Source organism: Streptomyces sp. CA-146814 (genome assembly GCF_050942385.1).
Taxonomy (GTDB): Bacteria; Actinomycetota; Actinomycetes; order Streptomycetales; family Streptomycetaceae; genus Streptomyces.
Genome location: NZ_CP192068.1, coordinates 4190001 through 4247671, shown reverse-complemented (window position 1 = coordinate 4247671; position 57671 = coordinate 4190001). Strand labels below are relative to the sequence as shown.

The 57671-nt window shown below is 70.1% G+C and carries 54 protein-coding genes and 2 rRNA genes (1 of these 56 only partly in view); 33 read left to right on the top strand and 23 right to left on the bottom strand.

Annotated features, from left to right (window positions below; all coding sequences use genetic code 11):
- The 4 genes from ACQP09_RS18805 to ACQP09_RS18790 form a co-directional block, all read left to right on the top strand.
- Positions 1-838, top strand: the 3' portion of a protein-coding gene (locus tag ACQP09_RS18805) for a LacI family DNA-binding transcriptional regulator (protein WP_404071328.1). Its footprint begins 197 nt before the window's first position; the window shows 838 of its 1035 coding nt (coding positions 198-1035); the start codon falls outside the window, past its left edge; it ends in the stop codon at positions 836-838.
- Positions 839-955: 117 nt separating this feature from the next.
- A complete protein-coding gene (locus ACQP09_RS18800) occupies positions 956-2014 on the top strand; it encodes a S1C family serine protease (protein ID WP_433406652.1) in 1059 nt (352 codons plus the stop codon).
- A 55-nt stretch (positions 2015-2069) separates the two neighbouring features.
- The gene (locus ACQP09_RS18795) at positions 2070-2807 is read left to right on the top strand and encodes a response regulator transcription factor (RefSeq protein ID WP_433401156.1); all 738 of its coding nucleotides are present in this window, start codon (positions 2070-2072) and stop codon (positions 2805-2807) included.
- Positions 2804-4276, top strand: coding sequence for a HAMP domain-containing sensor histidine kinase (locus ACQP09_RS18790; RefSeq protein ID WP_433401153.1), 1473 nt, complete (start codon positions 2804-2806; stop codon positions 4274-4276). Before ACQP09_RS18795 ends, ACQP09_RS18790 begins: the two co-directional genes overlap by 4 nt.
- A gap of 24 nt (positions 4277-4300) precedes the next feature.
- On the opposite strand, the gene ACQP09_RS18785 is transcribed toward ACQP09_RS18790, so the two are convergent.
- Both ACQP09_RS18785 and ACQP09_RS18780 read right to left on the bottom strand, forming a co-directional pair.
- Positions 4301-5200, bottom strand: a complete 900-nt coding sequence (locus tag ACQP09_RS18785; RefSeq protein ID WP_433401150.1) for an endonuclease/exonuclease/phosphatase family protein — start codon at positions 5198-5200, stop codon at positions 4301-4303.
- Positions 5201-5296: 96 nt separating this feature from the next.
- On the bottom strand, positions 5297-6220 hold the full coding sequence (locus ACQP09_RS18780; RefSeq protein WP_433401147.1) for a phosphatidylinositol-specific phospholipase C: 924 nt from the start codon (positions 6218-6220) through the stop codon (positions 5297-5299).
- Between the two features lie 285 nt (positions 6221-6505).
- On the opposite strand from ACQP09_RS18780, the gene ACQP09_RS18775 reads away from it, so the two are divergent.
- Complete coding sequence (locus ACQP09_RS18775) at positions 6506-6808, top strand: hypothetical protein (protein ID WP_433401145.1); 303 nt, start codon at positions 6506-6508, stop codon at positions 6806-6808.
- Between the two features lie 44 nt (positions 6809-6852).
- Here ACQP09_RS18775 and ACQP09_RS18770 read toward each other — a convergent pair whose 3' ends face one another.
- The gene (locus tag ACQP09_RS18770; protein ID WP_433401142.1) at positions 6853-7947 is read right to left on the bottom strand and encodes an alkene reductase; all 1095 of its coding nucleotides are present in this window, start codon (positions 7945-7947) and stop codon (positions 6853-6855) included.
- Between the two features lie 121 nt (positions 7948-8068).
- Here ACQP09_RS18770 and ACQP09_RS18765 point away from each other — a divergent pair, with 121 nt between their 5' ends.
- Entirely contained in the window at positions 8069-8485 is a 417-nt protein-coding gene (locus tag ACQP09_RS18765; protein ID WP_433401139.1) for a MerR family transcriptional regulator, read from the top strand.
- Here the strand turns inward: ACQP09_RS18765 and ACQP09_RS18760 are convergent.
- Entirely contained in the window at positions 8461-9222 is a 762-nt protein-coding gene (locus ACQP09_RS18760) for a MerR family transcriptional regulator (RefSeq protein ID WP_433401136.1), read from the bottom strand. The genes ACQP09_RS18765 and ACQP09_RS18760 overlap by 25 nt on opposite strands.
- A gap of 339 nt (positions 9223-9561) precedes the next feature.
- Complete coding sequence (locus ACQP09_RS18755; RefSeq protein WP_433401133.1) at positions 9562-10035, bottom strand: hypothetical protein; 474 nt, start codon at positions 10033-10035, stop codon at positions 9562-9564.
- Positions 10036-10292: 257 nt separating this feature from the next.
- Here ACQP09_RS18755 and ACQP09_RS18750 point away from each other — a divergent pair, with 257 nt between their 5' ends.
- The 3 genes from ACQP09_RS18750 to ACQP09_RS18740 all read left to right on the top strand — a co-directional run bounded on the left by ACQP09_RS18750 (position 10293) and on the right by ACQP09_RS18740 (position 13774).
- The gene (locus ACQP09_RS18750) at positions 10293-11819 is read left to right on the top strand and encodes an MFS transporter (RefSeq protein WP_433401131.1); all 1527 of its coding nucleotides are present in this window, start codon (positions 10293-10295) and stop codon (positions 11817-11819) included.
- A gap of 71 nt (positions 11820-11890) precedes the next feature.
- Entirely contained in the window at positions 11891-12439 is a 549-nt protein-coding gene (locus tag ACQP09_RS18745; RefSeq protein ID WP_433401128.1) for a TetR/AcrR family transcriptional regulator, read from the top strand.
- A gap of 132 nt (positions 12440-12571) precedes the next feature.
- Positions 12572-13774, top strand: coding sequence for a hypothetical protein (locus tag ACQP09_RS18740; RefSeq protein ID WP_433401125.1), 1203 nt, complete (start codon positions 12572-12574; stop codon positions 13772-13774).
- Between the two features lie 94 nt (positions 13775-13868).
- Here the strand turns inward: ACQP09_RS18740 and ACQP09_RS18735 are convergent, their stop codons facing one another.
- From ACQP09_RS18735 to ACQP09_RS18710, 6 genes are all read right to left on the bottom strand, one after another.
- The gene (locus tag ACQP09_RS18735) at positions 13869-15056 is read right to left on the bottom strand and encodes a hypothetical protein (protein ID WP_433401122.1); all 1188 of its coding nucleotides are present in this window, start codon (positions 15054-15056) and stop codon (positions 13869-13871) included.
- Between the two features lie 117 nt (positions 15057-15173).
- Complete coding sequence (locus ACQP09_RS18730; protein ID WP_433401120.1) at positions 15174-15650, bottom strand: nuclear transport factor 2 family protein; 477 nt, start codon at positions 15648-15650, stop codon at positions 15174-15176.
- Positions 15651-15667: 17 nt separating this feature from the next.
- On the bottom strand, positions 15668-16036 hold the full coding sequence (locus ACQP09_RS18725) for a hypothetical protein (RefSeq protein ID WP_433401117.1): 369 nt from the start codon (positions 16034-16036) through the stop codon (positions 15668-15670).
- Positions 16037-16054: 18 nt separating this feature from the next.
- Positions 16055-16654 carry a hypothetical protein gene (locus ACQP09_RS18720; RefSeq protein ID WP_433401114.1) on the bottom strand — a complete coding sequence of 200 codons (600 nt, stop codon included), beginning with the start codon at positions 16652-16654 and terminating at the stop codon, positions 16055-16057.
- A gap of 280 nt (positions 16655-16934) precedes the next feature.
- Entirely contained in the window at positions 16935-17180 is a 246-nt protein-coding gene (locus tag ACQP09_RS18715) for a hypothetical protein (RefSeq protein ID WP_433401112.1), read from the bottom strand.
- Positions 17181-17348: 168 nt separating this feature from the next.
- A complete protein-coding gene (locus ACQP09_RS18710; protein ID WP_433401109.1) occupies positions 17349-19178 on the bottom strand; it encodes a bifunctional metallophosphatase/5'-nucleotidase in 1830 nt (609 codons plus the stop codon).
- A gap of 276 nt (positions 19179-19454) precedes the next feature.
- On the opposite strand from ACQP09_RS18710, the gene mshD reads away from it, so the two are divergent.
- The 12 genes from mshD to pstB all read left to right on the top strand — a co-directional run bounded on the left by mshD (position 19455) and on the right by pstB (position 32213).
- Positions 19455-20378 carry a mycothiol synthase gene (mshD, locus tag ACQP09_RS18705; RefSeq protein WP_433401107.1) on the top strand — a complete coding sequence of 308 codons (924 nt, stop codon included), beginning with the start codon at positions 19455-19457 and terminating at the stop codon, positions 20376-20378.
- A 507-nt stretch (positions 20379-20885) separates the two neighbouring features.
- On the top strand, positions 20886-21209 hold the full coding sequence (locus ACQP09_RS18700) for a MerR family transcriptional regulator (protein ID WP_432152594.1): 324 nt from the start codon (positions 20886-20888) through the stop codon (positions 21207-21209).
- Between the two features lie 109 nt (positions 21210-21318).
- Entirely contained in the window at positions 21319-21753 is a 435-nt protein-coding gene (locus tag ACQP09_RS18695; protein WP_433401103.1) for a GntR family transcriptional regulator, read from the top strand.
- Positions 21750-22679, top strand: coding sequence for an ABC transporter ATP-binding protein (locus ACQP09_RS18690; RefSeq protein ID WP_433401100.1), 930 nt, complete (start codon positions 21750-21752; stop codon positions 22677-22679). The genes ACQP09_RS18695 and ACQP09_RS18690 overlap by 4 nt, the downstream gene beginning before the upstream one ends.
- Positions 22676-23650, top strand: coding sequence for a hypothetical protein (locus ACQP09_RS18685; protein WP_433401097.1), 975 nt, complete (start codon positions 22676-22678; stop codon positions 23648-23650). The genes ACQP09_RS18690 and ACQP09_RS18685 overlap by 4 nt, the downstream gene beginning before the upstream one ends.
- 329 nt (positions 23651-23979) lie before the next feature.
- On the top strand, positions 23980-26232 hold the full coding sequence (locus ACQP09_RS18680; protein ID WP_433401094.1) for an RNA degradosome polyphosphate kinase: 2253 nt from the start codon (positions 23980-23982) through the stop codon (positions 26230-26232).
- Positions 26219-27403 (top strand): CHAD domain-containing protein, encoded by a 1185-nt coding sequence (locus ACQP09_RS18675; RefSeq protein WP_433401091.1) that lies wholly within the window; start codon positions 26219-26221, stop codon positions 27401-27403. Before ACQP09_RS18680 ends, ACQP09_RS18675 begins: the two co-directional genes overlap by 14 nt.
- Positions 27400-27825 (top strand): NUDIX hydrolase, encoded by a 426-nt coding sequence (locus ACQP09_RS18670; RefSeq protein ID WP_433401088.1) that lies wholly within the window; start codon positions 27400-27402, stop codon positions 27823-27825. Before ACQP09_RS18675 ends, ACQP09_RS18670 begins: the two co-directional genes overlap by 4 nt.
- 189 nt (positions 27826-28014) lie before the next feature.
- Positions 28015-29151 carry a phosphate ABC transporter substrate-binding protein PstS gene (gene pstS / locus ACQP09_RS18665; protein WP_433401086.1) on the top strand — a complete coding sequence of 379 codons (1137 nt, stop codon included), beginning with the start codon at positions 28015-28017 and terminating at the stop codon, positions 29149-29151.
- A gap of 159 nt (positions 29152-29310) precedes the next feature.
- Positions 29311-30312 carry a phosphate ABC transporter permease subunit PstC gene (gene pstC, locus ACQP09_RS18660; RefSeq protein WP_432152586.1) on the top strand — a complete coding sequence of 334 codons (1002 nt, stop codon included), beginning with the start codon at positions 29311-29313 and terminating at the stop codon, positions 30310-30312.
- Positions 30309-31397, top strand: a complete 1089-nt coding sequence (gene pstA, locus ACQP09_RS18655) for a phosphate ABC transporter permease PstA (RefSeq protein WP_433401083.1) — start codon at positions 30309-30311, stop codon at positions 31395-31397. The genes pstC and pstA overlap by 4 nt, the downstream gene beginning before the upstream one ends.
- Before the next feature lie 39 nt (positions 31398-31436).
- The gene (gene pstB / locus ACQP09_RS18650; RefSeq protein ID WP_030720302.1) at positions 31437-32213 is read left to right on the top strand and encodes a phosphate ABC transporter ATP-binding protein PstB; all 777 of its coding nucleotides are present in this window, start codon (positions 31437-31439) and stop codon (positions 32211-32213) included.
- Between the two features lie 128 nt (positions 32214-32341).
- Here pstB and ACQP09_RS18645 read toward each other — a convergent pair whose 3' ends face one another.
- Together ACQP09_RS18645 and ACQP09_RS18640 are read right to left on the bottom strand one after the other, a co-directional pair.
- Entirely contained in the window at positions 32342-33340 is a 999-nt protein-coding gene (locus ACQP09_RS18645; RefSeq protein WP_030566598.1) for an inorganic phosphate transporter, read from the bottom strand.
- Between the two features lie 5 nt (positions 33341-33345).
- On the bottom strand, positions 33346-33966 hold the full coding sequence (locus tag ACQP09_RS18640) for a DUF47 domain-containing protein (RefSeq protein ID WP_007449359.1): 621 nt from the start codon (positions 33964-33966) through the stop codon (positions 33346-33348).
- Positions 33967-34211: 245 nt separating this feature from the next.
- On the opposite strand from ACQP09_RS18640, the gene ACQP09_RS18635 reads away from it, so the two are divergent.
- Positions 34212-34613, top strand: coding sequence for a metal-sensitive transcriptional regulator (locus ACQP09_RS18635; protein ID WP_433401079.1), 402 nt, complete (start codon positions 34212-34214; stop codon positions 34611-34613).
- Positions 34614-34641: 28 nt separating this feature from the next.
- Here the strand turns inward: ACQP09_RS18635 and ACQP09_RS18630 are convergent, their stop codons facing one another.
- Both ACQP09_RS18630 and ACQP09_RS18625 read right to left on the bottom strand, forming a co-directional pair.
- Positions 34642-35019 carry a hypothetical protein gene (locus ACQP09_RS18630; protein WP_433406852.1) on the bottom strand — a complete coding sequence of 126 codons (378 nt, stop codon included), beginning with the start codon at positions 35017-35019 and terminating at the stop codon, positions 34642-34644.
- Positions 35020-35200: 181 nt separating this feature from the next.
- The gene (locus ACQP09_RS18625; protein ID WP_433401076.1) at positions 35201-36070 is read right to left on the bottom strand and encodes a hypothetical protein; all 870 of its coding nucleotides are present in this window, start codon (positions 36068-36070) and stop codon (positions 35201-35203) included.
- A gap of 164 nt (positions 36071-36234) precedes the next feature.
- Between ACQP09_RS18625 and ACQP09_RS18620 the strand changes: the two genes are divergently transcribed.
- Positions 36235-36441 (top strand): hypothetical protein, encoded by a 207-nt coding sequence (locus tag ACQP09_RS18620; RefSeq protein WP_433401073.1) that lies wholly within the window; start codon positions 36235-36237, stop codon positions 36439-36441.
- An 83-nt stretch (positions 36442-36524) separates the two neighbouring features.
- On the opposite strand, the gene ACQP09_RS18615 is transcribed toward ACQP09_RS18620, so the two are convergent.
- The 5 genes from ACQP09_RS18615 to ACQP09_RS18595 form a co-directional block, all read right to left on the bottom strand.
- Positions 36525-37256 (bottom strand): phosphatase PAP2 family protein, encoded by a 732-nt coding sequence (locus tag ACQP09_RS18615; RefSeq protein ID WP_432152579.1) that lies wholly within the window; start codon positions 37254-37256, stop codon positions 36525-36527.
- A 307-nt stretch (positions 37257-37563) separates the two neighbouring features.
- Complete coding sequence (locus tag ACQP09_RS18610) at positions 37564-38547, bottom strand: NlpC/P60 family protein (protein ID WP_433406651.1); 984 nt, start codon at positions 38545-38547, stop codon at positions 37564-37566.
- Between the two features lie 320 nt (positions 38548-38867).
- The gene (locus tag ACQP09_RS18605) at positions 38868-39098 is read right to left on the bottom strand and encodes a hypothetical protein (RefSeq protein ID WP_433401070.1); all 231 of its coding nucleotides are present in this window, start codon (positions 39096-39098) and stop codon (positions 38868-38870) included.
- Between the two features lie 329 nt (positions 39099-39427).
- Complete coding sequence (locus tag ACQP09_RS18600; RefSeq protein ID WP_433406650.1) at positions 39428-41236, bottom strand: alpha/beta hydrolase; 1809 nt, start codon at positions 41234-41236, stop codon at positions 39428-39430.
- Positions 41237-41259: 23 nt separating this feature from the next.
- On the bottom strand, positions 41260-41739 hold the full coding sequence (locus ACQP09_RS18595) for a hypothetical protein (RefSeq protein WP_433401067.1): 480 nt from the start codon (positions 41737-41739) through the stop codon (positions 41260-41262).
- A gap of 533 nt (positions 41740-42272) precedes the next feature.
- On the opposite strand from ACQP09_RS18595, the gene ACQP09_RS18590 reads away from it, so the two are divergent.
- From ACQP09_RS18590 to ACQP09_RS18565, 6 genes are all read left to right on the top strand, one after another.
- Positions 42273-42581 carry a hypothetical protein gene (locus tag ACQP09_RS18590; protein WP_015610155.1) on the top strand — a complete coding sequence of 103 codons (309 nt, stop codon included), beginning with the start codon at positions 42273-42275 and terminating at the stop codon, positions 42579-42581.
- Between the two features lie 181 nt (positions 42582-42762).
- Complete coding sequence (locus ACQP09_RS18585) at positions 42763-43635, top strand: hypothetical protein (RefSeq protein ID WP_433401064.1); 873 nt, start codon at positions 42763-42765, stop codon at positions 43633-43635.
- On the top strand, positions 43625-44977 hold the full coding sequence (locus tag ACQP09_RS18580; protein ID WP_433401062.1) for a hypothetical protein: 1353 nt from the start codon (positions 43625-43627) through the stop codon (positions 44975-44977). Before ACQP09_RS18585 ends, ACQP09_RS18580 begins: the two co-directional genes overlap by 11 nt.
- Positions 44974-46524 carry an SCO6880 family protein gene (locus tag ACQP09_RS18575; protein ID WP_433401059.1) on the top strand — a complete coding sequence of 517 codons (1551 nt, stop codon included), beginning with the start codon at positions 44974-44976 and terminating at the stop codon, positions 46522-46524. The genes ACQP09_RS18580 and ACQP09_RS18575 overlap by 4 nt, the downstream gene beginning before the upstream one ends.
- 77 nt (positions 46525-46601) lie before the next feature.
- Positions 46602-48029: an ATP-binding protein gene (locus ACQP09_RS18570; protein ID WP_432152573.1), complete on the top strand. Its 1428-nt coding sequence runs from the start codon at positions 46602-46604 to the stop codon at positions 48027-48029.
- 1 nt (position 48030) lies between these two features.
- A complete protein-coding gene (locus ACQP09_RS18565; protein ID WP_433401056.1) occupies positions 48031-49638 on the top strand; it encodes a type VI secretion protein in 1608 nt (535 codons plus the stop codon).
- A gap of 9 nt (positions 49639-49647) precedes the next feature.
- On the opposite strand, the gene ACQP09_RS18560 is transcribed toward ACQP09_RS18565, so the two are convergent.
- Complete coding sequence (locus ACQP09_RS18560; protein ID WP_433401053.1) at positions 49648-50199, bottom strand: GNAT family N-acetyltransferase; 552 nt, start codon at positions 50197-50199, stop codon at positions 49648-49650.
- A 136-nt stretch (positions 50200-50335) separates the two neighbouring features.
- Between ACQP09_RS18560 and ACQP09_RS18555 the strand changes: the two genes are divergently transcribed.
- Genes ACQP09_RS18555 through ACQP09_RS18540 form a run of 4 tightly spaced genes read left to right on the top strand, consistent with a single transcriptional unit; the run spans position 50336 to position 54094 of the window.
- The gene (locus tag ACQP09_RS18555) at positions 50336-51298 is read left to right on the top strand and encodes an ATP-binding cassette domain-containing protein (RefSeq protein WP_433401051.1); all 963 of its coding nucleotides are present in this window, start codon (positions 50336-50338) and stop codon (positions 51296-51298) included.
- A complete protein-coding gene (locus tag ACQP09_RS18550; RefSeq protein ID WP_433401048.1) occupies positions 51295-52113 on the top strand; it encodes an ABC transporter permease in 819 nt (272 codons plus the stop codon). The genes ACQP09_RS18555 and ACQP09_RS18550 overlap by 4 nt, the downstream gene beginning before the upstream one ends.
- A gap of 29 nt (positions 52114-52142) precedes the next feature.
- Entirely contained in the window at positions 52143-53423 is a 1281-nt protein-coding gene (locus ACQP09_RS18545; protein WP_433401045.1) for a sensor histidine kinase, read from the top strand.
- Positions 53420-54094 carry a response regulator gene (locus tag ACQP09_RS18540; protein ID WP_433401042.1) on the top strand — a complete coding sequence of 225 codons (675 nt, stop codon included), beginning with the start codon at positions 53420-53422 and terminating at the stop codon, positions 54092-54094. The genes ACQP09_RS18545 and ACQP09_RS18540 overlap by 4 nt, the downstream gene beginning before the upstream one ends.
- 76 nt (positions 54095-54170) lie before the next feature.
- On the opposite strand, the gene rrf is transcribed toward ACQP09_RS18540, so the two are convergent.
- Both rrf and ACQP09_RS18530 read right to left on the bottom strand, forming a co-directional pair.
- Positions 54171-54287: ribosomal RNA gene (rrf, locus tag ACQP09_RS18535) — 5S ribosomal RNA — on the bottom strand.
- A gap of 80 nt (positions 54288-54367) precedes the next feature.
- Positions 54368-57492, bottom strand: a 23S ribosomal RNA gene (locus ACQP09_RS18530).
- Positions 57493-57671 lie beyond the last annotated feature (179 nt).

The window sequence follows — 57671 nt, the reverse complement described above, 5'->3', positions numbered from 1 at the left end:
AATGATCGTCCCGGACGCCCGGCAGCCCTTCTTCGCGGAGATGGCGCACGCGGTCGAACAGGCCGCCGCCGAGCGCGGGAAGATGGTGCTCGTCGGCAACTCCGACTACCGCGACGAGCGCGAGGTCCACTACCTGCGGGCCTTCCTCGGGATGCGCGTCTCCGGGCTGATCCTGGTCAGCCAGGGCCCCAGCGAGCGCGCGGCGGCGGAGATAGAGGCGTGGGACGCCCGGGTCGTGCTGCTGCACGAGCGGCCCGAGGCGATCGACGACGTGGCGGTGGTCACGGACGACGTCGGCGGCGCCCAGCTCGCCACCCGCCACCTCCTGGAGCACGGCCACCCGTACGTGGCGTGCCTCGGCGGTACGGAGGAGACCCCGTCGGTCGGCGACCCGGTCGCGGACCACGTCGAAGGGTGGCGCCGGGCGATGCAGGAGTCCGGCCGCTCGACGGAGGGCCGGCTGTTCCAGGCCCCGTACAACCGGTACGACGCCTATCAGGTGGCCCTCGGCCTGCTCGCCGGACCGGACCGGCCGCCGGCGATCTTCTGCGCCACGGACGACCAGGCCATCGGCGTGCTGCGGGCGGCGCGTGAGCTGCGCATCGACGTGCCGGGCGAGCTGGCGGTGGCGGGCTTCGACGACGTGAAGGAGGCCGGGCTCACCGATCCGCCGCTGACCACGGTCTTCTCCGACCGCCCGGCGATGGCGCGGGCGGCGGTGGACCTGGTGCTGGACGACTCGCTGCGGGTCGTGGGCTCGCGGCGGGAGCGGCTGAAGCAGTTCCCGTCGGCGCTGGTGATCCGGCGGTCGTGCGGCTGCGGGGAGCCGACGGCGTAGGACCGGGCCCGCTCAGGTCTTTACCGCGGGCACAGGCGTCTTTACAGCGGGCATACGCGCTTCTTCCGGGCTTCTCAGGACGTACTCAGGCTGCTCTCATCTTCGGTGGCCAGCCTGATGGACATGACGGAGAACCTTCGCCAGAGCGGCGCGCACTCGACGGACCAGGACCCGACCTCGTACGGCTACGGCAGCACGGCGTACGACGGCAGCACGGCGTACGACGGCTCGGCAGGCGGCTACCCGCCCCCGCCCCCGTACGCTCCCGCCAACCACCACCGCCGGGCCAAGCGGCCGGTGGCGCTGCTGGCGGCGGTCGCGCTCGCGGCGGCGGTGGTCGGCGGCGGTACGGCGACCCTGGTCGGCCAGCTGAACAACGGCTCCGCCCAGGCGACCGGCTCCACCGGCACGGTCCAGGGCACCACCGTCTCGCAGAGCAGCAAGGTCACGGTCTCCGGCGTCGCGGAGGCCGTCTCCCCGGCCATCGTCGAGATCGGCGCGGCCTCCTCGGCGGGCAAGTCCACCGGCTCCGGGGTCGTGATCACCGAGGACGGCGAGATCGTCACCAACAACCACGTGATCTCCGGCGCCCAGCAGATCGAGGTCACGCTCTCCACCGGCAAGACCTACACCGCCGACGTCGTGGGCACCGACCCCGACAAGGACCTCGCGCTCATCAAGCTGCGCGGCGCGAGCGGACTGAAGACGGCCACGCTCGGCGACTCCTCGCAGGTCAAGGTGGGCGACCAGGTGGTGGCGATCGGCTCACCCGAGGGGCTGACGGGAACGGTCACCAGCGGGATCATCTCCGCGCTGGACCGGGACGTGACGGTGGCGAAGGACGACTCGGGCAGCTCGGACCAGGGCCGGGGTCAGGGCGGCGGGCAGGAGTGGCCGTTCGAGTTCGGGGGCCGGCAGTTCAACGGCGACACGGGCGAGAAGACGACCACGTACAAGGCGCTCCAGACCGACGCGTCACTCAACCCCGGCAACTCCGGCGGCGCGCTGATCAACATGGACGGCGAGATCATCGGCATCAACTCCGCGATGTACGCGCCCAGTTCCTCGGCGGCGGGCAGCGGTTCGTCGGCGGGCAGCGTGGGCCTCGGCTTCGCGATCCCGGTGAACACGCTCAAGGCCGACCTGGACACCCTGCGCGCGGGCGACGGCTCCTGACCGTGCGAGGCTGAGACCGCCCCACCGGCCGGAACGAGAAGAGGACGAGACCGCGATGAGCCCCGCCGAAGACGATCCGCAGCGCATCCTGATCGTCGACGACGAACCGGCCGTACGCGAGGCGCTGCAACGCAGCCTGGCCTTCGAGGGGTACGGGACCCAGGTGGCGGTCGACGGGTACGACGCGCTGGCGATGGCCGAGGCGTACGCCCCCGACCTCATCGTCCTGGACATCCAGATGCCGCGTATGGACGGCCTCACCGCCGCCCGCCGCATCCGCGCCACCGGCTCCACCACGCCCATCCTCATGCTCACCGCGCGCGACACCGTCGGGGACCGGGTCACCGGCCTCGACGCGGGCGCGGACGACTACCTGGTGAAGCCGTTCGAGCTGGACGAGCTGTTCGCCCGGATCCGGGCCCTGCTGCGCCGCAGCTCGTACGCGGCCTCGGCGGCGGACGCCCAGGCCCCCGACGACGACGTGCTCTCCTTCGCCGACCTGCGGATGGACCTGGCGACGCGCGAGGTCACCCGGGGCGAGCGGCGCGTCGAGCTGACCCGTACGGAATTCACGCTGCTGGAGATGTTCCTGGCCCACCCGCGCCAGGTGCTGACCCGGGAGCAGATCCTGAAGGCGGTCTGGGGCTTCGACTTCGAGCCGAGCTCCAACTCGCTGGACGTGTACGTGATGTACCTGCGCCGCAAGACCGAGGCGGGCGGCGAACCGCGCCTCGTCCACACCGTGCGCGGGGTCGGCTACGCGCTCCGTACGGGCGGGAGCGGCGAGGCGTGAGCACGGCGGCACCTCCTCCCGCGAGCGAGGCGAATCCCTCCAGGAAAGGTCTCGTACGGCGCTTCCGCGCGCTGCCGCTGCGCTCCCGGCTCGCGCTCCTGGTGGCCACGGCGGTCGCGGTGGCGGTCGCGGCGGTGGCGGTGGCGTGCTGGTTCGTGACCCGGGCCCAGCTGGAGGACCAGCTGGACGACTCGCTGCGCAACGCGAAGATGGACAACGAGCCGATGCGCGACCTGCTGACCTCGTGTCTGAGCGGCGGGCAGCTGCCGGCTCAGGAGTTCCCGGGCCAGTACACCGTGCAGATCGTTGCCGCGAACGGCAGCTACTGCACCGCCCCGAACACCACGCCCGTCCCCGCCCAGCCGAGCGACGTCGACGTGGCGGCGGGCCGGAAGACCGACGCCCTGCACACGACGGAGAACGACGACGGCAAGGACATGCGGGTCTACACGCGCAAGCTGCCGCCGGTGGTCAGCTCCGGCCAGGCCAACAACCAGCTGGCCGTCTCGGTGGCCCGCCCGCTCAGCGAGATCGACGCGCCGCTCTCCACGCTCGCCTGGGTCCTCGCCTTGGTCGGCGGCGTCGGCGTGATCGGCGCGGGCGCGGCCGGACTCTGGGTGGCGCGGGCGGGCCTGCGCCCGGTGGACGAGCTCACGGAGGCGGTCGAGCATGTGGCGCGCACGGAGGACCTGACGGTCCGCATCCCCGTGGACGGTGAGGACGAGATCGCCCGCCTGTCCCACTCCTTCAACTCCATGGCGGCCCAGCTCGCCTCCTCCCGCGACCGCCAGGCGCAGCTGATCGCGGACGCGGGCCATGAGCTGCGCACCCCGCTCACCTCGCTGCGGACCAACGTGGAGCTGCTGGCGCGCAGCGACGAGACGGGCCGGGTGATCCCGCCGGAGGACCGCAAGGCGCTGATGGCCTCGGTGAAGGCCCAGATGACGGAGCTGGCGGCCCTGATCGGCGACCTCCAGGAACTGGCCCGCCCGGACGCGGCAGGACCCGGCCCGCTCCAGGTGGTGGCCCTGCACGACATCACCCGCACCGCCCTGCAACGCGCCCGCCTGCGCGGCCCCGAGCTGACCATCACCGCCGACCTGGCCCCCTGGTACGTACGGGCCGAACCGGCGGCCCTGGAGCGGGCGATCGTCAACGTCCTGGACAACGCGGTGAAGTTCAGCCCGCCCCGCGCCACGATCGACGTACACCTGCACCGGGGCGAGCTGACGGTACGGGACCGGGGCCCCGGCATCCCCGCCGAGGAGCTCCCGCACGTCTTCGAACGCTTCTGGCGCTCCCCCTCGGCCCGCCAGCTCCCCGGCTCGGGCCTGGGCCTGTCCATCGTGGCCCGCACGATCCAGCAGGCGGGCGGCGAGATCGCCTTGCGCCCGGCCCCGGACGACGGCCCCGGCACGGTCGCGACGATCAGGCTGCCGGGGGCGCCTACGCCACCGCCGGGGATGTGAGCATCCCCGGCGGCGCCGTCCGGGTCAGCCGACGGCCACGCTCTCGATCATCACGTGGTGGTCCGAGTACACCGTGTCGGCGACGGCACACCAGCGCCGGGTCTCGCTGCTGAAGATGTAGTCGATCTTCACCCCGGAGCCGTGCGTCGGACGCCCCGTTCGCGACGTCCCCGTCTGGTCGCACTCCTGGTAGCCCTCGGTACCCGGACCCGTGGAGTAGAGGCCCTGCGGCCACACCCAGGCGTGGGCGTTGTTCGGCGCGTCCGGCGACTTCGCGTTGAAGTCACCGCCGAAGACCGTACGCGGGAACTGGTCCACGACCGCCTTGATCTCCGCGAACTGGTCGTCCCGGTAGTCCCAGGTGGGGTGGTCCGGGTTGATGCCCAGCCAGGAGGCGTGGACGTTGCAGAGCCGGATGTTGTCCCAGTACGGGGCCGTCGCGCAGTGGAAGGGAGCCTGGAGCCCCGTCCACGGCTGGGTGGTGGGGTACGTACGGGCGTCCTGGATCCCGCCCTTGACGATGATCGCCGTACCGGCCCGCTCGGGCTTCCCCTCCACGCACGGGCTGTCGTGCTTCACGCCGTTCTGCGACCACCGGTACGGGTGGAACGCCTTGCCCCACCCGGGGCCGAGCTCGGTCATCAGCGTGGCGAGGGTGTTCTCGCAGACCTCCTGGAGGAGGACGGCGTGCACCCAGGTGTTGTCGACGTGGAGCTTGACCACGCCCGCCTTCTGGGCGCTCGTGCCGGTGTCCGTACAGCCCCAGCGCGGCACGTCGCACATGTTCCACGACATGACCTGGAGGTTCTTCGGCTCCGCCGCGACCACGTCGACCGCCGCGACCGCTTTGGCCGGCGGCACCGCGGCCACGGCGGCGAGCAGCAGCGCCAGGACGATCAGCGCCCCGGCGGGTCTTCTCAGCATTCCGAACAGTATTCCGAACAGGCTCTCGGCCTTCATGGCATCCCCACCCCTGACGAAATGATCACGTAAGGGGTGAGCCTACGATCCGACCGCTCCTCACCCCACCGGATTGCGCCGGATCAGCGACTCCACCAGCCCGCCCCGCTGGTTCGGATAGTCCAGCGGGACGATGCCGAGGCCCGTCCAGCCGGCGGTCTCGGAGCGCTCCAGGAACGCGTGCACCTGCGGGTTGAGACGGTCGGCGTTCCAGCGCGGCGGCATCAGGGCGGCGGTGGAGACGTAGTTCATGTAGAACTTGCCGGGCTGCTGGGCCGCCTTGCGGAACTGGGCCTCGATCTTCGGGTACTTGGCGAACGGCTCCGCCATGTAGTCGTCCTGGATGTCGAAGACCGCCGGATCGCCGTAACGCACCCCGGGCAGCCCGCCGTTGTCGGCCAGCAGCACCACCTTGCCGCGCGCTCCGCCGAGCGAAGGCAGCGTGGAGTCCAGCCGGAACAGCGACCGCCACCCCCGTACGTCGAGGTAGTCGTCGAAGATCGCCCGGAACGCCGCGTCGCTCCCGGAGGAGTACTCCTGCTTCACCCGCATCAGCACGGTCTCGCTCGGCCGCGCGGCCAGGAAGTCCCGGCAGGCGACGAGGACATCGCCGAACATCATGTTCTGAAACGCGGCCCCGTGGTGGATCGCGAACGACCCTGACGTGATCCGGCACCGTACGTCGAGAAAGCGCACCCCGCTCTGCAACTGCTGCGCGATCGTGGTGTTCTGGCACTCCGCCCACGGCCCGCCGAACCGCGCGCCCGAGTCGTGCGTCCCCGGGATCGTCAGCCGCTGGAGCGCCGTGCCGTCCGGCAGCCCGCCCATCCAGTCCTGCGTCCCGCGCACCGCCTTCCGCGTGGCGGCGACGGCCGACGCGGTCCCGATGACGGCGGTGGCGGAGACGGCGAGCGCACCGGCCAGGAAGCCCCTGCGGGTGCTCAAGAGGCCTGAGGGAGCAGGGTGGTTCGGGGTCGTGGACATGAGGGTGCCTCCAGGGGCCGTGGGGGGCAGGACCCTTGGATTCTGACGCGCACACATCATGACGGGAAGGGGGCGGCGGCTCTCCGCGCCGCTCGACGTTTCCGGTGCGGGGGCGGAGGAAGACGAGTAGCGAACGGGCCGACGCACCGAGCGCTGGACGGGGGAAGAGCCATGGTGGCCGCCGACTGGGTGGGAGACCGTAAGCGCCTCGCGCAATGGGTCCCTGAGGGTGAACGGATGACGGCCGGCTGCGTGGCGGTTCACGAACGCCGCTGGGGAGGACTGGTGGAACGGCACGCGTCCCTGCTACTGACCGACCGCAGAGTGCGCCTGCTGCGCCACCGGGGCGGCGACTACCGGTACGGCATACGCGGGGTGCTGTTCGAGATGATGCGCGGCGAGGGCACGGCGGCGTGCGTGAATCCCGAGGTCCGTGTGCAGTTCGACCGCGGCCAGGAGATCGAACTGCGACGGCATGACGGCGGAACGCAGCGGATCCGCATCAGCGAGTACGACGCGGTGCACGCCCAGGCGCTGCTCGACGCGTTCCCGCCCCCACCGGCAGGGGAGGACCCCGGCGCCCGGTGAGCCGGAGGGCCCCGCGCGGGGCCCTCCCCCGGCCCCGGCCCGCCTCAGCCCGCGTGCTGGTACGCCGGATAGGTGACGTACCCCGCGTCGCCGCCCTGGAAGTACGTCGCCGCGTCCTCCGCCTCCAACGGCAGCCCCGCGCGCAGCCGTTCGACCAGATCGGGGTTGGCGATGAAGGCGCGGCCGAAGCTGATGAGGTCCGCGCCGAGGCCGAGCCAGCGGTCGGCGTCCGGGCGTTCGGCCCGCCGCGCGCCCATCGGCAGCACCGGGTTCATGATCAGCGCGCCGGGCCAAGCGCGCCGCAGCGCCACCAGCACCTCGTCCTCGGCGGTCGCCTCCAGGTGCACATAGGCGGGCTCCAGTCGCGCCAACTCCCGCAGCAGTACGGCGTAGAGCTCCGGTACGCCCTTCTCCTCGACGCCCCAGAACGTCCCGCCCGGCGACAGCCGGATCCCGGTCCGCTCCGCGCCCACGGCGTCGATGGTCGCCTCCACCGCCTCGACGGCGAACCGTACGCGGCCGGCGACGGAACCTCCGTAACGGTCCGTCCGCAGGTTGGCGTTGGAGGAGAGGAACTGCGAGATCAAGTAGCCGTTGGCGCCGTGGAGTTCGACCCCGTCGAACCCGGCGTCGACGGCTCGGCGGGCGGCCTCCGCGTACGAGAGCGCGTGCTCGGGCACCTCGGCGGTCTCCAGGGCGCGGGGCATCGGCGCGGCCTGGGGCCCGGTCGGCGTGAACACCTCGCCGACGGCCGGTACGGCGGACGGCCCGACCGGCACCAGCCCGGTCGTGTCCGGGTGCGAGACCCGGCCGCCGTGCATGATCTGCGCGAAGATCCGGCCGCCGTTCGCGTGCACGGCGGCGGTGACCGGCCGCCACGAGGCGACCTGCTCATCGGTGTACAGCCCCGGCGTACCGGGGTTCGACTGCCCGATCAGGCTCGGCTGCACGCCCTCGCTCACGATGAGCCCGGCGGTGGCCCGCTGTGCGTAGTACGTCGCCATCGACGGCGTCGCCAGCCCGCCGGCGGCGGCCCGGACGCGGGTCATGGGGGCCATCACGACCCGGTTGGGGAGGGCGAGGCCACCGAGCCGGTAGCCGGTGAAAAGGGTGTCTGTACGGGTGTCGGTCATGGTCATGACGTCCGTCCTCCTCGTGACGTGGTGCCCGCGAACCGGACACTGCGGCTACGCTAAAACCTGACATCAATGTCAGAGGCAAGCCCGGCGAGGATCGAGAACGAAGAGGACGGACGACGGAATGCGCATCGGAGAACTCGCGAAGGCGGCCGGGGTCAGCGTCCGGTCCCTGCGCTACTACGAGGAGCAGGGGCTGCTCACCAGCACGCGCAGCCCCAGCGGGCAGCGGCACTTCCGGGACGCCGACGTGGACCGCGTCGGCTTCGTCCAGCGGCTGTACGCGGCCGGCCTCTCCAGCCGCACCATCACGGAGCTGCTGCCCTGCGTGGACGCCCCGAGCGAGGCGACGTCCGACGCGGCCATGGAACGGATGGAACAGGAGCGGGAACGCCTCTCCGCCCACATCGAGGAGCTGCTCCGCACCCGGGACGCGCTGGACGGCCTGATGGCCACGAACCGGGCCCACCGCAAGACGCTGCGGCGGGCCCCGGCCGCCGCCCCTCCCTCAGGAGGTCAGCCCAGCCTGGAGGTGGCGTAGGCCGCGATGGCGTCCCGCTGGTACGCGGCCAGACCCGGCGCGATGGCCTCGTACGCGGCCCGCCACTGCTCGTTCTCCACGCAGGAGCGCCCGGCCGCCCGGAACTCGTCGGCGGAGACGGGGCTCAGCTCGGTCAGCGCCCGGTACTGCCCGTCGATCTCGGCGAGTACGGCATCGGCGCCGGGCTCCGCCCCCGCGGCCATCAGCTCCGCGAGCCGGATCATCAGCGCCGTACGCTCACGCTGCCCGGCCTCCACCTCGGCGGGACTCATCGCGGCGGCCTGACGGGCACTTGCCTCGGCGAGCGCCGGGAAATCCCGCAGGTTCTCCTCGTACTGGGAGGGCTGCACGCCCTCGAACAGATTCTCCGGTCGGTTGATGGCGGTCATCTCTCTGCCGTCCTTCCTGGATCGCTCCAGCTCGGCGATCGTGCGGAAGACGGTGGTGGCCAGGGCATCGAGCCGGTCCCGCTCGGCGACCAGCCGCCGGTGGTGGCCGCGCAGGGCCTCCACCTCGTCGACCTGCTCGGCTAGGATGCGGCTGATCTCGGGCAGCCCGACACCCAACTCGCGTAGAACGAGGATCTGTTGCAGCAGCAGGAGCTGGCGCTCCTCGTAGCGGCGGTGGCCGTTGGACCCGATCCGGGCGGGCGGCAGCAGGCCGATCTCGTCGTAATGCCGCAGGGTCCGGGCGGTCACACCCGACATCCGGGCGACTTCCGCGATGGGCCAGTCCACAACCGCTCCTCACCTTCCGTCTTCCTCATGAACGCGTGGTCAGGACCGGTTCCTCCGGCCCTGGTCACGACCGTAGGAGCTGCCGCAGCGGCAACCGCAAGCCCAGGGTCCGGGCCGCGCCCACGGGAGCTCTCCGGCCGAGCCGAAGAGAGCGCGGTGACGCTTACGTCACCTACGCCGCAGCTGCCTCCTCGTACAGAACGGCCGACAGGATCCTGCCACCCCGGCCGAGGGCCAGGGCTTCCGGGCCCTGACCGGCCAGCGGGCTCGCGATCGCGTGCGTCGTGTCGTACGGCCAGGACCGCCGGGAGCACTGAGGGCCACGAACGGGCCCGGCGGTCAGCGCTCCCGCGTACAGAACACGCACACGCCGCACGGCGAGTCCCCCATGTGCAGCGCGGCCGACGAGTCCGCCGGGCCGACGGGGTGCGCGAGGTAGGGCCGTACGATCCACTCGCTCCACCCTTCCCCGTGCCGCAACGAGAACCCGCAGGTACGCCCTCCGTACAGCGCACCGAGGGCCCGGACCCGGCCCGGCCTGTCGGCCCATCCCAGGACCGGCCGCGGCTCCCCCTCCGGCAACTCACCGAGCAGGTCCCGCGCCTCGTCCCGGATCCGGTGGATCGCCAGCTCGGGCGTGTCGACGGAGTACCGCACGAAGCAGTCGGGCTCGTCGAGGTCCTCGGAGGCGTAGGTGGACCGCTCACCGCCGGGCCCCTGCGGACGGGCCCCGGGCGGGAGAGCGGGCGCGGACTCGCCCTCGTGGAGAGCCTGGCGCTGGCATGGGGTACGGGCGGCGGGGGCGAGCGGCACCCCGGGCGCACGGTCGTGTGGTTCACGCTGGGGCGGCCGGGGGTGACCACATGAGCGGCGGCGACTGGGGGCTGATCGCGGCGGCCACCACCCTCGGGCCGCTCGCGGCGTGCATCGCACTGAAGCCGGGGCCCGAGGAGTGGCCCCGCCACAGAGGGCGACATCGGACGAGAAAACCCCAGTTCAGCGGAGCCGCGAGCCCGGGAGAGCCGCGCATCACATTCGTAACTATACCTTTCGGAAGGTACAGTTACGGCATGAGAACGGTACTGACCGAGAGGTCCGCGGAGACAACTCCAAGTGCGCGGCGGCGCTGGCTGCTGCTGGCGGTGGTGAGTGCGGGGCTGCTCCTGATCACCCTGGACAACTCGATCCTGTACGCGGCGCTGCCGACGCTCGTGCAGGATCTCGGCGCGAGCAGCTCCGAGGGGCTGTGGATCATCAACGCCTATCCGGTGGTGATGGCCGGGCTCCTGCTGGGCAGCGGCACCCTGGGTGACCGGGTGGGACACCGGAGGATGTTCCTGATCGGCCTGGTGGTGTTCGGCGCCGCCTCACTGGCCGCCGCGTTCTCCCCGACCCCGGAGACGCTGATCGCGGCGCGGGCGTTTCTGGCCGTCGGGGCGGCGGCGATGATGCCCGCGACGCTGGCGCTGATCCGCGTCACGTTCGAGGACCAGCGTGAGCGCAACGTGGCCATCGCGATCTGGGGCACGCTGGCGATCGTCGGCAGCGCACTGGGCCCGATCATCAGTGGGCTGCTGCTCCAGACCTTCTGGTGGGGGTCGGTGTTCCTGATCAACGTACCCGTGGTCGTCGCGGCGATCGTGGCCACGCTGGTCCTCGCGCCGCCCAACGTGGCGGACCCCGGCCGGAAGTGGGACCTGCCCTCGTCGCTGCTCGCGCTCGTCGCCCTGGTGGGTCTGGTCATCGCGATCAAGGAGACCGCGAAGCCGGAGCCGGCGCTCCTGACCGTCGTCGCGGCCGGGCTGGCCGCCGCAGTCGGCGGGTGGGCGTTCGCCCGGAGGCAGCGCCACCTGCCCGACCCGCTGCTGGACTTCGCGATCTTCCGCAACCGGGCCTTCCTCGCCGGGGTCCTGGCCGCCGGGTTCTCCCTGTTCGCCATCGCCGGTATCCAGCTGATCACGACGCAGCGGTTCCAGCTGGTGGAGGGCTTCACCCCGCTGCGCGCCGGGCTCCTGGTCGCCGCCGTCGCCCTGGGGGCGCTGCCGACGGCGATGGCGGGCGGGGCCACCCTGCACCGGACCGGGCTGCTGCCCATCATCGCGGGCGGCCTGACCCTGAGCACGGTCGGCTCCGCGCTGATCCTGCTGACCTTCGACACCAGCATGGGGCTGCTCGTCACCGGGCTGCTCCTCACCGGGGCGGGCCTCGGCGCGGCCATGTCGGTGGCCTCCAGCGCGATCATGGGAAACGTTCCGGCCCGCCGCGCGGGCATGGCGTCCTCCGTCGAGGAGGTCTCGTACGAATTCGGCAGCCTCATCGCGGTCGCCCTCCTCGGCTCCCTCCTGACCTCCGTCTACACCGCGTCCATCGATCTGCCGGCCGGGGCCCCGGACTCCGCGCGGGACAGCCTGGACAGCGCGCTCGCCCAGGCCGGGAACCACCCGGGCCTGATCGACGCGGCGTCCACCGCCTTCGACGGCGCCTACTCCACCGTCATGGTGGTGGTCACCGCCGTCATCGCCGTCGGTGCGATCATGACGGGCGTCCTCCTGCGCCGCCACGGCCCCGGATCGGCCCTTTCCACCCCTGAGCACTGACACCCGTCAGCACTGACGCCCCCGAGCCCTCACACCCTCCGAACCCTGACACCCCCGCCCAGGGAGCACCCATGCGGACGAGCAAACGAACCCAGATCCTCGAAGCGGCCACGCGGGTCGTGGAGCGCGAGGGCGTCAAGAGCGTCACCTTCGACTCCGTGGCCGCCGAGGCCGGCCTCACCAAGGGCGGCCTGCTCTACCACTTCGCCTCCCGCGACGACCTCGTACAGGCCATCCATCAGCACCTGGCCGACGCCTGGGAGGCGCAGATCGTCGCGGCGGCGGGCAAGCCGGCCGATCTGGCCACCCCTGAGGAGAGGCTGACCGCCTACAGCCGCATCTCCTCCCAGAGCGCCAACCGGGCCGAACTCCTCCTCATGCTCGAAGGCTCCACCACTCCCGAGCTCGCGGCCCCCTGGGACGCGGTCGTGGAACGGTGGGCTCCGTCCCTGACCACGGACGACGTCGACGACCAGGTGGCGCTCGACCGGTTCATCGCCCGTCTCGCCGCCGACGGCCTGTGGCTGTACGAGTCCCTCAACACCGAACCGCTGGCCCCGGAGTTGCGCCGCGCTCTGGCCGAGCGCATCGCCGGGGCCCTCGACCCCGAGGGGAGCTGAGCCCGCGCCGACGACGGCATCGGGCTGGGCCGGGCTGGGCCGGTTGTCAGTGGTGTGCAGCATGATCGGTGGTACGCGGCCGGCTCTCCCGGAGTCACCGAGGCCGTCCTCGACAGGGGTACAGGGGGTGCCGTGCGCAGGCCGGTCGTAGGTGAAGTGCACGTCCACTACAGCCAGATTTACGTCCAGAGCGATCCCGACGGTACGACCCCGGGGCTCGGCGAGGTGTTCGCGGGGCAGAGCGGAGGGCTGTGCGGGGCGGCGGCCCCCGGTGCGCTGTGGCTGGTCACCGGACTGCACCCCGGCAGCGTCGGCTTCACCGTGGAGGTCCACGACGAGGAACCACCGCTGGCCCTGGAACTCCCCGTGACGGACTACCGGGTGCGGTACAGCGCCCGGGGCATGGACCAGGGCCGCGACCTCGACACCAGAACGGACAAGGAGCCGCAGGCGGACCGCTATCTCCTCCAGTTCTGGCCCGCCCCTCCCCGCCCGGACCAGGTGATCCGCCAGACCTCGCGGAACGCCGCCTACCGCCACGACTACGCACGAGGCCTGCCGGCCCCGCCCACCCCGGAACAGCGGGCCGAAGCCGAACGCCTCGCCCGCCAGGCGGAGGAACGGGCCGCGGAGGAGCGGCGCCTGCACTACGAACGGTGGCAATGGGGCGGCCGGTTGCCGAGTGAGGCGCTGCGCGGTGCCCGGCAGAGCAACGTGCTCGGCCTGCTCCGCTTCGACAGCGACCTGGTGCACACGCTCGGCGCAACAGATCCCGAGGTGCAGCACACGGTGGCGCTGCTGGCCGCGCGACGGGCCTGCGAGGCCGCCGGATTGACCGACCTGCCGTGGGTCGCCGGCGCACTGGCCGCGCTGGAGGCGGGCCGGCCGCTGCCGCCCCCGTTCGACGAACCGGCCGGACCGTGGGAGACCCTGCGCTCCGACCCCCGCGTCCCGGACACCTCGGTGCTGGAAGCGGTGCCGCCCGAACACCCCCCGTACCAGCCTCCACCGCCCGGGCCGGACGATCCGTACACCGTCGTGGATACGTTCCCCCGCACACCGCGCACCCTCCACCGGATCTCCCAGCCGCACTACGCGCTCCCCGCCGTGCTCGCCGCCGCCGGTCCCGCACCGCTCGTGGCGGCACTGGACGCGGTGTGGCACGCGCTGAACACGTGCGGGGAGCGCTATCCGGAGTTCCTGGACGAGATCCGGGCGGTGTGCGCCGGCGCAGCGCCGGAAACCCCGAAGTGGCAGCGCGAGAGCCGGCCGACGGGCCGCGTGCCGAAGGAGGCGCCGGGCCCGGACGAGGTGAGACCGGGCTCAGGGGGTTGAGCCCACGCCGGCAGCCGACAGGGCCGGGTTCAGCCGCCGGTCCACCGCCGCCGTAAGACGCTGGAGTGACGCCCCGGCCCTGGGCGGACGAGCGTCAGCTTTTCGGCGTCGGCCCTTCACCCGACCTGGCCGTCACCCCGGCCCCGTCCGCACCCGTCCGGTCACCCTCCCGTCCCGCCGCCACCCGCAGCGTCACGGCAGCCGCCGCCCCCGCCAGCAGGCCGAACGTCAGAGCGGCAGGGACGCCACCGCCGATACCGGCCGACAGCTGGACCAGCCCCCAGCGCATCCCTCCATCGCTCAAGGCCATCTGCGCCAACTGGCCGGCCAGCAGCCCGAGTACGGTCGCGCAGACCGCGCCCGCCGCCATCGCCGGGACCGTGGTCCGGGTGAGCAGGACGGGCAGCCACCGCAGCGACCACCACACCACGACGAGCACCAGCGCGTCGGCCAGCCGGTACAGGAACCAGTCGCCGACCGGCGTACCGGCCGGGCCCGCCCAGGAGCCCAGCAGCAGCCACTGGCGCAGGAGGTCGCCCGGTTCGGCGAACAGGCCGGTGCCCGTGGACGCGGTCTGCAGGGCGGCGGCCACGGGCTGGTACGACAGGACGACCAGGGACACGGCGATCACGGCGGTGCCGACGCCGGCGGCCAGGCGGGCGGCCGTCACCGGCACGGCCGCCCGGGGCAGCGGGCCGGCGCCCTTGGCCGTGACCCGGGCCGCGAGCACCGCCACCACCGCCGCGACCAAGGCGGCGAACACCAGGATCTGGCGGCCCGCGGAGGCCATGCCCGCGAGCTGCGGCAGGAAGCGGTAACTGCCGCGCCCGTTCGCCGCGATCAGCCAGGGCGCGGAGACGGCGACGGCCAGGGCCCCGGCCACCAGGCCCCAGGCCCAGACCGCGAGCAGGGCGGCGGGCACCCGGCCGTTCACCGGCGGCAGCCGGCGGACCAGAAGCAGCGCGCCCGGCACGAAGAAGAGCAGGACCGCCACGAACCGGATCTGCATCCCCGTCGTATACAGCGACAGATAGCGGGAGTTGTCGACCGTCGCCCCGTCCTCGCCCACGCCGAACGTCTCGGCGCCGATCCGGACGGAGGGCGGAGGGTCGTACGACCACGGGGTGAGCCAGTGTTCGAGCTGGGCGGCGGTCAGTCCGCCGAGCACATCGACGGTGCCCGGCAGTCGCAACGCCTGGGTGCTCGCCCCCGCCCACCAGAGAAGCGCCGTCAGCAGCAGGCCGCCGACCAGTGCCGGTATCGCAGCGCGCCGGTATTCCATGGCCGTCCCCCGTCTCGCCCGCACGTGCCCCCGTCGGCCGTGCATCCCCTGTCGGGGGACACTACGGGGCGTTGATCACGTACGGATCACTGTCTGTACATGGTCATGCAAGGCCGTTCAGGGGGCGCCGGCCGCCCGGGCCGCGTTCTCGGTGGGCCCGCCGAAGGCCAGGAACAGGGCCCGCCTGCTGAGCAGCCACCGCCCGTCGACGTTGCGGAAGGTGTCCTCGTAGTGGCCGACCTGCGTCGGGGGCCTCGGCGGCAGCATCCCGCCGGAGTGGCCGTCGACGCGGTACGTCGTGAAGTAGGTGGTCGCCGTCGCCGTGGACGCGGAGGTCAGGGTCACCAGGATGTTCGTACAGATGCGGCGCGAGAGCCGGTCGGCGGGACGGGCGCCGAAGTAGCCGCGCAGCGCCTCCCGCCCCTCGACCCTGCGGTCACCCTCGGCCCACTCCCAGACCCCGTCGGCCGTGAACAGCTCGGCCACCCGGCCCGGTTCGCCGAGATCCAGCTCATGGGCGAACTGAACGACCAGGCGTTCACAGGCTCGTTCGGCGGTCAGACGGTCGAGGGGAGCGATCGATTCGTCGGTCATCACCCCTTCCTCACCGATCAACAGTGCCCAGGCGAAGAGTTTTTGTCCTGCGGGCACTGGTCGGCCTCGATGGCGACCGTGTCCCCGTCGATACGCATCCCCACGGGCCCAGAGCTGCCGGGATCGGAGAGGGTGTGGACGAAGAACACCCAGAACCCGAGGACCATCAGCACGACGACGGACGAGACCGCGAGCGCGGTGACGACGATCGTGTGTTCACGCCGCCTCACCTCGTATGGACGCAGCTCTCCGACCTTCGGCGCGGGCATGGGCGGCACTTCCGGTCGTCGCATCCGCCGCGCCCCCTCCTCGCTCAGGCCGCCGAACAGGCCATCAAACAGGCCACGGCACGGGCCTTGCACATAGTTTCGCCACATCGGCGCCACCGCGCATGGTGACGTGCGTCACTCCGAAGCGGGCCCGGGCGCACCCTTCAGGGAGGACGGCGGGACCGGCAGCTCGGCGTGCGCGACCGCGTACCCGCCCTTGGTCACCGGCGCGTACGGGGCAGGGGCCATGCAGGTACCGACCGGGGCCTCCTGGGGCGGGGCGCTGCCCTTCGGCAGCAGGTTGACGCCGTTCCAGGAGAAGCCGACGCGGTCCGTGGAGCGCCCCTTGCCCTTCTCCGCTCCCCCGTCGTAGACGCTGAACCCGACCCGGTTCCCGACGATGGGAGGCCCCCCGGGGCTCACCTCGGTGATGACCGCCGTCAGGGTCGAGGTGCGCACTCCGGTGACCAGGCAGTCCACGCGTCCCTTGGACGTGTACGTGATGTCCCGCTCGGCCGAGTAGTGGGAGAGCTTGACCGTGCCCCGCGCGTCGGTGGGCAGGCCGCCGGGGATGCCGGGCAGCGGACGGCTGTACGGGGCCGCATGGGCGTCGAAGGTGAAGGACCGGACGTCCTCGTCCTGGTGGTAGGGCAGGACGAACTCGGCGCTCCCGACGACGCTCGCGCGGACCGGCCGCGGCTTCTCCTCCTGATCGGCGGAAGCGGCGACGGACACGCTCGCCACCGCAAGGCCTGCGCCAAGTGCGGTGACTACGGCGACTGCGGTCAGAGTTCGGCGTACGGACCGAAACACCCTGGTGATCTCCTGCACTGCGGCGGGGACTTGCTCTCGACGGAATTCATCCTGCGCGCCCGCACCGCCCCCGCCATCGGCCTCCGGTCGGAACCCCCGCCCCCGGCTGCCGCCCCGCGGCGGAGGCGCCGTCAGCCTCAGGTCCGATGAGCTGGAACGGTCCGGGCCGGCACCCCCTGCCAACGGGCAGCAGATCAGGCGTTCAGCCGCTCGACAGACTCTGCTGCCTGAGGTGCTCCACGTACTCGGCCCGCCGCTGGAGTTGTTCGGGCGTTTCGTACTGCCTTCGCTGTTCGCGCGGGACCGAGGGGAACGGGCCAGGGCCCGCCGGCATCGGGTTTCCCTCGGCATCGGTCACCGTGATGAGACCGGCGGGCCCGTCGTCCTGGCTCTGCGCGGCCAAGGCGGCGGAGGCGCCGGCAAGACCGGCTCCGGTGAACAAACACACGAGCACAGTCCTTCGGTGCATGACCGCCTCATTCCCTCGGCTACCCGTGACCCAGAAGGTACTGCCTTTCGGTGGCTCACCGCTCGCGTTGTCCGCAAGCCGTCGCGCGGAAGGCGTGAGGGGCGGCAGGCCCACCGGCCCGCCGCCCCTCAACCCCACGTACGGGAGTTACTGCACGACCGTGATCCGGTCCGTCACCGGCGGGGCCAGCGGTGCGGCGGCCGTGGAGTGGGCCGCCAGGTAGGCGTTGAACAGGTCCAGGTCGGAGGCGCCGACCAGCTTGTTCGTGCCCTGGCCGAGGGCCGGGAAGCCGTCGCCGCCGCCCGCGAGGAACTCGTTCATCGCGACGCGGTAGGTGCGGGCGGGGTCGATCGCCTCGCCGTTCAGCTTGATGGTGTCGGTGACCACGCGGGCCGCGCCGGTCTTCGTCAGGTCCAGGGTGTAGGTGAGGCCCTTGGAGACCTGGAGGATCTTCGGGCTCGCCTCGTTCGGGCCGCTGACCTGCTGCTGGAGCGCGGTGACCAGCTGGGCGCCGGTCAGGTCGACGACGTTCATCATGTTGGTGAACGGCTGCACGGTGAACGCCTCGCCGTACGTGACGACCCCGTCGCCCTCACTGCCGGAGGCCTTGTACACCAGGTCCGCGCGGATGCCGCCCGGGTTCATGAAGGCGACCTGCGCGCCGCCCTTGTCGGCCGGGGCGAGGCCTTCGAGCTGGGCGTCGGCGATGACGTTGCCGAGCGGCTTTTCGGGGGCCGTGGAGCCGCGGCCGTTGATGTCGGCGCTGATCCAGCCCTGCGGCCGGTTGGCGATCGGTGCCGCCAGCTTGTTCCAGCGGTCGATCAGGCTCGTCATGTCGGCGGCCTTGGGCTGGTCCCGGGTCACGACGTGGTTCGCCGACTTCACCGACGTACGGACGATGTCGTTGGTACGGCGGTCGTAGGTGAGGGTGGTGTCCGTGTAGAGCTTGCCGAACGACGACGCCGAGGTGACCATGCGCGGCTTGCCCGCCGGGTCCGGGACCGTGCACACGTACGCCTGGTGGGTGTGGCCAGTGACCAGGGCGTCCACCTTCGGCGTGATGCCCTTGGCGATGTCGACGATCGGGCCCGAGATGCCGTCGCCCGCGCCGGGGCTGTCGCAGTCGTAGTTGTACGAGGTGGAGGCCGGGGCCCCGCCCTCGTGGATCAGGGCCACGATGGACTTGACGCCCTTGCGGTCCAGCTCACGCGCGTACTTGTTGATCGTCTTGACCTCGTCGTGGAACTTGAGGCCCTTGACCCCGTTCGCGGTGACGATGTCCGGCGTGCCCTCCAGGGTCACACCGATGAAGCCGATCTTGACGCCGTTCTTCTTCCAGACCGTGTACGGCTTGAGCAGCGGCTTGCCGGTCTTCTCCTTGGTGACGTTGGCCGCCAGGTAGGGGAAGTCCGCGCCCTTGAACTTCTTGCCCTTCTCGTAACAGCCCTCGACCGGGTGGCAGCCGCCGTTCTGGAGGCGGGCCAGCTCGGTGGCGCCCTCGTCGAACTCGTGGTTGCCGACCGCCGAGACGTCGAGCTTCAGCTTGTTGAGCGCCTCGATCGTCGGCTCGTCGTGGAAGAGGCCCGACAGCAGCGGGCTCGCGCCGACCATGTCACCGCCGGCCGCCGTGACGGAGTACGGGTTGCCCTTGCGCGCGGTGCGCAGCGAGGTCGCCAGGTACTCGACGCCACCGGCCGGGATCGCCTTCACTGTGCCGTCGGGCTGCGTCTCGGAGATGTTGCCCGCTGAGCCGGCCGGCGGCTCCAGGTTGCCGTGCAGGTCGTTGAAGGACAGCAACTGCACATCCACGGTACGGGGCTTGTGGCCGTGTCCGTGGCCATGACCGTGTCCGTTCCCCTGGCCCCGGTCATGGGCCCCGGCCGGCATCGCGGCGACGAGCGCGCCCACGGTGGCCAGCCCGGCCGCGGCGGCGAGCACCCGTCGAGAGGCACGTTTCTTCTGCGGAGTCGCTGACATCGGTCCCCTTGTGTGTCAGTTACGTCAGTGGTGTCACTGGTGGCACGTCTGGAATCCTGCGTGCCGCAGCCTAGAGTCAACGCGCGTAGCGCAACAGGTGTTCGGGGTTACGGACTGGTTGCCATCCGGCCAAATGGCTCGTCCAACAGCCTGTTGGACAATTGTCCTGGGGCCACGTCAAGCCGGGAACGAACCCGGGGACAAGCCCGAGGGCGAATGATCCCCACACCCCCCACTCCCCGGCCACCCGCCCCCGCTCCCCGTACGCTCGTCCTCATGACGACTGACGCAGCCCTCCCCTCCCCCGGACGCGAGATTCAGGCCCTCGACACGCTCGACTCCAGCCAGGCCGACGCCGTCCTCGAACTCCTCGGTGAAGCGGCCCGGTTCGACGGCAGGCAGGCGGTCTCCGAGCAGGGGAGGCTCCGGATCCGGGGCGGGCACCGCGTCGGTGTGCGCCACTTCCTGCTCAGCAGCAACGGGAGCCTCGCCGGTTACGCGCAGTTGGAGGACACCGACCCCGTCGAGGCCCCGGCGGCCGAGCTCGTCGTCCACCCCGAGCGGCGCGGCACCGGCCACGGCCGGGCCCTCGGCGCGGCCCTCCTCGCCGCGACCGGCAAGCGGCTGCGGGTCTGGGCGCACGGCGGCAGCTCGGCCGCCCGGCATCTGGCCCAGGTCCTCGGGCTCTCCCTCTTCCGTGAGCTGCGCCAGCTCCGCCGGAGCCTGATCCCGCTCGACCTCGCGGAGCCCGTACTTCCCGAAGGCGTCACCGTACGGACCTTCGAGCCCGGCCGTGACGACGCCGCCTGGCTCGCCGTCAACCGCGCCGCGTTCGCCCACCACCCCGAGCAGGGCTCCCTGACCCAGCAGGACCTGGACGACCGCAAGGCCGAGCCGTGGTTCGACCCGAAGGGGTTCTTCCTGGCCGAGCGGGGCGGCGAGCTCGTGGGCTTCCACTGGACGAAGGTGCACGCCGAGGAGCAGCTCGGCGAGGTGTACGTCGTCGGCGTGCTGCCCGACGCCCAGGGCGGCGGGCTCGGCAAGGCGCTCACCGCGATCGGCCTGCACCACCTGGCCGCCGAAGGGCTGCCCACCGCGATGCTCTACGTCGACGCCGACAACACGGCGGCCGTGACGGTGTACGAGCGGATCGGCTTCGCCACCCACGAGGTGGACCTGATGTACCGCACCGAGTCCTGAACCTCGCACCTCCGGTCGGAAGAAAATCTGTCGTGGCGGGAGTAGACATCTCGCTTGCGGCGGGTCTAGTGTTTCTCTCGTAGCCGGACAGCGAGGACGGCACGGCAGTGGAGTGGTGGAGCCGGAAACGGTGGGTTCCGCCGCTGGTTGCCGGGCCGGGCGGCCTTCAGGGGCCGTGCGGCGGTATCTCCGACCTGTCCGGTCCGATGAACAGACGAACAGAACAGAACCGAACCGACGAGGTAAGGAGCAGACGCCATCAGGATCGCCCGGGCGAGGCACACACCGCCCGGGTACCGCAGGCCCCAGATCGGAAGGTGGTCCCCGGTCACGCATCCGCGATCCCCGCTCACCCGCCCTCACCGGCGGACCGGCGGAAAAAGAAGGCCGGCGTAAGTCACGCCGGCAGATGGTGTTGAAGCTCGGGGCCCGAGTGCCGTACGGCACTCGGGCCCCCCGACGTGTCCCCGCGCCGAAACCCGGCACGGCCCCGAATGAAGAGGTGCTATGCCCGCTAGCAGTACCCGCGCCACCGACAACCTGGACGACGACGACTACCCCGCCTTCACCATGGGCCGGGCCGCCGAGATGCTCTCCACCACACCCGCCTTCCTCCGCGCGCTCGGCGAGAACCGCCTGATCACCCCGCTGCGCTCCGAAGGCGGCCACCGCCGCTACTCCCGCTACCAGCTGCGCATCGCCGCCCGCGCCCGGGAGCTGGTGGACCAGGGCACCAAGATCGAGGATGCCTGCCGCATCGTCATCCTTGAGGACCAGCTCGAAGAGGCCCAGCGCATCAACGAGGAACTGCGCGCCGCACGGACGCGGTAGACGGACGCGGTAGACCGCCCTCCCCCGTACGCGCAGGGGCGGCGTCACTTGACGCCGCCCCTTCCTTACGCCACCCTTTCACTACTCAATTAGTGAAAGGGTGGTGGACATGGCAGGATCCGCAGCGGTCGAGTTCCGCATCGACCGGCGCAGCGGCGTCGCCACCTACCTCCAGATCGTCCAGCAGACGAAACAGGCCCTGCGCCTGGGCGTTCTGGAGCCGGGGGACCGGCTGCCCACCGCCCGCGAGGTCGTCGAGGCCACCGCCATCAACCCGAACACCGTGCTCAAGGCGTACCGGGAGCTGGAGCGCGAAGGCCTCGTCGAGGCGCGGCGGGGGCTCGGCACCTTCGTCCGCCGGACGCTCGGCGGCGCGGCGGAGGCCACCGCCTCCGACTCGCCCCTGCGCACCGAACTCGCCGACTGGGCCCGCCGGGCGCGGTCGGCCGGGCTGGAGAAGGACGACGTCAGCGCGCTCTTCACCGCCGTACTCGACAGCACGTACAAGCTCGACAGCACGTACAAGGGGGACCAGGACAGATGACAGGTGCTGCGATCGAGGCCCGCGGCCTCGCCATGACGTACGGGCGGGGAGGAGGCGCGCACCGAGCCCTGGACGGCTGCTCCTTCCGCCTTCCCGCCGGGCGCGTCTGCGCGCTCGTCGGGCCCAACGGGGCCGGTAAATCCACCCTGTTGAACCTGGCGGCGGGGCTGGCCCGGCCGAGCGCCGGGGCCCTCACCGTCCTCGGCTCCGCCGACCCCTCCGCCGTACGCGGCCGCATCGCCTGCGTGCCCCAGGACAAGCCGCTGTACCCGCAGCTCACCGTGGCCGACACGCTGTGGGCCGGCGGCGAGCTGAACCCCGGGCGCTGGGACGCCGCCGTCGCGGGCCGGATCGCCGCACCGCTGCCGCCGAAGGCCCGTGTCCGTACGCTCTCCGGCGGCCAGCGCACCCGGCTCGCACTGGCCCTCGCGCTCGGCAAGCGGCCCGAACTCATGCTGCTGGACGAGCCGATGGCCGACCTGGACCCCCTCGCCCGGCACGAGCTGATGGGCGTGCTGATGGCGGAGGCCGCCGAGCACGGCACCACCATCGTGATGTCCTCGCACATCCTCACCGAGCTGGAAGGCGCCTGCGACTTCCTGCTCTTCGTCGACGGCGGCCGCGTCCGGCTCGGCGGCGAGTCCGAGGACATCGTCTCCGCCCACGCGCTGCTCGCCGGCCGGACCGGCCACGACCTGGCCCCGCACACCGTCGTCGAAGCCCGTACGACGGGCCGTCAGCTCACCGCTCTCGTACGGAAGGGGGGCCCCGTGGACGAGTCCCTCTGGGCCGTCACGGAACCCTCCCTGGAGGAGCTCCTCCTCGCCCACCTCCGCTCGCCGGACGCCCCGCCGCTGCTGACGCCGGGCGCGGTGGCGGGTGCGGGTGCGGGACACCAGACCCGCGAGGCGGTGGTGTCCGCGTGAGCTCCACCGTCACCTCCTTTCGCGGCCCCGTCCGCGTAGCGCTGCGCCTGCACCGGAGGACCTTGTGGGCGGCCCTGGCGGCCGTCGCCGTGGGGATCGTCGGCCTGCTCACGGTGGCCCTCCTGGCCGAACGGGCCGTCGCCGACCTCGCGAGCGCCGGCTGCACCCTGAGCAGCGACGCACGCCCCTGCTTCCAAGCGGCTCGTGACTTCACCGACCGGATGATCCGCATCGACCGGTTGCTGACGTACGCGGGCTTCGCCCTCGTCGCGCTCCCCGCCGTCGTGGCGGCCTTCGTCGCGGGCCCGGTGATCGCCAGGGAGTGGGAGACCGGCAGCATCAAGCTCTCCTGGAGCCAGTCGACCTCGCCCGCCGCCTGGCTGGCCGCGCGGCTCGTCACCATCGCCCTGCCGGTGGTCGGCGGGATCGTGGTGCTCTCCTCCGTCCTCTCGTGGTCCAGGACCCGGCTCGCGTACCCGTTCCCGGCCATCTGGGAGGAGGCGACGGCCTTCGGCGCGACGGGCACGGTCCCGGTCGCCGGTGCGCTGCTGGCCGTGGCGCTGGGTGCGCTCGCCGGGCTGCTGCTGCGCCGTACGGTCCCGGCGCTGATGGTGGCCCTGGCCGCCTCCGGGCTGGTGGCGTTCGTGCTCAGCACGGTGCGGTTCCACTTCTGGCCGATGGTGAAAGTCACCTATCCCCTGGAGGGCGTCTCACCCGTCCCGAAGTGGTCGTACGTCGTCGAGCAGGGTTACGTGACGGCCGGGGGCGACCGGCTTCCCGCCGGCACCTGCTCCCCCTCCTCCCTGAACTTCCAGGACTGCCTGGCCGGACACGGCGTGCGGCACTACGAGCACTACCACCCCGCCTCCCACTACTGGCCGCTCCAGCTCGTCGAGACCGGCATCCTGCTCGCGCTCGCCGCGCTCGCCGTGTTCGCCGCCTTCCGGGTCCTGCGCCGCCTGCACGGCTGAGACCGGCCGCACCCACTTCGCCGTCCGGGCCCGACAGGGGTGGGCCCGGACGGCGATCACGCTCCAGGACTCGGTCACGTAGCGTCACCGCACGACCGACCCGCAGGCACACCGCTTCCTGGACGTCATGTCGCCGTTACCGGCCATTCAGACGCCCTTGCGACCCTCACGGGATGCAGCCAGCTCTGCCAGCCCCCCGCCGCAACGGGAGCGCCCAGGGTGACGCCTCCGCCGCGTCCCCCGGCCGTGACCCCGGGTTTCCCGGGCCTTCCGCGATCTTTCCCGGCTCCGACGCGCCTACCGGGGCCCCCACGCGGAACAATGGGTTCATGAGCCAGCAGCCCAGCTCCGAGGTCCCGGTCCAGCCCGCCCAGCCGTCCGTCGGCGCACTCGCCGCGCACCGGCCGCACGCCGTCGCGCACCCCTCCTCCAGCAACGGCGGCTTCTCCACCGCCGCCGACCTGGACCCCGATCTCGACGCCGACGCGGACGCGTACGAGCCCGACCGGGACGGCGACGAGCTGCCCCAGGGCCGCTTCCTGGACCGCGAGCGGTCCTGGCTGGCCTTCAACGAACGTGTCCTGGAGCTGGCCGAGGACCCGGCGACACCGATCCTGGAGCGCGCCAACTTCCTCGCGATCTTCGCCTCCAACCTGGACGAGTTCTTCATGGTCCGGGTGGCCGGACTCAAGCGCCGCATCGCCACCGGCGTCGCCACCCGCTCCGCCTCCGGCCTCCAGCCCCGCGAGGTGCTGGACCTGATCTGGACCCGTTCGCGCGAGCTCATGGCCCGGCACGCGGCCTGCTTCCAGCAGGACATCGCCCCGGCCCTCTCCGACGAGTCGATCCAGCTCATCCGGTGGCCGGATCTGACCGAGAAGGAGCAGGCCCGCCTGTTCACCTTCTTCCGGCAGCGCGTCTTCCCCGTGCTGACCCCGCTGGCCGTCGACCCCGCGCACCCCTTCCCGTACATCTCCGGGCTCTCGCTCAACCTCGCCGTCGTCGTCCGCAACCCGGTCAGCGGCCACCGCCACTTCGCCCGGGTCAAGGTGCCGCCGCTGCTGACCCGCTTCCTGGAGGCGTCCCCGCAGCGGTACGTCCCCATCGAGGACGTCATCGCCGCCCACCTGGAGGAGCTGTTCCCGGGCATGGAGGTGCTGGCGCACCACATGTTCCGGGTCACCAGGAACGAGGACCTGGAGGTCGAGGAGGACGACGCGGAGAACCTGCTCCAGGCGCTGGAGAAGGAGCTCATGCGGCGCCGGTTCGGTCCGCCGGTGCGGCTGGAGGTCGAGGAGTCCATCGACCCGTACGTCCTGGATCTGCTGGTCCGCGAGCTGAAGGTGTCCGACGCGGAGGTCTACCCGCTGCCCGGCCCCCTGGACCTGACCGGCCTCTTCGCGATCGCCTCGCTGGACCGGCCGGAGCTGAAGTACCCGAAGTTCGTCGCGGGCACCCACCGGGACCTGGCCGAGGTGGAGTCCGCCTCCGCGCCCGACATCTTCGCCGCGCTGCGCGAGCGGGACGTGCTGCTCCACCACCCGTACGACTCGTTCTCCACCTCCGTCCAGGCGTTCCTGGAGCAGGCGGCGGGCGACCCGGACGTGCTGGCCATCAAGCAGACGCTGTACCGCACCTCCGGCGACTCCCCGATAGTGGACGCCCTCATCGACGCGGCCGAGTCCGGCAAGCAGGTCCTCGTCCTCGTCGAGATCAAGGCCCGCTTCGACGAGCAGGCCAACATCAAGTGGGCCCGCAAGCTGGAGGAGGCGGGCTGCCATGTGGTGTACGGGCTGGTCGGGCTGAAGACCCACTGCAAGCTCTCGCTCGTCGTCCGCGAGGAGGGCGACACCCTGCGCCGCTACTCGCACGTCGGCACCGGCAACTACCACCCCAAGACCGCCAGGCTGTACGAGGACCTCGGCCTGCTCACGGCGGACCCGCAGGTCGGGGCGGACCTCTCCGACCTGTTCAACCGGCTCTCCGGCTACTCCCGCCGCGAGACCTACCGCCGCCTCCTGGTCGCGCCGAAGTCCCTGCGCGACGGGCTGATCGCCCGCATCAACAAGGAGATCGCCCACCACCGCGCCGGGCGCCCCGCCTACGTCCGCATCAAGGTCAACTCGATGGTCGACGAAGCGATCATCGACGCCTGCTACCGGGCGGCCCAGGCCGGCGTGCCCGTCGACATCTGGGTGCGCGGGATCTGCGCGATCCGGCCCGGGGTGGCCGGGCTCTCGGAGAACATCCGGGTCCGCTCCATACTCGGGCGCTTCCTCGAACACTCCCGGGTCTTCTCGTTCGGCAACGGCGGCGAGCCCGAGGTGTGGTTCGGCAGCGCCGACATGATGCACCGCAACCTCGACCGTCGGATCGAAGCCCTCGTCCGGGTCACCGACCCCGCCCACCGCGCCGCGCTCAGCCGACTCCTGGAGACCGGTATGGCCGACACCACCGCTTCCTGGCACCTGGGCCCCGACGGCAACTGGACCCGGCACGCCACGGACGCGGAGGGGCAGCCGCTGCGGCACGTCCAGGAGATGCTCATCGATGCCCGGAGGCGCAGGCGTGCGACGCCCTGACCACCCGACGACGACCACCCGTCCTGTTACCGCGACCGCCGCGCCAACCGCGACCGCCGCGCCAACCGCGTCCGCCGCGTCCTCCGGGCTCGCGTCAGCGGCCGACGGGGGCCCGGCGGACGGGGCTCCCTTCCTCCGGGCCCCCGGGGAGACGGCCCCCGCGGAGAGGCCCCTCCCCGAAGGGGCCACCGCCGACGGCGTCAGCGCCGACGCCGTCCTCGCGCCCTACCTGCGCGGCCAGGCCGCCGACTTCCTGCGGAGCCTGCGCCTCCACCGCGAACACAGCGCCCCCTCCGACGCGAACGGCCAGGGCGCCGAGGCCGCGGCCCGGGCCCTGCGGCGGTCCGCCCGGCGGATCAGCGGCTCGCTCCACACCTTCCGGGCCGTCCTCGACCCGGTCTGGGCCGACCACCTCCGTACGGAACTGGCCTGGCTCTCCGGCACGCTCGCCCGCGAACACGCGTACGCCGGCCGGCTCACCCGCCTCCTCGAAGCCCTGCACCACCTCTCCGGGTCGCCCGTCCCGGCGGCCCGTGGCGCGAAGCCCGCCGCACAGCCGGCCACCACGCCGGACGCGCAGGGCCGGGCCGCGCTCGGCGTCGGGGCCGCACGGGCCGGGGCGCTGCTGGAGCGGCAGCTGACCCTCGCCCGGACCCGGGCCCACTCCGCCGCGCTGCAGGCTCTCGGCTCGTCCCGGTTCCACGCGGTCGCCGACGCCGTGGCGCTGCTCGCCTCCGAGGTCCCGCTGGCCCCGGGCACCACGGGCCGGGGTGCCGAGGCGCTCCTGGAGCCCGCCGAACGCGCCGAGCAGCGGCTGATCGTGGCGGTGGCGGCGCTTCCGCCGGACGCGTCGGCGGAGCCGTACAACGAGGCACAGGACGCGCCGTGGCACCAGACCCGCCTGCTGCTGCGGCTGCACCGGTACGCCCACGAGGTCGTCCTCGGCGCCGCCGACCCGGTCCTCACCGGCGCCGGGCACGCCCTGGACCTGCACCGGGACGCGGCGAAGGCGGCCGCGGCGGCGGCAGCCGCGGCCCGCACCCCGCGCATCGCCCCGGCCACCGCGTACGCGCTCGGCGTGCTCCACGCGGACCAGCGCCACGAGGTGGAGGCCGCGCGGGCGGTGTTCCGGGAGACCTGGCCGTACGCGGCCACCGTGACGGGCCCATGAGCGCCGCCCCGCAGCCGACGGTCCTCGCCGCCGGCTGCGTCCTGTGGCGCCGCGCCCCGGACGGCGGCGGGGTGGAAGTGTGCCTGGTACACCGACCGCGCTGGGACGACTGGTCCCACCCCAAGGGCAAGCTGAAGCGCGGCGAGGAACCGCTGGCCGCCGCCGTACGGGAGGTCCTGGAGGAGACCGGCCACCACTGCGTCCCGGGCCGCCGCCTCCCCACCGCCCGGTATCTCGTCGACGGGCGGCCCAAGGAGGTCGCCTACTGGGCCGCCGAGGCGACGGGCGGCGCCTTCGAGGCCAACGACGAGGTGGACCGCATCCTCTGGCTGGACCCCGAGGCCGCCCGCGTACGCCTGACCCGGCCGCGCGACCGCGAGCAGCTCACCGCGGCCCTGCTCGACGCGCTCCCCCGCAGCTGAGCCGCGGTTCCCGCACCCGCCTGCCCGACACGGTTCACCTGCCGTTCACTCTCCCCCGTAAGCGGCTTCACCTGTTCTGCCTAATTTCGGACGTACACGGTGCGCGGCGCCAAGCCGCAGCAACCCTCCTCATCGCACGCCGTCGTAGAACGAACAGATCACGGCGGCTCCTGGAAGGAACACCCGAAAGTGAAGCTTCAGCGCAAGAACCGGCTTCGTGCCACCGCGCTCGGTGCCCTCGCCGTCTCCGGCGCCCTGGTCCTCACGGCGTGCGGTTCGGACGACAACAGCGGCCCCGGTACGCCCAAGGCCGACGGCCAGAGCAGTTCGGCGTCGAGCATCGACTGCGGCAAGGCCAAGGGCCAGCTCCGGGCCTCCGGCTCCAGCGCGCAGAAGAACGCCATGGACCTCTGGGTCAAGAACTACATGGCCGCCTGTTCCGGTGTGGAGATCAACTACAACTCCTCCTCGTCCGGTGAGGGCATCGTCGCCTTCAACCAGGGCACCGTGGGCTTCGCCGGCTCCGACTCCGCGCTGAAGCCGGAAGAGGTCGCGGAGTCGAAGAAGGCCTGCAAGACCGGCCAGGGCATCAACCTCCCGATGGTCGGCGGCCCGGTCGCGGTCGGCTACAACCTGGAGGGTGTCGACAAGCTCACGCTGGACGCCCCCACCCTCGCCAAGATCTTCGACACGAAGATCAAGAAGTGGAACGACCCGGCGATCGCCAAGCTCAACGACGGCGTCGAACTGCCGGACAAGGCGATCCAGGCCTTCCACCGCTCCGAGGACTCCGGCACCACGCAGAACCTCGGCAAGTACCTCGGCGCCGCCGCTCCGAAGGAGTGGAAGTACGAGGCCGAGAAGAAGTGGCCGGCCCCCGGTGGCCAGGCCGCGTCCGGCTCCTCCGGCATCGCCGCCCAGGTGAAGCAGGTCGACGGCGCGATCGGCTACTTCGAGCTCTCCTACGCCAAGTCCCAGAGCATCTCCACGGTCGCCATCGACACCGGCGGCTCCGCCCCGGCCGAGGCCACCTCGGAGAACGCCTCCAAGGCCATCGCCGCCGCCAAGATCAAGGGCACCGGCAAGGACCTGGCGCTGGAGCTCGACTACACCACCAAGGCCGACGGCGCCTACCCGCTGGTCCTCGTGACGTACGAGGTCGTCTGCGACACCGGCAACAAGGCCGAGACGCTCGACACCGTCAAGTCCTTCCTCTCCTACGCCGCCTCCGACGACGGCCAGAAGATCCTCACCGAGGCCGGCTACGCCCCGATCCCGGCCGAGATCAACGCGAAGGTCCGCGAGACCGTCAACGGCCTCTCGTAACACCGGGAGCGCACCACGCTCCACGCACCACCGGCAGGCCGGCCCGGCGCACCCCTCCGGACCGGCCCGCCACCCCCGGTACCGCCCGGTACCAGCCCCAACCATCCGGTGCACCGCCGCCAGGGGAGCCTCGGCTCCCCCACACAGACCGGAAAGACCATGGCTTCCACCACACCGATAGACACGCCACCGGCCCCGCCGGCACCCCCGGACCGCAAGGAGCGCCCCCAGTCCACCGGGCGCATGGGCGACAAGGTCTTCGTCGGCCTCTCGCGCGGTTCGGGCATCCTGCTGCTCGTGATCATGGCGTCGATCGCCGTGTTCCTCAGCTACCGGGCCGCCATCGCCATCTCGAAGGACGAGGGCAACTTCCTCACCACCTTCGACTGGAACCCGGCCGGCGACCCGCCGGTCTTCGGCATCGCCGTCCTGCTCTTCGGCACGGTCGTCAGCTCGATCATCGCGATGATCATCGCGGTTCCGATCGCTGTCGGCATCGCGCTGTTCATCTCGCACTACGCGCCGCGCAAGCTGGCCGCCCCCATCGCGTACGTCATCGACCTGCTCGCCGCCGTCCCCAGCATCGTCTACGGCATCTGGGGCGCGCTCGTCCTGGTGCCGTACCTGGAGGGCCTGAATCTCTGGCTCGACCAGTTCTTCGGCTGGACGTACATCTTCGAGAAGACCGAGGTCGGCGTCGCCCGCTCGCTCTTCACCGTCGGCGTGCTGCTGGCGATCATGATCCTGCCGATCGTGACCAGCGTCAGCCGCGAGGTCTTCCTCCAGGTCCCGAAGATGAACGAGGAGGCCGCGCTCGCGCTCGGCGCCACCCGCTGGGAGGTCATCCGCCTCTCGGTGCTGCCGTTCGGCCGCTCCGGCATCATCTCCGCCTCGATGCTCGGCCTCGGCCGCGCGCTCGGCGAGACGATGGCCGTCGCCACGGTCCTCTCCCCGAGCTTCATCATCTCGCTGCACGTGCTGAACCCGGGCGGCGGAACCTTCGCGCAGAACATCGCGGCGAAGTTCGGCGAGGCCGACGAGTTCGGGCGTGACGCCCTGATCGCCTCGGGCCTCGTCCTCTTCGTCCTCACCCTGCTGGTCAACGGCGCGGCCCGGCTCATCATCGCCCGCCGCAAGGAGTACTCGGGGGCCAACGCATGAGCCACGCATCCACCGCCGTACAGGAACGCCCGACGCCGCCCACCGGCCCCGGCGCGCCGAAGTCCGGTCTGAGCAGCCGCTCGCTGCCGCGCCTCGCCCCCGTCGGCTTCGCCGCCGTCGCGATCGCGCTCTCCGTCGGCCTCTCCACCGCCGCCGGCTGGCACAGCAAGGTGCAGTGGGGCATGATCGCCGCGCTGTTCTTCCTGGCCATCTCGTACGTGGTCACCAGCGTCGTGGAGAACAAGCGCCAGGCCAAGGACCGCCTGGCCACCAGCGTCGTCTGGGTCTGCTTCCTGATCGCGGTCGTCCCGCTGGTCTCGCTGCTGTGGACGACGGTCTCCCGTGGCGCCGAGCGCCTGGACGGCTACTTCCTCACCCACTCCATGGCCGGTGTGCTCGGCTCGGAGGCCAGCGGCGGCGTCTACCACGCGCTGATCGGCACCCTGGAGCAGGTCGGCATCGCCACGGTGATCTCCGCGCCGCTCGGTCTGCTGACCGCCGTCTACCTGGTCGAGTACGGCAAGGGCTCGCTCGCCAAGGCCGTCACCTTCTTCGTCGACGTGATGACGGGCATCCCGTCCATCGTGGCCGGTCTCTTCATCCTGTCGATCATGCTGATCTTCGAGATCCAGCCGTCCGGCCTGATGGGCGCGCTCGCCCTGACGATCCTGATGATGCCGGTCGTGGTGCGCTCCACCGAGGAGATGCTCAAGCTCGTCCCGAACGAGCTGCGCGAGGCCTCGCTGGCCCTTGGCATCCCGAAGTGGCGCACTATTCTGAAGGTGGTCCTGCCGACCGCGATCGGCGGCATCACCACCGGCGTCATGCTGGCCATCGCCCGCATCGCCGGTGAGACCGCCCCGATCATCCTGCTGGTCTTCGGCAGCCAGCTGATCAACATGAACCCCTTCGAAGGCGCTCAGTCCTCGCTGCCGTTCTACATCTACGAGCAGTACAAGATCGGCGAGGCCGCCTCGTACGACCGCGCCTGGGCAGCGGCCCTGGTGCTGATCGCCTTCGTCATGATCCTCAACCTCGTGGCCCGCGGCATCGCCCGCTGGAAGGCCCCGAAGACCGGTCGCTGACGCGGCCATCAGCGACCTCCGAAAGAAGCAGTGATCACCATGGCCAAGCGCATCGACATCAGCGGCCTCACCGCCTACTACGGCAGCCACAAGGCCATCGAGGACATCTCGATGACCGTGGAGCCCCGCTCCGTGACCGCCTTCATCGGCCCGTCCGGCTGCGGTAAGTCCACCTTCCTGCGCACCCTGAACCGCATGCACGAGGTCACCCCCGGCGGCCGCGTCGAGGGCAAGGTGCTGCTGGACGACGAGAACCTGTACGCCTCCAACGTCGACCCGGTCACCGTGCGCCGCACGGTCGGCATGGTCTTCCAGCGCCCCAACCCCTTCCCCACCATGTCGATCTTCGACAACGTGGCGGCGGGCCTGCGGCTCAACGGCAGCTACCGCAAGAGCGAGCTGAACGACGTCGTGGAGAAGTCCCTGCGCGGCGCCAACCTCTGGAACGAGGTCAAGGACCGCCTCAACAAGCCCGGCTCCGGCCTCTCCGGCGGCCAGCAGCAGCGCCTGTGCATCGCCCGCGCCATCGCGGTCGAACCGCAGGTCCTGCTGATGGACGAGCCGTGCTCGGCGCTCGACCCGATCTCGACCCTCGCCATCGAGGACCTGATCGGCGAGCTGAAGGAGCGGTTCACGATCGTCATCGTGACGCACAACATGCAGCAGGCGGCCCGCGTCTCGGACCGCACCGCGTTCTTCAACCTCGCGGCGGTCGGCAAGCCTGGCAAGCTCATCGAGATAGACGAGACGGAGCGGATCTTCTCCAACCCGTCGGTCCAGGCCACGGAGGACTACATCTCGGGCCGCTTCGGCTGAGCCGTACCTCCCCCTGATACGGCCTTGCGGTGCTGCATGGCGGTGCCACCACAAGGCGAAAGGGTCCGCCCCCGCTCTCCCTGGTACGGAGAGCGGGGGCGGACCCATATGTCTTCTACGAGCTCGCCTCAGCCGAAGAGCAGCAGCACCGCGCCGTAACTCAGCGCCGCGACGAGTGCCGCGGCCGGCATGGTGATGAACCAGCCGAGGATGATGTTCTTCGCGACGCCCCAGCGCACGGCGTTCACGCGCTTGGTGGCGCCGACGCCCATGATCGCCGAGGTGATGACGTGGGTCGTGGAGATCGGGGCGTGGAAGAGGAACGCCGAACCGAACATGATCGACGCGCCGGTCGTCTCGGCGGCGAAGCCCTGCGGCGGGTCCAGCTCGATGATCTTCCGGCCGAGCGTACGCATGATGCGCCATCCGCCCGCGTACGTACCCAGCGAGAGCATCACCGCACAGGCGATCTTGACCCAGACCGGGATCTCGTCGTTCGGACCTTCGATGTCGGCGATGACCAGGGCCATCACCACGATGCCCATCGTCTTCTGCGCGTCCTGGAGGCCGTGGCCGAGGGCCATGCCCGCCGCCGAGACCGTCTGCGCGATCCGGAAGCCGCGCTTGGCCTTGTGCGGGTTGGCGTTCCGGAACATCCACATGATGCCGACCATCACCAGATAGCCGGCGATCAGGCCGACGAACGGGGAGATGAACATCGGGATGACGACCTTCTCCAGCACGCCGGACCAGATCACATCCGTCCCGCCGGCCAGCGCAGCGCCGACCATGCCGCCGAACAGCGCGTGCGAGGAGGAGGACGGGAGGCCGAAGTACCAGGTGATGAGGTTCCAGATGATCGCGCCGACCAGCGCCGCGAACAGGATGCCCATCCCCTTCTGCCCGACGGGCGTGGCGATCAGGCCTTCGCTGACGGTCTTGGCGACCCCCTGGCCCAGGAAGGCGCCGGCGAGGTTCATCACCGCGGCCATCGCCAGAGCCGCACGCGGGGTCAGCGCCCGGGTGGAGACCGAGGTGGCGATGGCGTTCGCGGAGTCGTGGAAGCCGTTCGTATACGTGAAGCCGAGCGCGACACCGATGGTCACGATCAGCGCAAAGGTGTCCACGAGGTTCAGGACTCCTTGACCGCGATGGTCTCCACGGTGTTGGCGACGTGCTCGAACGCGTCAGCCGCCTCTTCCAGCACGTCCACGATCTGCTTGAGCTTCAGCACCTCCATGGCGTCGTACTTGCCGTTGAAGAGCTGGGCCAGCAGCTTGCGGTGGATCTGGTCGGCCTGGTTCTCGAGCCGGTTGACCTCGATCCAGTACTCGGTGAGGTTGTCCATGGTCCGCAGCCCCGGCATGGCCTCGGCGGTCAGTTCCGCCGCCCGGGCCAGCACCTCGATCTGCTGCTCGACGCCCTTGGGGAGCTCCTGGACCTGGTAGAGGACGACCAGGTCGACGGCCTCCTCCATGAAGTCCATGATGTCGTCGAGCGAGGACGCCAGCTTGTAGATGTCCTCGCGGTCGAACGGCGTGATGAAGGAGGAGTTCAGCTGGTGGAAGATCGCGTGGGTGGCATCGTCCCCCGCGTGCTCCGCTGCCCGCATACGCTCCGCGATCTCGACTCGGGAGGCAGAATCCGCCCCGAGCAGTTCCATCAGGAGTTTCGAGCCCGTGACAATGTTGTCCGCGGACGCGGAGAACATGTCGTAGAAGCTCGTCTCCCTGGGGGTCAGACGAAAGCGCACGTGGGGTCCTCGGGATGCTTTGGATTCGGTCAGGCTGATGCTAGGCGCATCATCCGGCCACGGCTAACCGGCGTTCTTCAGTGTCGCCCATCGGGAACGGGGATCGGCACGGGCCCCCGGTCACGTTTCCGCCGGATTCGTTACGATATACCCGGCAGGGGTATATCGGGGGCAGGGTCGCATCAGGCCGGAGCGCCATCGCGGGCAGGCTGTGACGGGCGTACGAGGACTACGGGAGGACGCAGATGACCACCACCGGGACGACGGACACGGGCGCGGGAGCGGAAGCGGAGCCGGTGGGGACTCCGGCGGCGGCCGCGGCTCCTCTCGGGGCCGAGGAGATCGTGACCGACCACGACCTCGGCTTCCACGGCTACCACCACCAGAAGGACGAGCACCTCAAACGGCTGCGCCGGATCGAGGGCCAGATCCGCGGCCTCCAGCGCATGGTCGACGAGGACGTCTACTGCATCGACATACTCACCCAGGTCTCGGCCTCCACCAAGGCGCTGCAGTCCTTCGCCCTCCAGCTGCTGGAGGAGCACCTGCGCCACTGCGTCGCCGACGCGGCGGTCAAGGGCGGCGAGGAGATCGACGCGAAGGTCGAGGAGGCCACGAAGGCGATCGCCCGGCTGCTGCGGACGTGAGGGGCGGGGCGGGCGGGGCCCGGGGGCCTCACCGCCGGCGGACGGCCTGGCGGGGGACGGTCGTCCACGCGTCGGCGGCGAGGGTGGCATTCAAGCCACCGCCACCGGCCTCTTGAGGAGCACCGGCGCCTTGAGCAGCACCGGCGCCTTGAGGCGTACGGTCGCCGGCGTCGGCCCCGTGGTGAACACGGTCACGGCCACGGTCACCGTCATCGTCACCGGACGCCTCATCCTCGACGGTCTCGCCCCCGACGGACTCGTCCCCGACGTTGAGCACTTCGTCGATACGGTCGGGACTGAGGCGTTCCTCACGCGCCGCCGAGGCCGCGATCATCAGCTCGCCGCACAGCTCGATCTCGGCGAGGGCCACGTAGTCCTGAGCGTTCGGAGCGCTGAGCGTCACCACCTGCGTCACCTCTCTCTGCCGTCGCCGACCCTTCGCCGACCCTTCGGCGCACCGGCTTCCTAGCGTAGGGAGCGCGGTACGCGCCGCGCATGGCACGGACGGACCATTTCGTCCCCCTCCCAACCGGCCCCTCCCGCCCCGCCCTTCCCGTAGGGGTCGTGGCGGCGGCCGGCAGCCGGGCTCAGCTCTGCCGGATCTCGCCCGTGTAGATGTCGTCCTCGTCCGGCAGCGTCACGGTGACCGGCGCCCCGAACCCGTACAGCAGCAGCGTCGAGACCACCGTGACCTCCGCCGACTCCTGGCCCTCGGTGGCGAAGGTGAAGCGGTGGCGGACCTTCCGCAGCCTGCCCTCCTCGTCGAGGTACGCGTCGAACGGGACGGCGTCCTTGCCGAACCCTTTCGCCGCCGCGCTCAGCGCCCCGCGCGACTGCGGCGACGCGGCGCGCGCCGCACGGTTCAGGTCGGCGACGCCCCGGTAGTGATGGACCGTCACGCCGGCCAGCTCGGACTTCCCGACGTACGTCACATCACCGGCCCCGCGCAGCAGCTCGGCGGCGGCCGTCGGATCGGTGACGCCGCCGGTGACGAGGTTGCCGTCCTTGAGCGCGGTCGTATCGATCCTGACCCACTTGTCGTCGGGGACCCCGGCGCCGCGGTTCTTCATGTAGAGCGCGCCCGGCGCCAGCAGCTCGGTGATCGGCCGGTGGTCGTCCGCGCCGGCGGCGTCCGTGGGCAGCACCACCTTGAGCCGCCCCATCTGCCTGCGGAAGTCGTACGTGCCCTCGCCGCGGATCGTCACCCGCGTCCCGCCGGCCGCCGTCTCCATCGACGTACGGGCTTCCGCGCCACCCGCTTCGGCGAGTACACCGGCGGCTCGGCCGAGCACGTCGAGCGGGCGCTCCGCGGCCACGGCACGCTGCCCGGAGCCGTCGCTCCCACCGCCCGCCCCCGCCTCGCCGACGCATCCGGCGGTGACCGCGATCACCCCGGCCACGGCGAGGGCGCGGACAGCACGGGCCCCGCCTCCGTCCCTGTACTGCTGCACCACCATCGCCTGCCAACCCCCAACGACTGCCGCACGACCGAGCCCTCACCCGCCTCGCATAACGACCACCGGCGCCCCCCGTCACGCGGCCCCGGCACCTCCGCCGTGCGGCGAGCGGGTTCTCCGGCCCTCGGAACCCGTTCGGAGGCGGTCACCAGTACCGTGGTCGGGTGCACGAGGAACCCTCCGCCCCAGCCCGCACCAAGGCCCCGCACCCCCCTTCGTGCCCCGCACCGCCTCCGGCGGGACACAGCGCCACCACGACCGAGCGCGGCTCGTTCTGCCTGGCCCGCTGCACCTGCGGCTGGACGGGCCCGGCACGCAGATCGCGGGACCGGGCCCGCACGGACGCCGCCGAGCACCTCGCCGCGTGCTGACCCCGGAGGACATGGCCGAAAACAGCGCGATCCCCCAGGTGCGCGAAGCACCTGGGGGATCGTGAGCGGGTCCTGGGCTCGGGTCAGGCGGCCAGGTCCTTCTCTCCCGGATGGCCGCGCCCGGTGCCCGGCCGGGGCTCGGGGATGGAGCGCGTGTCCCCGCGCTCCTCGCCGTACGCCGCGTCCGCCTTCTTCGACCGGACGATCCAGCCGGCCCGGTCGGAGCGGGAGATCGCGGCCATCAGCGGGGTCAGCAGGGCCATCGCGAGCGGCGCCAGCAGGAGTGCGACGGCCGTGCCGAGGGCGAATCCGCCGATCACGTCGGTCGGGTAGTGGACGCCCATGTAGATCCGGCTGACACCGGCGAAGACCGCGAGGCCGAGCGCGACGAAGCCGAACTTCCGGTTGGCCACGAAGATGCCGACGGCGAGGGCCATGGCGAGGGTGGAGTGGTCGCTGACGAACGAATAGTCCGTCTTGCCGTGGATCAGGACTTCGAGCCCCTCATGGTCGTTGAACGGACGTGGCCGTTCGACGAATCCACGGATCGGGATGTTGATCACGACCGCGAGCGCGGCGGCGAGCGGCGCCCAGACGAGCGCGGCGACCGACGTCACCGAGTCGTCGGCGCTCCCGCGCTTGCGCATGCTCCACCAGCACCAGAGGCCCACCAGGACGAGGCCGAACATGGTCCCGTACTCACCGACGAACTCCATGACCCGGTCCAGCCAGGTCGGAGCGGCCTTCGCCAGCCCGTTGATGCCGTAGAGCACACTGACGTCCGGGTTCGACCCTTCGAGTTCGAGTCCAGCCATCTGCTGCGGCCCCTTGCCTTGTCTGCTTCATCTGTGGCGACGCGCGTCCGTGCGCGCCACCGTGGTCGAACCCCCGTGATTCGGTGTGGTCCCGTTCTGCGCACGCATGGTCGGTGCGCATGCTGTCCGCTGTCCCTGTCCAGGGAACGGCCCGCTCGCCGCCCGCGTTCCACTCTCCACCGAATGATCACCATGACGTTATCGAAGAGTGACTGGTCGTCGCAGCTCAGGGCCCAGGCTTCACGGAGAGTTCCGGCCACGGCCGACTCTCCGTCAGCCCCGGAGGACCGGCCCGACGAGAGGTGGGTCACCCCGGCGGAGCATCCTCCGGAAGGTCGGTCGGCAGAGCCGCGGCACCGTCCTTGGTTACCCGGGTCGCACCGAAGTAGTCCGGCGTATCGATCTTGTCGAACCGGATGACCGCCCCCGTGAAGGGCGCGTTGATCATGTACCCACCGCCGACATACAGCCCCACATGCCGAATGGCCCGCGAGTTGGTCAGATCGTCGGAGAAGAACACCAGATCCCCCGGGAGCAGCTCGTCCCGCGAGGGGTGCGGCCCCGCGTTGTACTGGTCGTTGGCGACGCGCGGCAGCTCGATGCCCACCGTCCGGTACGCGGCCTGGGTCAGCCCGGAACAGTCGAACCGCCCCTGCTGCTCCGGCGTCCCGTTCCCGCCCCACAGATACGGCGTACCGAGCTTCTTCTGCGCGAAGTAGATGGCCCCGGCCGCCTGCCGGGAGGGCGCGACCCGGCCGACGGGCCGGGCGAAGCTCTTCTCCAGCGAGCGGATGATCTTCACATAGTTCTGCGTCTCCTTATAAGGAGGCACACCGCCGTACTTGATGACCGCGTAGGCACCGGCGTTGTACGCGGCCAGCATGTTGCTCGTCGGATCGCCCGGCACCTTCTTGACGTACCCGGCGAGCTCACAGTCGTACGAAGCGGCCGAGGGAATCGCGTCGGCCGGGTCCCACACGTCCCGCTTGCCGTCACCGTTGCCGTCGATACCGTGCGTGGCCCAGGTGCCCGGGATGAACTGCGCGATGCCCTGCGCGGCGGCATGGCTCTGCGCCCTCGGGTTCCAGCCGCTCTCCTGGTACAACTGTGCGGCCAACAGGGCCGGGTTGATGGCGGGGCAGAGGTTGCCCCACTTCTGGACCAGCGACTGGAACCGCGCCGGCACCGCCCCCTTGGCAAGCGCGACGGCCCCACCTCCGCCCACCCCGGCGAGACCGGCGGCGGCCGAGTACGTACCGACGAGGAGCAGCGCCATGAAGGCCGCCGCCATGCCCACGCCGATGCCACCGAAGACCCAGAATTTCCGCACCCCTCAACCATCCCTCATCGCGCGACGGTTCAGGGGTGTTTTCGACGGTGTGTACGAGTCATCCGCGGCACACCACCGGCGCACCCGGAGCACACGGGGGCGGTAACGGCTCAGAAGCAACGCACATGACCGGTATCGCCAACCGCGCGACCCCGCGGGCAGTGACTGGGGCATGACCCGACGGCTCGACCCAACACCGGCAGGGGCACGACATGGGTCTGTGGCCCCAAGGGAGACTCAAAGCCTCTACTCAGTCGCCAAGTTGAGATACCGCGTCCCAATCACCGCCCGGACGTCACTCCGACCTCCGGCGCCTCGGCAGACCAGAAGTCGGAGTGGATGTTGGGGCGTGGGATGACCTCCGCCTCCGGGTCGAGCGGCGCGGTGGCCTGACTGGTGGAGTCGGCCACCTCGGAGTAGTTCACACAAGGGCTGACTACGTCGAAGTGCACTTGCCCCTGGTCCGCGACGATCAGACTGACCACGAATCCGTCCTTGGTTTCCGCGTACATCGCAGGAGCATCCGCGTGATTATTAATCATCCTCATGCGGTAGCCGCTACTGCGCCAAAAGCGGTCCACTACTCCCAGCAAGCTACCCCTCCGTTGATCAGAAACAACGGTCATTACCGTCCTCCGCCGGGTCACCGTGCAGTTTCCCGTTGTTGTCGGGCCGTGCACCCAGCGCACATCTGGCCGAATTTCCGCAAGAACTCCGTCGAGAATTTCGTCTGCGTGTTTCGCAGCACCCTGCATGTTAATGTTATCGCCTCGCACCCCTGTGCACCCACCAAGCAAGACCCCCAACAGAAGGGCCACAAGAATCGACCGGACTGGACCCATCAACGCGGATCTTCCGTTCTGACCATATGAGAACGCCCTGCGGCGATCAAAGCCATATTGTCCAAAGAGTTCTTATCGGCTACCGGGTCGAAGTACTGCGAGTGCGCATCTGTGGATAGCCCACCCGCCCCGACCAGAGGCGGGCCATCCCCCACCTCGAATCTCCTCGCCCCGAACGACTCGCTGGCCGGATCCTTACCGAACCAGACGTCGTCGTCGCCTGGATCGGCCAAGTCGCCAAAGAGGTAGGCCGCCGCAGGCCCACCGATCAACATTTCTGCCGCACCGACAGCAAACTGTTCTTTCGCAGGAAGTTTGGTCACGATGTCGTTGGAAGCCGCTCCGACAAAGACGTGATCCCGGCCCACCCCTAGGTCGTCAGCACTGTCAACACCCACCCCCGGGCTTCCCACGAACACGATGTCATCGACGCCGGGAATTCCGCCCTCCTGTTGCGTTGCTGCTCCAACAGTCCGGGACCCGTAGGAGTGTCCGATGGCCGTCATGTGGGGATCCTCGTGCTCATTGGTCGCCGCGAGACCACCCATGAATCCACTAAAAGCTCTCCCGCCCCCTTCAGCCTTAGCGCCGCCCGCGACGGCAAATGTTCCCATCCCGTCCGGTGACTGGGGAGCGTCATACCCGAGCCAAGTGATAGCAGCAGTGGACTCCCCGTGGCGATTCGAGGCGATAGCCAGATCGCGTGACCGCCCCAGATCGCCTCTGGCAAATTCGCTATCCAACGACGTGTTCAGTCCCGGCACATACGCCGCAACATTCCGCGACGTATCCGGGTTCCCATAAGACACGATGGCCCGGCCATTCCCCTGATCCCCGATACCAAGCAGATACATCGGCGGCTCCCCCGGCCTCGACACCGCCTCCAACTGCCGGTCGATCTCCCGCAGCGCCGCCAGCTTCGTCGCCGCATCCTCGCCGTCCTGCCCCGCCAGCTTCCCCATCAGCAGCTGGAGGTTGTCCCGGTTCGCCGCGTCGCGGACCAGGGCCGGGATCCCGTCCAGGTTGCCGATCTGGTCCGGGTACACCGCGAGGTACTCCTCGCGCTGTTCGTCCGTCAGCCCCTCCCACCACGCCTTCCGCTCGGCCGGAGTCGCATCGTGCGGGATCTCCCGCTTGAGGTACCCGCTCGCCGCCTGCCGCACCGCCGCCGCGTCGCTCGCCGCATCCGTCCACGTCGACGTCGGCACTCCGAGACCGTCCTCCGCCTTCAGCGCCCGCAGGATCTTCGCGTACCGCCAGTCCACGTCGGCCGCCGTCCGCACCGCCCGGGCGACCCGGTCCGCGATGTCCTGGGCCTTCGCGGCGTTCGGGTTGGGTGCGACGAGTCCGGAGGGGCTCGCCAGCCCGGGGTTCGGGACGCCGGAGGCCCGGCCGCCCGCCAGCGGCTTCCCGTCGACCAGGCCCTCACCCGCCGCCGGGTACGTCACCGAACCGTCCGGATGGACCGTGAACTTCAGGGCCGCCGCATCGTCGAGCGCTCCCTGGAGCACGCGCTGCTGGGCCTTCAGCTCATGGGCCAGGCTGTTCAGCGTGGTCCGTAGCAGCCCGCACTCCGTATAGACGTACTGGAAGTTCATCGACAGCCGGCGCAACCGCCTGACCGCCGCCTGCGCCGCCTCCCCTTTCTGCGTCCGGCGCAGGTCGTTGACGAGCTGGGTGTCGATACGGTCCCGAGCGGCGTCGGCACGGTTGCTGGCCCGGCCCCACCCGTCGGCGGCCTCCTCCAGTTCGGCGCACCTCACCTCACGTAACTTCGCCCAGGTCAGCGTCGACCCCAGCGCCCCCAGACCACCCGGCCCACCAGCCCCACTCACCGCACCTCACCCGCACCGAAACCGGACCCAGCCCCAACACCACCACCAGCACCCGCACCCGCACCCGCACCGGCCCCAACACCACCAGCAGCCACCCTCACCCCACCGAAGAAGCCCTTCACCGCCCCGTTCACCTCGGACTGCGTGGCGGCCACCGCCCGCAGCTTCCCCGTCAGGCTCCGGCACTCGTCACGGGCGGTTTCGATCCGCCGCTCCCACGAAGCCCGTACGGCACCCAGCTCGGCGAGTGCCGACAGCTCACCGGCCCCCGCCGCCAGCCCCTGGTGCGCACGCCCCAACTCGGCCTTCACCGGACCGAGGTGCGCGACCAGGCCCTCCGCTCCACCGGCCGCCCGCAGCCACGGCCCATCACTGTGCTTGAGGTCGCCCCCACCACCACCCTCCTCACCGCGCGGCTCGACCCACCACCACGGCCGGTCGCCGCCCGGCTGCGCCAGCACACCCACTCCGCTCACACCGCTCACCCCGTTCCTCGATCGTGGAGCGGCACTGTGCCAAACACGGCGTGGCCGACGCGCCGCCCACCTGCACGTCCAAGGCGCACGACCGGAGGCGGACGCCCGCGATCACCGGGCTTCTCGCCGCACCGACCGGAGACGGGATTCACCCGGACGATGGACGCAGCTCTCACCTCCCGCTGCACCCGCCCTTCCTGACGGCGCATCGCCCCGGCTCACCGGCGCACCGGCAGCTCTCGAACGGCGCATACGAACACGTCGTGCCCCACGAACGCTGCAACCGCACCAGGAACCCATGGCCACCGTCGTTGCTCGCGGTCACACCGCGTGATACACAGAGTAACCAGGCGTATGTATGTGAATACCGGGACGAGCCGCAGGTCAGGGCGGCTGTGTCGGTCGAACGTGCGAGATCCGGGTAAAGAGACCGGGAAGGCGTCGTACGAGGGCGGTTTCATCAGCGAAGATAGAAGGCAACCCGTGCCATACGGGCGCGGAAAGCTAACTACCCAACAGGGGCGGTGACTTACATGATCCTGGCAGCAGAGAAGGGCGACATCACCACCATCATCGGCGGAATCGCCCCCAACTGGGGGCCGTTCGGCACGCTGGGCAACGAGGCACGCATCATGATCGAGGTGGTGATGGCGATCGCCATCCTGCTCTGCCTCGGCATCGCGATCTGGGGCGCGGCGAAGCAGCGCATCGGAGCGACGGCGCTGCGCGACACGTTCAGCGCGGAACAGGGCAAGGGCCTGATCGTGGCGGGCCTGACCGGAGTCTTCATCATCGGCTCACTCGGAACGCTCTTCACCATCGTGTACGGAATGGCTGTCTGACCCACCGTCGGCCAGCCCGCACCGGGCCGTCCCCGCCCGCTCCCCACCATCCGTCCATCGTGCCCACCGGCTGAGGTTGCGTCTCCCTGATGTCGAGTCACTCCACCGCGCTCACGCGGCAACCAGCACAGCTACCGTCGTCCTGCGCGGAATCGCACACGACCGAGGGAGCGAACGCGGCATGAGTCCCGGCGACGACCACGACTACCGCGGCATGGACCAGGGCGGGCGCGCGGACGACCCGTACAGCACCCTCGGCGGCACCCGCCAGACCCGTACGCGCCTCCCGGACGGCGACGCGGACCACCCGCACACCCGCCGGCCCGTCCGGAACTCGCGCTCCATCGTCACCATCACCGGTGTGGTGGTCCTCCTCATCGCCGCCATCGCGTTCGCCAACCGCGGTGGCACGGGTGACGACGACACCGCCTCCCCGGGCGCGAAAAGCTCCGGGGCCGCGGGCTCGGCCCCGACCGCCGCCACCGGCACCAAGCCGGCCCAGGGCAAGAACGGAACAATCGCCTCCGGCTTCGCCCAGGATGAGCAGGGGGCGCAGAGCGCGGCGGCGAACTACGCGGTGGCGCTGGGGTCGGCCGAGATGTTCAACGCGGAATCCCGCAACGGCATCATTCAAGCCACCCATGATCCAGCGGTGGCCCAGAAGCTCCAGGACAACCTGGACGCCGCCTACTCCCCCGCTTTCTACAAGAACGTCGGTCTCAACGACGACGGCAGCACACCCACCGGGCTGGCCTTCGTCTCACGGACCGTCCCGGTCGGTACGAAGGTCGTCGAGATGGAGGCCGATACGGCCACCGTGGAGGTCTGGTGCACCGGTCTCGTGGGGCTGGCCGGGCAGGGCTCCACCAAGCCGGTCACCGAGACCTGGTTCACCATCTCGCAGAAGCTCACGTGGGTCGGCGGCGACTGGAAGATCTCGTCGTCGAGCCAGACGGAGGGGCCGACACCGGTCAACGGTGACAACCGTGCCTCCACGGCCGACGAGATGGCCGCAGCGGTCAATGCGTACGGAGGCTTCACCTATGCCCGATAGCCGCCGATTCCGCCTCTCCTCGCTGGTCGGCGCCGCAGGTCTCGCGCCCGCCGCGCTGATCGTCATGGCTCCGGGCGCCGCCGCGGATCCCACGCCGACCCCGACGCCCTCCCCCAGCGGGAGCGACAACCCCTGCGACCTCATCGTCGGACTCGCCCGGGACTACTGCGAGGACGGCGAGAACGCCCGCAGCGGCTCGCGCGCTCCGACCGATATCGACAACCCCGCCGACCCCCTCACCTCCCTGGCCCAAGGCTGCGCCGACGCCGCCGCCTACATCGTCGGCAAGCTCAGCGAGGCCGTCGAGTCCACGGCGAACGTCGACTTCACCAACCCCGCCTTCCGCCAGCAGTACGCCGTCATCTTCGCGGCCTCCACCTTCCTCACCCTCGTCCTCTGGCTCCTCGCCGTCGCCAAGCGCGCCATCCGCGGCGTCCCGTTCGCCACAGCGATCTCCGAGGCCGTCGGCTTCCTCTGGCTCACCGTCCTCGCCTCCGCCTTCACGCCGCTGATCCTCTACACGATCGTCTCCGCCACCGACGGCGTCACCGAGGTCATCGCCTCCGCCACCGGAAGCCAGACCGACGTGTTCTTCGGGTCGTTCGCCGAGGCGCTCAAGAAGGGCACCGACATCGGCGGCGGACCGATCATGCTGATCGTCGTCTCGCTCGTCTCGATCGTCGCCGCCGGCGTCCTGTGGCTGGAGCTCGTCATCCGCGCCGCCCTGCTCTACGTCGGCGCTCTCCTCGGCATCGTCGTCTACGCCGGCCTCGTCGACAAGAACATGTGGGGCCACGTCCGCCGCTGGGCCGGCATCATGATCGCGGTGATCATGGTCAAGCCGGTCATCGTCATCGTCCTCGGCCTCGCCGGAGCGCTCTCCGCGGGTGACGGCCCGGACGCCTTCTCCGCCGTCGTCTCCGGCCTCGCCATCATCCTGCTGGCCATCTTCGCCTCCGCCATGATCTACCGCTTCGTCCCCGGCTTCGGCGACGAGATCCAGGGCGCCCGCACCAACCGCAAGCAGGCCACCGACGGCGCCCAGGCCGCCGCCCTCATCAGCTCCCCGGCCGCCCTCGTCTCGCAGGGCATCAAGACCCACAGCGGCCGCACCGACCAAGGCGGCGGAGGCGGCGCCCGCCCCTCCAACCCGGTCAGCGGCGGCGTCGCCGCACACAGCTCCCGCACCTCCGGCGGCGGCGGGTCCGTCCCCTCCGCCGCACCCTCGCCCCGCAGCGGCGGCTCCGGCCCCACCTCCGGCACCCCCCACAGCAGCCGCCCCTTCAGGGGAAGCGGCTCCGGCAGCACAGGTAACTCGAGCACAGGAGGTGGAGGGCGTTGACGACTCAGTCCCACACGATGACGCCCCGCCGTACGTATCTCATCGGCCGCGCCCGGCCGAACGCGATCGTCGGCAAGAACCGCGAGTCCGGCGAGATCGCGCTGATCATCGTCGGCGCGTTCCTCGGCATGATGAGCGGACTCCTCGTCCCCGTCCTCTCCCTCCGCATCGTCTGCCTCGTCGGCTTCCCGATGCTGGCCCTCGCCGTCGTGTACGTCCCGTACAAGGGCCGCACCTTCTACAAGTGGTTCGAGATCAACCGCAGCTTCAAGCGCTCCCTGCGCCGCGGCACCGCCTACCGCTCCGGCGCCATGGAAGCCGGCGTCAGCGTCGACGGCCGTGAGGTCGAGATCGGCCCGCCCCCCGGCATCGGCCGCATCAGCTGGCTCGCCGCCCCCTTCGGCCCCGACGAGATCGCCGTACTCCTCCACGCCGACCGCCGCACCGTCACCGCCGCCATCGAGATCGAGGGCCCCGGCGTCGGCCTCCGCGACAGCGAGGACCAGGAGGCCCTGGTCGACCGCTTCGGCACCCTCCTCAAGCACGTGGCCAACGGCGACGGCTTCGTCACCCGCCTCCAGATGCTCGCCCGCACCCTCCCCGCCGACCCGGACGCCCACGCCAAGGACGTCGCCCAGCGCGGCGACAAGGCGTCCCCCGGCTGGCTCCAGGACTCCTACGACCAGCTCCAGTCCATGGTCTCCACCTCCAGCGAGCAGCACCGCGCCTACCTCGTCGCCTGCATGCACTACAGCCGCGAGCTCGCCGCCGAGGCCAACGCCATCGCCCGCGCCGCCCGCCCCCACGGCGGCCGCAAGCTCGACCGCGACTCCGGTCTCGCCATCGTCATGGCCCGCGAGCTCACCGACATCTGCGCCCGCCTCGCCGAGGCCGACATCCGGGTCCGCCAGCCGCTCGGCCAGAGCCGCGTCGCCTCCCTCGTCCACTCGATGTACGACCCCGACCACCCCATCGACCACATCCAGGCCATGACCAAGCGCAACGCCTGGCCCGCCGAACTGGACGCGGTGGAGCCCACGTTCCTCCAGGCCAAGACCCGCGAGTCCACCACCCGCGCCCCCTGGTGCCACGCCACCGCCTGGGTGAAGGAGTGGCCGATGACCCCCGTCGGCGTCAACTTCCTCGCCCCGCTCCTCGTCCACACGCCCGACGTCATCCGTACGGTCGCCGTCTGCATGGACCTCGAACCCACCGAGGTCGCCATCGAGCGCATGCTGACCGAGAAGACCAACGACGACGCCGAGGCCAGCCGCCAGGCCAAGATGAACCGTACGGTCGACCCCCGCGACATCGCCGCCCACGGCCGGCTCGACCAGCGGGGTGAAGATCTCGCCAGCGGCGCGGCCGGAGTCAACCTGGTGGGGTACATCACGGTGTCGTCCCGCTCCCCCGAGGCCCTCGCCCGCGACAAGCGCACCATCCGCGCCTCCGCCGGCAAGTCCTATCTCAAGCTGGAGTGGTGCGACCGCGAACACCACCGCGCCTTCGTGAACACGCTCCCGTTCGCCACCGGCATCCGCCGCTGACACCGCCACGGCCACCGCCACCGCCACCGCCACCAAGCTCAACACCACCACCCGCGACACGAGAGGGCACCCACGCCATGCGAGACCCGCTGTCCGCAGTGTCGGATGCCTTCACCTCCTTCCTCTTCGGCAAGGTGGAGACGACCCGCCTCCCCGTCCGTACGTCGACGGGCCAGGCCCAGGCCGTCTACCTGCCCACCGCCGCCCCCGGCCTCGGCGACTCCGGCGTGATCATCGGCCGCGAGGTCTACAGCGGCAAGGGCTACATCTACGACCCCTTCCAGCTGTACGGCCAGCAGCTCCCCGCCCCCCACTGGCTCGTCCTCGGCGAGTCCGGCAACGGCAAGTCGGCGCTGGAGAAGACCTACGTCCTGCGCCAGCTCCGCTTCCGCGACCGCCAGGTCGTCGTCCTCGACGCCCAGGGCGAGGACGGCGTCGGCGAATGGAACCTCATCGCCCAGGAGCTGGGCATAACCCCCATTCGCCTGGACCCGACCGCAGCCCTCAACGGCGGCATCCGCCTCAACCCGCTCGACCCGTCCATCACCACCACCGGCCAGCTCGCCCTCCTCCGTACGATCATCGAAGTCGCCATGGGCCACGGGCTCGACGAGCGCTCCGGTTTCGCGCTGAAGGTCGCCCACGCCTACGTCACCGCGACCATCACCGAACGCCAGCCGGTCCTCATGGACATCGTCGAGCAGCTCCGCCACCCGAAGCCCGAGTCGGCCGAGGCGATGAACGTCGACATAGACGATGTACGGGCCTGGGGCCTGGACGTCGCCCTCGTCCTGGACCGGCTCGTCGACGGTGACCTGCGCGGCATGTTCGACGGCCCCACCACCGTCGGCATCGACCTCGACGCGCCACTCATCGTCTTCGACCTTTCGCACATCGACCGCAACTCGATCGCGATGCCGATCCTGATGGCGATCGTCGGCGTCTGGCTGGAACACACCTGGATCCGGCCCGACCGCAAGAAGCGCATCTTCCTGGTCGAAGAGGCCTGGCACATCATCAACTCCCCCTTCGTCGCGCAGCTCTTCCAGCGCCTGCTGAAGTTCGGCCGCCGGCTCGGCCTCTCCTTCGTCGCCGTCGTCCACCACCTCAGCGACGTGGTCGACGGAGCGGCGGCGAAGGAAGCGGCGGCCATCCTCAAAATGGCCTCCACCCGCACGATCTACGCGCAGAAGACCGACGAGGCGCGCGCCACCGGCCGGGTCATCGGCCTGCCCCGGTGGGCCGTCGAGATCATCCCGACGCTCACGCCGGGCATCGCGGTCTGGGACGTCAACGGCAACGTCCAGGTCGTCAAACACCTGATCACCGAGGCCGAACGGCCCCTCGTCTTCACCGACCGCGCCATGACCGAGGGATCGGCCCCGGACGCGGACGACCTGCTCCCCGAGGACATCCGCGCCGCGGAGCTGGAGGCGGAGCAGCGAGCGGCCCGGATCGAGAACCAGCAGCGGCTCGACGACTCGTCCCGTTCCACGGTGGCCTGACATGGCACGCCGGCCGTCACACGGCCCCGTACCGGAGAGAGGCCGGCCGGAGAGGCACCGCCGCCACGAGGATGCCCACAGCGGTGGCATCCCCGACGGCCTGCTGGTCGGACTGCTCGGCCTTTTCCTCGCGGCGACCCTGCTCGCCTGGACGGCCACCGGCCTCGCCGGCCTCCTCACGCACGGCTCGTGGCCGGACGGCGTCACCTTCACTCGAACCCCCCTCGCTCTGCGCGAACTGGTCACGGCCCCCCAGGACCTCCCGGGCGCCTGGCCCCACACACCTCCGTCCCAGCTCTCCGGCTACGGCCTGTTCTGGGGCCTGTTCATCGGCGAGCTGATGGTGCTGGTCGTACTGACGGTGTTCGCCCTCGGGTCCGTGGCCCGGTGGCGAGTCGTACGGGAACGGCGCCGCGAAGAACGTCTGCATGGCTCATACGGCTCGTACGGAACACCCCACGAGCCCGAAAACCCCCACGTGTCTCACCAGCCCCACGACGTCCACGACGTCTACGAGGCTCCGGCCCCGCTCCCGCTCACCAAGTCCCCCGCAACCTCAGCTCGACCACAACCACCATCGCACCCGGCAGAGCCGGAAACACGCCGGACAACCCCCGAGGCTCCACCCCAGCCACCCCCACCGGCCCCCCTCACGCTCCCCTCCCCCCGCACCCCCCTCCTCGTCTACGCCCCCGCCCCCGACCGCCGCCCCACCGTCGTCCAGGCCATCCAGGACGCCGAGGGCCCCGCGCTCGTCGTCACCTCGGACCCCACGGTCTGGGCCGAGACGAAGGACGCCCGAGCCAAGCTCGGCCCGGTACTCGTCTACGACCCCGGCCACCTCTGCGACACCCCGGCCCGCCTCCACTGGCCGCCCACCGCCGGCTGCGAGGACCCCGGCACCGCCGCCGTACGCGCCGCCGCCCTCCTCGCCCCGGTCCGCCCGCAGGCCAGGATCGACGCGGCGGTGGCCGACACCGCGCAGACGCTCCTCCGGTGCTGGCTGCACGCCGCGGCGGTGGACGGCCGCCCGTTCCGCCAGGTCGCCCGCTGGGCCTCGGGCGCCGCAGCCCACGAACCCGTACGCCTCCTCCGTACGCATCCCAAGGCCGCATCCGGCCTCGCCGGGCTGCTGGAGTCCGCGCTCACGGCGTACCCGGAACGGCGCGACGTCGCACAGGAGTTGACCGTACGGGCCTTCTCGGCCCTCTCCTCGGTGCACATCCGCGAGGCCTGCACGGCCAACCGATCGGATGCGGCCGCACTGGATTCCTTTGCCCGTGAGGGGGGAACGCTCTATGTGGTCGGTGAACCCATCGAAGATCCCCGCACCCGCCCCGGCGCGATGCCCCTCCTCACCGCGCTCACCTCACACGTGGTCGAGCACGGCCGCCGCATGGCCGCACGGTCATCCGACGGTCGGCTCGACCCACCAATGACGCTGGTCCTGGACGACGTGGCCGCCGTCGCCCCGCTCCCGCAGCTCCCCGAACTCCTGGCGAGCGGCCAGGAGACGGGCCTGCCCGCGATCGTCCTGCTCCGCTCCCGCGAGCAGGGCCGGGCACGCTGGCAGCAGCACCTGCACGCCCCAACACCGGGCGCCCTCTGAGGAATCCGGCTACGCCCGCTCGATCACATACTCCAGCTCCCACTCAGGCCGTTCGGCCGACACCGGTATGCGCTGCCCCGACGGTACGAACCCGAACCGCCGGTAGAACGCCGCGGCCCGAGGGTTGTCCTCGTGCACATACAGCCGCACCCTCTCCAGCCGAGGCGCGGAGAGCGACCAGCACCAGTCCACGGCCACCCGGAACAACGCGTCCGCCACCCCGCTCCCCCGCACCTCCGGCCGGACGAAGACCCCGACCAGATGCCCCTGGTCCACCGCGGGAGCCTCACCGAACCGCACCTCATCCCCCGGCCGCTCGACCAGCACGGTGACCGTGCCCACCCACTCCCCTTCCGGCGACTCCGCGACGAACTGCCGTACGTCCCAGCCCTCGGCCGCCGCGGCCGTACGGTCCTGCCAGAACCCGTCCGGCCGCTCCACCGCCGCCTCGTACGAGTCCTGGAACGCCACCGGCGCCGCCGGGTCCCGCAACGCCTCCAGCCGCAACCGCCTGGCCTGCGGCCACTCCTCGGCCCGTACGGCACGCATCACATGGTCCATGGCCCGATCCTCACCCGCCGCCCGCACACCGCTCAACCGACTAAACCCGCGTCGTACCCCGGTACTACACACCGCCGCCCACATCCCGCCCCCGGTCTGACGACCACCACCCGGCCGACTCCGTAACGTCGACCGCATGATCAGGGCATACGGACTCACCAAGCGGTACGGCGACCGAACCGTCGTCCAGGACCTCGACTTCACCGTCCACCCCGGCACGGTCACCGGCTTCCTCGGCCCCAACGGCGCCGGGAAGTCCACCACCCTGCGGATGCTGCTCGGCCTCGATACGCCGACCCGCGGCCGCTCCACGATCGGCGGCCGCGCCTACGCCGCCCACGGAGCGCCTCTCACCCAGGTCGGCGCCCTGCTGGAGGCCCGCTCCGTCCACCCGGGCCGCTCCGCCCGCAACCACCTCATCGCCCTCGCCCACACCCACGGCATCCCGCGCGCCCGGGTCGACGAGGTCATCGCGCTCGCCGGCCTCACCGGAGCCGCCGACCGCCGGGTCAAGGGCTTCTCGCTCGGCATGGGCCAGCGCCTGGGCATCGCCGCCGCACTCCTCGGCGACCCGGCCACCGTCATCCTCGACGAACCGGTCAACGGCCTCGACCCGGAGGGCGTGCTCTGGATCCGTACGCTGCTCAGATCGCTGGCCGCCGAAGGGCGTACGGTCCTCGTCTCCTCGCACCTGATGAGCGAAATGGCCCTCACCGCCGACCACTTGATCGTCATCGGCCGGGGACGCCTCCTCGCGGACACGACGGTCGACGAGCTGGTCCGCCAGGCGGGCGGCGCATCGGTCAAGGGCGTGACCCCGCAACCGGCGGAGCTGGCAGCGCACTTGACCGCCCCGGAAGTGAAGATCACCACCGTCACCACAGCCGACGCCCCACCGCACGAACTCCGCATCCATGGCACAGAGGCCGCCCACATCGGCGCCGTCGCCGCCGCGCACGGAATCACTCTCCACGAACTCACCCCGCAGACGGTCTCGTTGGAACAGGCCTTCATGGACCTCACCCAGGACGCGGCCGACCACCGCTCCCGGCCACCGGCCACCACGACCACCGCCCACCTCGCCGGAGCCGCAGCATGACCACGACGACACCGCACGCCGCCACCACCAACCCGGCGCGGCAAGCACCCCCGTACCGCATCACCACGACCCGCGTCCTCCGCTCCGAGTGGCACAAGCTCCGCTCGCTGCGCTCCACTTGGATCACGCTGACGACAGCGGCCGCGCTCATCCTCGGGATCGGCCTGATCATGGGCGGGACGTACACCTCCGGCGGCGGCGACTCCGACGTCGACACGGTCATCCTGACCCTGTACGGCAGCCTGCTCGGCCAGCTCTGTCTGGTGGTCCTGGGCATCCTGGTCACCGCGGGCGAGTACGCGACCGGCATGATCCGCGCCTCCCTCACCGCCGTACCGGCCCGGCTCCCCGTCCTGTGGGCGAAGGCGGCGGTCTTCACGGCCACCGCGTTCTCGCTGATGTTCACGACGGCCCTGATCACCTTCGTCGCGGCCCAGCTCTTCCTCCACGACACCGACCAGGCGGCCTCGCTCACCGACCCGGGAGTCCTCCGCGCCGTGGCGGGCACGGCGGCGGGGATCACCTTGACGGGCCTTCTGGCGCTCGGCCTCGGCGCTCTCCTGCGCTCGGTACCCGGCGCGATCGGCGCGTTCGTCGGCGGGATCATGATCCTCCCGGAGATCCTCGGGATGCTTCCGTACGAGGCCGTCGAGCAGGCCGTCCGGTACTTTCCCACCCAGGCCGCCGGCGCACTCGGCTCCGCCACACCGCTTTCGGGCGCGGCGACCCCCGCCACCGCCCTGCTCGCCCTCTCCCTGTGGGTGGCGGCCGTCCTGGGAGCAGCGGGCTGGACGCTGCACCGCCGGGACGCGTGAGGCCAGGGAAGAGGAGAAAGAAGAAGCAGGTGACGGACGACCACCCGGGCGAGATAAGCCGGACCAGCACGGCCGCGGCCCCGCTCACTCGGACCATCCGCAGCACCCTGGACCGGCTCCGCGCCTTCGACCGACGCCGACCGCGAGCCTGGGACGCGGCGGTGACCGCGTTCTGGGCCGTGGCGGCCGTCCTCGACTACACCTCCGGCGGCTGGCGGACCGTGGCCCGGGACGTGACCGCGCCCGAACCGCTGGTGCTGCTGATGAGCCTGTGGTTCTCGCTTCCGCTGCTGTGGCGCCGCACGCACCCGATGACCGTGCTCCTGCTGTCGGCCCCGGTGTCCCTGGTCAACATCTGGACGGGTGCCGTGGTCCAGGCCGCCCTCCTCCAGCTGATCCCCGTCTTCCACATCGCCCTGCGCCGGTCCCTCCGTACGCTCGGGGTCGCGGCGCTGGTGTTCTGCGCCCCGCTCCTCGCGGGCGCCGTCGGCATCCCCGGCATCTGGGGCCAGCAAGTCGTCTCGTACGTGTGGGGGTTGGTCTTCGTCGCCCTTCTGGGCATCGCCGTACGGACGCGCCGCGAATACACCGAGGCCCTCGTCGAGCGCGCCCACCGCCTGGAGCACGAACGCGACCAGCAGGCCCGCCTCGCCGCCGCCGCAGAACGCACCCGGATAGCACGGGAGATGCACGACATCATCGGCCACAACCTCTCGGTCATCACGGGCCTGGCGGACGGCGGGTCCTATGCGGCCGCCAAGAGCCCGGAACGCGCCGCCCAGGCCCTGGAGGCGATCGGCACCACCAGCCGGCAGGCCCTCTCCGAACTCCGCCGCCTGCTGGGCGTCCTGCGCGACGAGCACTCCGACGCCGACCGCGCCCCTCAGCCGGCCCTCGACGACCTGCTCCCGCTCATCGACCAGGTTCGCCGAGCGGGCCTCCCGGTAACCCTGGACCTCCACAGCGCCCCCGGCCAACCGCGCACCGAACCCACACCGGGCCGCCAGCTGACCGTCTACCGGGTGGTCCAGGAGTCGCTGACCAACACCCTCAAACACGCCGGCCCACGCTCCGACGCACCCCTGTCCGCAACGGTGGCCCTCACCCACACACCCACGCACATCGAGGCCACGATCACGGACTCGGGTGCCGGCACACCCAGGGACGTCACCCCCACTCTCGGCCAGGGCATCATGGGCATGCGCGAACGCGCGGCGCTCTACAACGGCACGATCGAAGCCGGCCCTCTGCCGGATCACGGCGGATGGCGCGTGCACCTCCGCCTCCCCCTGGAGGACCGACCGCAGTGACGACCGTACTCATCGCCGACGACCAGCCGATGCAGCGCTTCGGCTTCCGGATGCTGCTGGAGAGCCAGGACGACATGACGGTCGTCGGCGAGGCGGGCAACGGCACTGAGGCCATCGACCTGATCACCCGGCACCAGCCGGACGTCGCCCTGATGGACATCCGCATGCCCGGCCTGGACGGCATCGAGGCGACCCGCCACATCATCAGGTCGGGCTCCCGGACCCGCGTCCTCATCGTCACGACCTTCGACCTCGATGCGTACGCGTACGACGGCCTCCGCGCCGGAGCCAGCGGCTTCCTGGTCAAGGACGCCCAGCCGGAGGAGCTCCTCTCGGGCATCCGCGCGGTCGCCGCCGGCGACGCCGTGGTCGCCCCGTCCCTGACCCGCCGCCTCCTGGACGCCTACGCCCAGCACCTGCCGGCCGCCGCACCCGGCAGCCCTCCGGCGGCCGTGTTGGACCCGCGCATCACGGCGCTGACGGACCGGGAACGGGAGATCCTCACGGTCATCGGCCAGGGCTGGTCCAACGCGGAGATAGCCACCCGCCTGCACCTCGCCGAGTCCACCGTGAAGACGCACCTGACCCGCATTCTCGCCAAAACGGGCTGCCGGGACCGCGTGCAGGCGGTCATCCTGGCCTACGACACCCGCCTGGTGACGCCTTCGTAGTACGGCGGCAGGACACCGACCGTAGAACGCAGAAAAGCCCCGCACCACAAGGGTGCGGGGCTTTCCCACAATAATTGTTCGGCGGCGTCCTACTCTCCCACAGGGTCCCCCCTGCAGTACCATCGGCGCTGAAAGGCTTAGCTTCCGGGTTCGGAATGTAACCGGGCGTTTCCCTAACGCAATGACCACCGAAACACTATGAAAATTTGAACAAAACCGGTGTTGACACAGCTGTTCGTTATTTCAGAACTAACACAGTGGACGCGAGCAACTGAGGACAAGCCCTCGGCCTATTAGTACCAGTCAGCTCCACCCCTTACAGGGCTTCCACATCTGGCCTATCAACCCAGTCGTCTACTGGGAGCCTTAACCCCTCAAGAGGGTGGGAATACTCATCTCGAAGCAGGCTTCCCGCTTAGATGCTTTCAGCGGTTATCCTTTCCGAACGTAGCCAACCAGCCATGCCCTTGGCAGGACAACTGGCACACCAGAGGTTCGTCCGTCCCGGTCCTCTCGTACTAGGGACAGCCCTTCTCAATATTCCTACGCGCACAGCGGATAGGGACCGAACTGTCTCACGACGTTCTAAACCCAGCTCGCGTACCGCTTTAATGGGCGAACAGCCCAACCCTTGGGACCGACTCCAGCCCCAGGATGCGACGAGCCGACATCGAGGTGCCAAACCATCCCGTCGATATGGACTCTTGGGGAAGATCAGCCTGTTATCCCCGGGGTACCTTTTATCCGTTGAGCGACAGCGCTTCCACAAGCCACTGCCGGATCACTAGTCCCGACTTTCGTCCCTGCTCGACCCGTCGGTCTCACAGTCAAGCTCCCTTGTGCACTTACACTCAACACCTGATTGCCAACCAGGCTGAGGGAACCTTTGGGCGCCTCCGTTACTCTTTAGGAGGCAACCGCCCCAGTTAAACTACCCATCAGACACTGTCCCTGATCCGGATCACGGACCCAGGTTAGACATCCAGCACGACCAGAGTGGTATTTCAACGACGACTCCACAACCACTGGCGTGGCCGCTTCACAGTCTCCCACCTATCCTACACAAGCCGAACCGAACACCAATATCAAACTATAGTAAAGGTCCCGGGGTCTTTCCGTCCTGCTGCGCGAAACGAGCATCTTTACTCGTAGTGCAATTTCACCGGGCCTATGGTTGAGACAGTCGAGAAGTCGTTACGCCATTCGTGCAGGTCGGAACTTACCCGACAAGGAATTTCGCTACCTTAGGATGGTTATAGTTACCACCGCCGTTTACTGGCGCTTAAGTTCTCAGCTTCGCACACCCGAAAGTGCACTAACCGGTCCCCTTAACGTTCCAGCACCGGGCAGGCGTCAGTCCGTATACATCGCCTTACGGCTTCGCACGGACCTGTGTTTTTAGTAAACAGTCGCTTCTCGCTGGTCTCTGCGGCCACCCCCAGCTCACCGAGTAAATCGGATCACCAGGAATGGCCCCCCTTCTCCCGAAGTTACGGGGGCATTTTGCCGAGTTCCTTAACCATAGTTCACCCGAACGCCTCGGTATTCTCTACCTGACCACCTGAGTCGGTTTAGGGTACGGGCCGCCATGAAACTCGCTAGAGGCTTTTCTCGACAGCATAGGATCATCCACTTCACCACAATCGGCTCGGCATCAGGTCTCAGACTTCATGCACGACGGATTTACCTACCGTGCGTCCTACACCCTTACCCCGGGACAACCACCGCCCGGGCTGGACTACCTTCCTGCGTCACCCCATCGCTTACCTACTACAAGTCTGGTTCATCGGCTCCACCACTACCCTCAACTCCGAAGAGATCGGGCCGGCTTCACGGACTTAGCATCGCCTGATTCAGTACTGGGCGTTTCAAAGCGGGTACCGGAATATCAACCGGTTGTCCATCGACTACGCCTGTCGGCCTCGCCTTAGGTCCCGACTTACCCTGGGCAGATCAGCTTGACCCAGGAACCCTTAGTCAATCGGCGCACACGTTTCTCACGTGTGTATCGCTACTCATGCCTGCATTCTCACTCGTGAACCGTCCACAACTCGCTTCCGCGGCTGCTTCACCCGGCACACGACGCTCCCCTACCCATCCACACAGGCGTTGGCCCTATGTGTGTGAATGACACGACTTCGGCGGTACGCTTGAGCCCCGCTACATTGTCGGCGCGGAATCACTTGACCAGTGAGCTATTACGCACTCTTTCAAGGGTGGCTGCTTCTAAGCCAACCTCCTGGTTGTCTCTGCGACTCCACATCCTTTCCCACTTAGCGTACGCTTAGGGGCCTTAGTCGATGCTCTGGGCTGTTTCCCTCTCGACCATGGAGCTTATCCCCCACAGTCTCACTGCCGCGCTCTCACTTACCGGCATTCGGAGTTTGGCTAAGGTCAGTAACCCGGTAGGGCCCATCGCCTATCCAGTGCTCTACCTCCGGCAAGAAACACACGACGCTGCACCTAAATGCATTTCGGGGAGAACCAGCTATCACGGAGTTTGATTGGCCTTTCACCCCTAACCACAGGTCATCCCCCAGGTTTTCAACCCTGGTGGGTTCGGTCCTCCACGAAGTCTTACCTCCGCTTCAACCTGCCCATGGCTAGATCACTCCGCTTCGGGTCTAGAGCGTGCAACTCAAACGCCCTATTCGGACTCGCTTTCGCTACGGCTTCCCCACACGGGTTAACCTCGCTACACACCGCTAACTCGCAGGCTCATTCTTCAAAAGGCACGCAGTCACGACTGCATGTGCAAGCACATACAGCGACGCTCCCACGGCTTGTAGGCACACGGTTTCAGGTACTATTTCACTCCGCTCCCGCGGTACTTTTCACCATTCCCTCACGGTACTATCCGCTATCGGTCACCAGGGAATATTTAGGCTTAGCGGGTGGTCCCGCCAGATTCACACGGGATTTCTCGGGCCCCGTGCTACTTGGGTGATTCTCAAACGAGCCGTTGATGTTTCAGCTACGGGGGTCTTACCCTCTACGCCGGACCTTTCGCATGTCCTTCGCCTACACCAACGGTTTCTGACTCGTCTCACAGCCGGCAGACTATGAAAGAGAACTCCCACAACCCCGCATGCGCAACCCCTGCCGGGTATCACACGCATACGGTTTGGCCTCATCCAGTTTCGCTCGCCACTACTCCCGGAATCACGGTTGTTTTCTCTTCCTGAGGGTACTGAGATGTTTCACTTCCCCTCGTTCCCTCCACACTGCCTATGTGTTCAGCAGCGGGTGACAGCCCATGACGACTGCCGGGTTTCCCCATTCGGAAACCCCCGGATCAAAGCTTGGTTGACAGCTCCCCGGGGACTATCGTGGCCTCCCACGTCCTTCATCGGTTCCTGGTGCCAAGGCATCCACCGTGCGCCCTTAAAAACTTGGCCACAGATGCTCGCGTCCACTGTGCAGTTCTCAAACAACGACCAGCCACCCACCACCCCACCCAAACGGGCGAGTTCACTGGGGCCGGATCAGAAGGACAGCCATACGGCCGCACCCTCAGACACCCAACAACGTGCCCGACACAATGCCCTGTTCACCACGTTCCACGCCGAAGCAGTAC

Coding starts and splice junctions, on each gene's coding strand:
- ACQP09_RS18800 (WP_433406652.1), top strand. CDS start 956: ATGGACATGACGGAGAACCTTCGCCAGAGCGGCGCGCACTCGACGGAC.
- ACQP09_RS18795 (WP_433401156.1), top strand. CDS start 2,070: ATGAGCCCCGCCGAAGACGATCCGCAGCGCATCCTGATCGTCGACGAC.
- ACQP09_RS18785 (WP_433401150.1), bottom strand. CDS start 5,200: ATGCTGAGAAGACCCGCCGGGGCGCTGATCGTCCTGGCGCTGCTGCTC.
- ACQP09_RS18780 (WP_433401147.1), bottom strand. CDS start 6,220: ATGTCCACGACCCCGAACCACCCTGCTCCCTCAGGCCTCTTGAGCACC.
- ACQP09_RS18770 (WP_433401142.1), bottom strand. CDS start 7,947: ATGACCATGACCGACACCCGTACAGACACCCTTTTCACCGGCTACCGG.
- ACQP09_RS18765 (WP_433401139.1), top strand. CDS start 8,069: ATGCGCATCGGAGAACTCGCGAAGGCGGCCGGGGTCAGCGTCCGGTCC.
- ACQP09_RS18750 (WP_433401131.1), top strand. CDS start 10,293: ATGAGAACGGTACTGACCGAGAGGTCCGCGGAGACAACTCCAAGTGCG.
- ACQP09_RS18745 (WP_433401128.1), top strand. CDS start 11,891: ATGCGGACGAGCAAACGAACCCAGATCCTCGAAGCGGCCACGCGGGTC.
- ACQP09_RS18735 (WP_433401122.1), bottom strand. CDS start 15,056: ATGGAATACCGGCGCGCTGCGATACCGGCACTGGTCGGCGGCCTGCTG.
- ACQP09_RS18730 (WP_433401120.1), bottom strand. CDS start 15,650: ATGACCGACGAATCGATCGCTCCCCTCGACCGTCTGACCGCCGAACGA.
- ACQP09_RS18710 (WP_433401109.1), bottom strand. CDS start 19,178: ATGTCAGCGACTCCGCAGAAGAAACGTGCCTCTCGACGGGTGCTCGCC.
- mshD (WP_433401107.1), top strand. CDS start 19,455: ATGACGACTGACGCAGCCCTCCCCTCCCCCGGACGCGAGATTCAGGCC.
- ACQP09_RS18700 (WP_432152594.1), top strand. CDS start 20,886: ATGCCCGCTAGCAGTACCCGCGCCACCGACAACCTGGACGACGACGAC.
- ACQP09_RS18695 (WP_433401103.1), top strand. CDS start 21,319: ATGGCAGGATCCGCAGCGGTCGAGTTCCGCATCGACCGGCGCAGCGGC.
- ACQP09_RS18690 (WP_433401100.1), top strand. CDS start 21,750: ATGACAGGTGCTGCGATCGAGGCCCGCGGCCTCGCCATGACGTACGGG.
- ACQP09_RS18680 (WP_433401094.1), top strand. CDS start 23,980: ATGAGCCAGCAGCCCAGCTCCGAGGTCCCGGTCCAGCCCGCCCAGCCG.
- ACQP09_RS18670 (WP_433401088.1), top strand. CDS start 27,400: ATGAGCGCCGCCCCGCAGCCGACGGTCCTCGCCGCCGGCTGCGTCCTG.
- pstC (WP_432152586.1), top strand. CDS start 29,311: ATGGCTTCCACCACACCGATAGACACGCCACCGGCCCCGCCGGCACCC.
- pstA (WP_433401083.1), top strand. CDS start 30,309: ATGAGCCACGCATCCACCGCCGTACAGGAACGCCCGACGCCGCCCACC.
- pstB (WP_030720302.1), top strand. CDS start 31,437: ATGGCCAAGCGCATCGACATCAGCGGCCTCACCGCCTACTACGGCAGC.
- ACQP09_RS18635 (WP_433401079.1), top strand. CDS start 34,212: ATGACCACCACCGGGACGACGGACACGGGCGCGGGAGCGGAAGCGGAG.
- ACQP09_RS18625 (WP_433401076.1), bottom strand. CDS start 36,070: ATGGTGGTGCAGCAGTACAGGGACGGAGGCGGGGCCCGTGCTGTCCGC.
- ACQP09_RS18615 (WP_432152579.1), bottom strand. CDS start 37,256: ATGGCTGGACTCGAACTCGAAGGGTCGAACCCGGACGTCAGTGTGCTC.
- ACQP09_RS18610 (WP_433406651.1), bottom strand. CDS start 38,547: ATGGCGGCGGCCTTCATGGCGCTGCTCCTCGTCGGTACGTACTCGGCC.
- ACQP09_RS18605 (WP_433401070.1), bottom strand. CDS start 39,098: ATGTACGCGGAAACCAAGGACGGATTCGTGGTCAGTCTGATCGTCGCG.
- ACQP09_RS18590 (WP_015610155.1), top strand. CDS start 42,273: ATGATCCTGGCAGCAGAGAAGGGCGACATCACCACCATCATCGGCGGA.
- ACQP09_RS18585 (WP_433401064.1), top strand. CDS start 42,763: ATGAGTCCCGGCGACGACCACGACTACCGCGGCATGGACCAGGGCGGG.
- ACQP09_RS18580 (WP_433401062.1), top strand. CDS start 43,625: ATGCCCGATAGCCGCCGATTCCGCCTCTCCTCGCTGGTCGGCGCCGCA.
- ACQP09_RS18570 (WP_432152573.1), top strand. CDS start 46,602: ATGCGAGACCCGCTGTCCGCAGTGTCGGATGCCTTCACCTCCTTCCTC.
- ACQP09_RS18565 (WP_433401056.1), top strand. CDS start 48,031: ATGGCACGCCGGCCGTCACACGGCCCCGTACCGGAGAGAGGCCGGCCG.
- ACQP09_RS18560 (WP_433401053.1), bottom strand. CDS start 50,199: ATGGACCATGTGATGCGTGCCGTACGGGCCGAGGAGTGGCCGCAGGCC.
- ACQP09_RS18555 (WP_433401051.1), top strand. CDS start 50,336: ATGATCAGGGCATACGGACTCACCAAGCGGTACGGCGACCGAACCGTC.
- ACQP09_RS18550 (WP_433401048.1), top strand. CDS start 51,295: ATGACCACGACGACACCGCACGCCGCCACCACCAACCCGGCGCGGCAA.